We start from the raw sequence: 57054 nt of genomic DNA, 5'->3' as shown, positions 1-57054 counted from the left end.
GCCGCGTACGCGGCCAAGGCCGAGAAGCACCGCTACCAGGAGTACACGCTCTCCGCCGACCGCGGCGAGATCACCGACCGGGCCGGCATCGCGCTCGCCGCGAGCGTCGACGCGTACGACATCACCGCCGACCCCAAGCTCTTCACCCCCGAGGAGAGCAAGCGCCCGGACGCCCCCGAACAGGCCGCCGCGCTCCTCGCGCCGATCCTCGGCAAGGAGCCCGCCGAACTCGCCAAGAAGCTGCGCACCCCCAAGTCCCGCTACGCGCTCCTGGCCCGCAAGCAGACCCCCCAGGTCTGGAACCAGATCAAGGACCTGAAGAAGGTCTACGCCCAGAAGTCCCGCCCCTCCCAGGGCGGCAACGGGATCAACCTGCTCGGCGGCATCCTCTCCGAGCGCAGCACGAAGCGGGTGTACCCCAACGGCGAACTGGCCGCCGGGATACTGGGTTACGTCAACGCCGAGGGCCGCGGCGCGGGCGGCCTGGAGTCCATGCTCGACAAGGAGCTGGCCGGCAAGGACGGCAAGATCCGCTACGCCCAGTCCGGCGGCCGCGAGGTCCCGACCGCGGGCTCCCGCGGCACGCCCGCCGTGCCCGGCGCCGACATCGAGCTGACCATCGACCGGGACATCCAGTGGGCCGCCCAGCAGGCCATCACCGAGCAGGTGAAGAAGTCCAAGGCCGACCGCGGCTACGTGATAGTGCAGGACATCAAGACCGGTGAGGTGCTGGCCATGGCCAACGCCCCCGGCTTCGACCCCAACGACCTCAGCCAGGCGAACGCCGCCGCCATGGGCAACGCCGCGCTCCAGGACGCGTACGAGCCCGGCTCCACCAGCAAGGTCATGTCCATGGCCGCGGTCCTGGAGGAGGGCGTGGCCGCCCCCGGCACCCACGTCACCGTGCCCAACCGGCTGCACCGCGGCGACCGGCTGTTCAAGGACGACATCGACCACCCCACCTGGTACCTGACCCTCAACGGCGTGCTCGCGAAGTCCAGCAACATCGGCACCATCCTGGCCACCGGACAACTCGGCGACACCCAGGCCGAGTCCAACAAGATCCTCTACTCGTACCTGCGCAAGTTCGGCATCGGCAGCCCCAGCGGCCTCGGCTACCCCGGCGAGACCCCCGGCATCCTCGCCCCGCCGCAGAAGTGGTCGACCTCGCAGCAGTACACGATCCCCTTCGGCCAGGGCCTGTCCATCAACGCCATGCAGGCCACCTCCGTGTACTCCACCATCGCCAACGGCGGCGTCCGCGTCGAGCCGACCCTCGTCCGCGGCACCCGCGGCCCCGAAGGGAACTTCACGCCCGCCCCCGAGCCCAAGCAGACCCGCGTGGTCAGCGAGAAGACCGCCAGGACCCTCGCGCAGATGCTGGAGTCCGTGGTCGGCGACGAGGAGGGCACCGGCACCAAGGCCGCCATCCCGGGCTACCGCGTCGCCGGCAAGACCGGCACCGCCAACCGCGTCGACCCCGAACTCGGCCGCTACAAGGGCTACACGGCCTCCTTCGCCGGCTTCGCGCCCGCCGACAAGCCCCGCGTCACCGTCTACTGCGCCATCCAGAACCCCACCAAGGGCAGCTACTTCGGCGGACAGATCTGCGGCCCCATCTACAAGAAGGTCATGGAGTTCGCCCTCAAGACCCTGCACGTCGCCCCGACCGGCGCCGAACCACCCCGGATGCCGGTCTCCTTCACACCCTGAACCGGCGGGAGCACCAGTGAGAACGATCACCCCCGAATCCGGGAACCGGAAGCCCGACGACCGCACCCCCGAGGGCTCATTTAGCCCTGCGCAGGGTGTGCCCGGTACGCTCACCGCCGTGCCACAAGCTGATCAGTACCGAACCGCCCCGCCCCGCCCGGCGCAGCCCTCCCCGACCTCCCTCGGCGAGCTGGCCGCCCGGCTGGGCGTCGAGACCGCGGGCCGGGCCGAGGTGACCGGGATCACCCACGACTCGCGGGCGGTACGCCCCGGGGACGTGTACGCGGCCCTGCCCGGCGCCCGGCTGCACGGCGCCGACTTCGCCGCCCAGGCCGCCGGCCTCGGCGCGGTCGCGATCCTCACCGACCCGAGCGGCGCCGAGCGCGCCGCCGCGACCGGACTGCCGGTCCTCGCGGTCGAGGACCCGCGCGGCCGGATGGGCGAGCTCGCCGCCGAGATCTACGGGCGGCCCGGCGACGGACTGCTGCAGCTCGGCATCACCGGCACCTCCGGCAAGACCACCACGGCGTACCTCGTCGAGGGCGGCCTGCGGGCCGCCGGGCGGAGCACCGGACTGGTCGGCACCGTCGAGATGCGGATCGGCGACGAGCGCATCAAGTCCGAGCGCACCACCCCCGAGGCCACCGACCTGCAGGCGCTGTTCGCGGTCATGTGCGAGCGCGGCGTCGAGGCCGTCGCCATGGAGGTCTCCAGCCACGCCCTCGTGCTCGGCCGGGTCGACGGCTGTGTCTTCGACGTCGCCGTCTTCAACAACCTCAGCCCGGAGCACATGGAGTTCCACTCCGACATGGAGGACTACTTCCAGGCCAAGGCGCAGCTGTTCACGCCGAAACGCAGCAAACAGGGCGTGGTGAACCTGGACGACGCGTACGGCCGCCGGCTCGCGAAGGAGTCCGGTGTCCCGGTCGTCACGTTCTCCGCCGCGGGCGACCCGGCCGCCGACTGGCGTGCCGAGGACGTCGTCCTGGGCGCCGCCGACTCGACGTTCACCGCCGTCGGCCCGAAGGGCGAGCGGGTCCGCGCCACCGCCCCGCTGCCCGGCCCGTTCAACGTGGCCAACACCCTCGCCGCGATCGTCACCCTCGCCGTCGCCGGGATCGACCCGCAGACCGCCGCCGACGGCGTGGCCGCCGTCCCCGGCGTCCCCGGCCGGCTGGAGCGCGTCGACGCCGGCCAGCCGTACCTCGCGGTGGTGGACTACGCGCACAAGACCGACGCCGTCGAATCGGTGCTCCGCTCGCTGCGCGAGGTCACCGAGGGCCGGCTGCACATCGTCATCGGCTGCGGCGGCGACCGGGACTCCACCAAGCGCGGCCCGATGGGCGCCGCCGCGGCCCGGCTCGCCGACACCGCCGTACTGACCTCCGACAACCCCCGCTCCGAGGACCCCCTGGCGATCCTGCTCGCGATGCTCACGGGCGCCGCCGGGGTCCCCGCCGAGGAGCGCGGCGCGGTGCTGGTCGAACCCGACCGGGCCGCCGCGATCGCCGCGGCCGTGGCCCGCGCACAGCCCGGCGACACGGTCCTCGTCGCCGGCAAGGGCCACGAGCAGGGCCAGGACGTGGGCGGAGTGGTCCGCCCCTTCGACGACCGCGAGGTCCTGCGCGCCGCGATCGAAAACCGACACGAGAACAGTCAGGGATGAAGCAGTGATCGCCCTCTCCCTCGCCGAGATCGCCGAAATCGTCGGCGGGCAGGCGTACGACATACCGGATCCGTCCGTCCGGATCACCGGTCCCGTCGTCATCGACTCCCGCGAGGTACGGCCCGGCAGCCTCTTCGCCGCCTTCGCCGGCGAGCGCGTCGACGGCCACGACTACGCGGTGCGCGCGGTCGAGGCGGGCGCGGCAGCCGTCCTGGCCGCCCGCCCCGTCGGCGTGCCCGCGATCGTCGTGGACGACGTCCAGGCGGCGCTCGGCGCGCTGGCCCGCGCCGTCGTCGAACGGCTCGGCACCGACGTGGTCGCGTTGACCGGTTCGGCCGGCAAGACCTCCACCAAGGACCTGATCGCCCAGGTCCTGCAGAAGCACGCGCCGACCGTGTGGACGCCCGGCTCGCTCAACAACGAGATCGGGCTGCCGCTCACCGCGCTGACGGCCACCGAGGACACCCGGCACCTTGTCCTCGAGATGGGCGCCCGCGGCATCGGCCACATCCGCTACCTGACGGGCCTGACGCCGCCGCGTATCGGCGTCGTCCTCAACGTCGGCTCCGCCCACATCGGCGAGTTCGGCGGCCGCGAGCAGATCGCGCAGGCCAAGGGCGAGCTCGTCGAGAGCCTGCCGGAGGACGGCGTCGCGGTCCTGAACGCCGACGACCCGCTCGTGCGCGCCATGGCCGCCCGCACCAAGGCCCGCGTGCTGCTCTTCGGCGAGGCCGAGGACGCGGCCGTACGTGCCGAGAATGTCCGGCTCATGGAGAACGGACAACCCTCTTTCAGTCTTCACACACCCACCGGGTGCAGTGACGTGACCTTGCGCCTGTACGGTGAGCACCACGTGTCGAACGCGCTCGCCGCGGCCGCCGTCGCCCATGAGCTGGGCATGCCTGTCGAGGAGATCGCCACCGCGCTCTCCGAGGCCGGTTCCCTCTCCCGCTGGCGCATGGAGGTCACCGAGCGTCCGGACGGCGTCACGGTCGTCAACGACGCCTACAACGCGAACCCCGAGTCCATGCGAGCCGCCCTGCGCGCGCTCGCGGCCATGGGCAGGGCCGCTCAGGCCCGGGGCGCGCGGACGTGGGCGGTGCTCGGCAAGATGGCCGAGCTCGGCGACGACTCGCTCGCCGAGCACGACGCGGTCGGGCGGCTCGCCGTCCGGCTCAACGTCAGCAAGCTCGTCGCGGTCGGGGACAGGGAAGCGTCCTGGCTGCAACTGGGCGCATATAACGAGGGTTCGTGGGGTGAGGAGTCGGTGCACGTGTCCGACGCGCAGGCGGCGGTCGACCTGTTGCGCAGAGAACTGCGTCCGGGGGACGTCGTGCTGGTGAAGGCGTCCCGGTCGGTGGGGCTCGAGCAGGTCGCCCTGGCACTGCTCGACTCCGGGAGCGAGGTCGCCGGGCGATGAGGCAGATCCTCTTCGCGGGAGCCATCGGTCTCTTCCTGACCCTGATCGGCACCCCGCTGCTCATCAAGCTGCTGGCCCGCAAGGGATACGGGCAGTTCATCCGGGACGACGGCCCGCGCACCCACGGCAGCAAGAAGGGCACGCCCACCATGGGCGGCATCTCCTTCATCCTCGCCACGCTCATCGCGTACGCCCTCGCCAAGGTCATCACCGGCGAGGACCCGACGTACTCGGGCGTCCTCGTGCTGTTCCTGATGGCCGGCATGGGCCTGGTCGGCTTCCTCGACGACTACATCAAGATCGTCAAGCAGCGGTCGCTCGGTCTGCGGGCCAAGGCGAAGATGGCCGGCCAGCTGATCGTCGGCATCGCGTTCGCCGTGCTGTCGCTCCAGTTCGCCGATCTGCGCGGACTGACCCCGGCCTCCACCAAGCTCTCCTTCATCACCGACTTCGGCTGGTCCATCGGACCGGTGCTGTTCGTGGTCTGGGCGCTGTTCATGATCCTGGCCATGTCCAACGGCGTGAACCTGACGGACGGTCTGGACGGCCTGGCCACCGGCGCCTCGGTGATGGTCTTCGGCGCGTACACCTTCATCGGCCTCTGGCAGTTCCAGGAGTCCTGCGCCAACGCGCTCGAACTCACCAACCCGAACGCCTGCTTCGAGGTGCGCGACCCCCTCGACCTCGCGGTCGTCGCCTCCGCGCTGATGGGCGCCTGCTTCGGCTTCCTGTGGTGGAACACCTCGCCGGCCAAGATCTTCATGGGCGACACCGGTTCGCTGGCCCTCGGCGGCGCGCTCGCCGGTCTCGCCATCTGCTCGCGCACCGAGCTGCTGCTCGCCCTGCTCGGCGGCCTGTTCGTGCTGATCACCATGTCCGTGGTCATCCAGGTCGGCTCGTTCAAGATGACCCGCAAGCGCGTCTTCAGGATGGCCCCGCTCCAGCACCACTTCGAGCTCAAGGGCTGGTCCGAGGTGCTCGTCGTGGTCCGGTTCTGGATCATCCAGGGCATGTGCGTCATCGTGGGCCTGGGCCTCTTCTACGCGGGATGGGCGTCCGAGAAGTGAGCGAGACGGTGGACTGGAAGGGCAAGCGGGTCACGGTCGCGGGGCTCGGGGTCTCCGGCATCCCCGCCGCCCGCGTCCTGCACGGCCTCGGCGCGGTGGTGACCGTCGTCAACGACGGCGACGACGAGCGCTCCCGGGCGCAGGCCGCCGAACTGGAGGCGGAGGGGATCACCGTCCGCCTCGGCGACGGGGCGACCCTGCCCGAGGGCACCGAGCTGATCGTCACCGCCCCCGGCTGGCGGCCCGACAAGCCGCTCTTCCAGGCCGCCGCCGAGGCGGGCGTGGAGGTCTGGGGCGACGTCGAACTGGCCTGGCGTCTGCGCGGGCCCGACGCCGCTCCCTGGCTCGCGGTCACCGGCACCAACGGCAAGACCACGACCGTGCGGATGCTCGCCTCCATCCTGGAGGCGGCCGGTCTGCGGACCGCCGCCGTCGGCAACATCGGCGTCTCGCTGCTCGACGCCGTCCTCGGCGAGGAGCGGTACGACGTGCTCGCCGTGGAGCTCTCCAGCTACCAGCTGCACTGGGCCCCGTCCCTGCGGGCCCACTCCGCGGCCGTGCTCAACCTGGCCCCGGACCACCTCGACTGGCACGGCTCCATGGAGGCGTACGCCGCCGACAAGGGCCGGATCTACGAGGGCAACCAGGTCGCCTGCGTCTACAACGTCGCCGACCCCGCCACCGAGCGGCTGGTCGAGGAGGCGGACGTGGTCGAGGGCTGCCGGGCCGTCGGCTTCACCCTCGGCACCCCCGGCCCCTCCATGCTCGGCGTCGTCGACGGCATCCTCGTCGACCGGGCCTTCGTGGAGAACCGGCAGAAGAACGCCCAGGAGCTGGCCGAGGTCTCCGACGTCCAGCCGCCGGCCCCGCACAACATCGCCAACGCCCTGGCCGCGGCCGCCCTGGCCCGCGCCTTCGGCGTCGACGCCAAGGCGGTGCGCGACGGACTGCGGGCCTTCCGCCCCGACGCCCACCGCATCGAGCACGTCCTGGACGTCGACGGCGTCGCGTACGTCGACGACTCCAAGGCCACCAACACCCATGCCGCCGAAGCCTCGTTGGCGGCCTACGAGCCGATCGTCTGGATCGCCGGCGGCCTCGCCAAGGGGGCGACCTTCGACGAGCTCGTGAGCAGGTCCGCGAAGCGGCTGCGGGGCGTGGTGCTGATCGGCCAGGACCGCGCGCTGATCCGCGAAGCCCTGGCGCGACACGCCCCCGAGGTCCCGGTGGTCGACCTCGACCGGACCGACACTGGGGCGATGTCGGCGGCGGTCCAGGAGGCGGCCCGGCTCGCCCGGCCCGGAGACACCGTCCTGCTGGCGCCGGCCTGCGCCTCCATGGACATGTTCGTCAACTACAACAAGCGCGGCGAGGCCTTCGCGGACGCCGTCCGCGCCCTCGCCGGCGCCGAGCAGACCGGCACGGACCCCGCCTGACCTGACCAGCCACCAGGTCCGGCGGCGCCGGACACGACTGGAGGGGACAGCGACTGATGCCGAGCAAGATCGCCGGGACGCGCCGGCCCTCCGCCGTACGCGGCGGGGGGCGGGCCCCCGCCTCCCCGCGGCGCCCCCGCGGCGGCGGCCTGCGGCGGAGCTACGAGCGGGCCCGGCGGGCCTGGGACCGGCCGCTCACCGCGTACTACGTGATCCTGGGCGCCGGCCTGCTGATCACCACGCTCGGCCTGGTGATGGTCTACTCGGCCTCGATGATCACGGCGCTGAAGTACGACCTGCCCGCCACGTACTTCTTCGGCAAGCAGTTCCTCGCCGCCCTCATCGGCGGCGGACTGCTGCTGCTGGCCTCCCGGATGCCGGTGCGCCTGCACCGCGCGCTGGCCTACCCGCTGCTGATGGGCACCGTCTTCCTCATGGTGCTGGTCCAGATCCCCGGGATAGGGCACTCCGTCAACGGCAACCAGAACTGGATCTACCTGGGCGGGCCCTTCCAGCTCCAGCCCAGCGAGTTCGGCAAGCTGGCGCTGATCCTGTGGGGCGCGGACCTGCTGGCCCGCAAGCACGACATGAGGCTGCTGACCCAGTGGAAGCACATGCTGGTCCCGCTGGTCCCCGGCACGTTCATGCTGCTCGGACTGATCATGCTCGGCGGGGACATGGGCACCTCCATCGTCCTCGCCGCGATCCTCTTCGGCCTGCTGTGGACCGCCGGGGCGCCCACCCGGCTGTTCGCCGGGGTGCTCGCCGTCGCCGGCCTGATCGGTCTGATCCTCATCAAGACCAGCCCCAACCGGATGAAGCGGTTCGCCTGCATCGGGGCCAGCGACCCCGGCGGGGAGGGGGACCCGTGCTGGCAGGCCGCGCACGGGATCTATGCTCTGGCATCGGGCGGATGGTTCGGTTCCGGTCTGGGTGCCAGTGTGGAAAAATGGGGCCAACTGCCTGAAGCGCACACCGACTTCATCTTCGCCGTCACCGGGGAGGAACTGGGGCTGGCGGGGACGCTGTCGGTGCTCGCCCTGTTCGCGGCTCTAGGCTATGCGGGTATCCGCGTGGCCGGACGCACGGAGGACCCCTTCGTGAGGTTTGCCGCGGGAGGCGTGACCACCTGGATCACGGCGCAGGCCGTGATCAACATCGGTGCGGTGCTCGGTCTGCTGCCGATCGCCGGAGTCCCGCTCCCGCTGTTCTCCTACGGAGGGTCGGCCCTGCTGCCGACCATGTTCGCCGTCGGGTTGCTGATCGCCTTCGCGCGACAGGAGCCCGCCGCGAAAGCGGCCCTGGCCATGCGCCGCCCCGGCTGGGGCAAGCGGGCCGGGGTGAGATGGAAGTCGATGCGACGGCGCGTCAAGAAGCGTCCGTCCGGAGAGCGGTGAATTTCGGTGCATGTCGTACTCGCCGGTGGGGGGACCGCCGGCCACATCGAGCCCGCGCTCGCCCTCGCGGACGCCCTGCGCAGGCAGGACCCCACCGTGGGGATCACGGCGCTGGGCACCGAGCGCGGGCTCGAGACCCGGCTCGTGCCCGAGCGGGGTTACGAGCTGGCGCTCATCCCCGCCGTGCCGCTGCCGCGCAAGCCCACCCCGGAGCTGATCACCGTCCCCGGGCGGCTGCGCGGCACGATCAAGGCCGCCGAGCAGGTCCTGGAGCGCACCAAGGCCGACTGCGTGGTCGGCTTCGGCGGCTACGTGGCCCTGCCCGGCTATCTGGCCGCCAAGCGGCTCGGCGTGCCGATCGTGGTCCACGAGGCCAACGCGCGGCCCGGTCTGGCCAACAAGATCGGTTCGCGGTACGCGCACGGCGTCGGTGTCGCCACCCCGGACTCCAAGCTGCGCGGTGCCCGCTACATCGGCATCCCGCTGCGGCACACCATCGCCACCCTCGACCGCGCCCGGGTCCGCCCCGAGGCGCGCGCCGCCTTCGGGCTCGACCCCAACCTGCCGACCCTGCTGGTCTCCGGCGGCTCGCAGGGCGCCCGCCGGCTCAACGAGGTCGTCCAGCAGATCGCCCCGGTGCTCCAGCGCTCCGGCGTCCAGATCCTGCACGCGGTCGGCCCGAAGAACGAACTGCCGCGCGTCGACAACATGCCCGGAATGCCGCCCTACGTGCCGGTACCGTACGTGGACCGGATGGATCTCGCGTACGCCGCGGCCGACATGATGCTCTGCCGGGCGGGCGCGATGACCGTCGCCGAGCTCTCCGCCGTCGGGCTCCCGGCCGCGTACGTGCCGCTGCCCATCGGCAACGGCGAACAGCGGCTCAACGCCCAGCCGGTGGTCAAGGCGGGCGGCGGACTGCTCGTCGACGACGCGGAACTGACCCCGCAGTGGGTGCAGGGCAACGTCCTGCCGGTGCTGTCCGACCCGCACCGGCTGTACGAGATGTCCCGCGCCGCCGCCGAGTTCGGCCGCCGGGACGCCGACGACCTGCTCGTCGGCATGGTGTACGAGGCGATCGCCGCCCACCGTCAGGGGTAGGGCGGCCGGAGGGAGACCGGACGTGGCAGCCGGACCGACGACCGCAGAGCAGCGCGCCCCGCGCGCACCGAAGGACCCGTCGGCCCGGCCGTCCGGCTCCCCGAAGGGCCCCGGCCCGCTCGCCCGGCTGCGCGGTCCGCGCGCGCTGCTCGCCGCCGCGGCCGCCGTCGCCCTCGGCGCCGGCGGCATCTGGGCGCTGTACGGCTCCTCCTGGCTCCGTGTGGAACATGTGAAGACTTCGGGGACGAAGGTCCTCACCCGGGCCGAAGTGGAGGCCGCCGCGGCGGTCCCGCTGGGCTCCCCGCTCGCCTCCGTCGACACGGACGCCATCGCGGCGCGGCTGACGGACCGGCTGCCCCGGATCGACGCGGTGGAGGTCTCCCGGTCCTGGCCGCACGGAATCGATCTGAAAGTGACGGAACGAAAGCCCGTCCTGCTGGTCGAAAAAGGCGGAAAGTTCATCGAAGTGGACGACGGCGGAATGCGTTTCGCCACCGTCGACCGGCCCCCGGCCGGTGTGCCCCGGCTCGTCATGAACGTCTCCGGCTCGCCCAGTCTGCGGCGTTTCGACGCGGACCGGCTGCTCGTCGAGGCGGTGGGCGTCACGGCCGGACTTCCGCGCGCAATCGCCCGGGACGTCCGGGTCGTCAGGGTCGCCTCGTACGACTCCGTCACCCTGGAGCTCGGCGGCGGCCGCACGGTGTTCTGGGGCAGCGGCGAGGACGGCGTGTCGAAGGCCCGGGTGCTGGCCGCGCTGATGAAAGCGGAACCCGAGGCGGGGCACTTCGACGTCAGCGCTCCCACGGCCCCGGCGGCGTCACGGAGTTGACGCGCATCGCCGCTGGCCAGCACCCTGGTTGGCCAGCGCTACGGGTGATCACATAGGGTGAAAAGAAAAACGGGAGGTTCGGCGTGTTCGTTGAACGTGCGCCGCTTGTCGACTTAGTGTCCTGTTCGGAAGAGTCCAGCGAACAGAGACACTGGTAACCCTAAACTTCAACGTTAGGGTTTGGGTCGGCATTTCGGACCGTCCCATCGGCATCCGTCGTCGCGACGCGACTACCACCGCGCAGCGGCGACACGTAACTCGAGGCGAGAGGCCTTCGACGTGGCAGCACCGCAGAACTACCTCGCAGTCATCAAGGTCATCGGTGTCGGCGGCGGTGGTGTCAATGCCATCAACCGAATGATCGAGGTCGGTCTCAAGGGCGTCGAGTTCATCGCCATCAACACCGACGCTCAGGCGCTGTTGATGAGCGACGCCGACGTCAAGCTCGACGTCGGCCGCGAACTCACCCGGGGCCTCGGGGCCGGGGCGAACCCGGCAGTCGGTCGCAAGGCGGCAGAGGACCACCGCGAGGAGATCGAGGAGGTCCTCAAGGGGGCCGACATGGTCTTCGTCACCGCCGGCGAAGGCGGCGGCACCGGAACCGGCGGCGCGCCCGTCGTCGCCAACATCGCGCGCTCGCTGGGCGCCCTCACGATCGGCGTGGTCACCCGCCCGTTCACCTTCGAGGGCCGGCGCCGCGCCAACCAGGCGGAGGACGGCATCGCCGAGCTCCGCGAAGAGGTCGACACCCTCATCGTCATCCCGAACGACCGGCTGCTCTCCATCTCCGACCGCCAGGTCTCGGTCCTCGACGCCTTCAAGTCGGCCGACCAGGTGCTGCTGAGCGGCGTCCAGGGCATCACCGACCTCATCACCACCCCGGGCCTGATCAACCTGGACTTCGCCGACGTCAAGTCGGTCATGTCCGAGGCCGGTTCGGCGCTCATGGGCATCGGCTCGGCCCGCGGCGACGACCGCGCGGTGGCCGCGGCCGAGATGGCGATCTCCTCGCCGCTCCTGGAGGCGTCCATCGACGGCGCCCGCGGTGTGCTGCTCTCCATCTCCGGCGGCTCGGACCTCGGTCTGTTCGAGATCAACGAGGCCGCGCAGCTCGTCAGCGAGGCGGCCCACCCCGAGGCCAACATCATCTTCGGCGCCGTCATCGACGACGCGCTCGGCGACGAGGTCCGGGTCACCGTCATCGCGGCCGGCTTCGACGGCGGCCAGCCGCCGGCCCGGCGCGACAACATCCTCGGCGCGGCCTCGGCCAAGCGCGAGGAGCCGGCCCCCGCGCCCCGGGCCACCGAGACCCCCCGCCCCATCGGCGGCCTCGGCACCGTGACCCCGCGCGAGGACGCCCCGGCCCCGGCCGAGCCGGCCCCGGCGGTCAACGAGACCCCGCTGCAGCCGGCCACCCCGCCGGTGGTCCCGCCGGCCCGCCCGTACCCGGACACCCAGGCCGAAGAGCTGGACGTCCCGGACTTCTTGAAGTGATAGGGCGGCACGACCTCACGAGCGGCGCGCACTTCGCCTTCACCGACCGGTGGGGCGGGGTGAGCGCCGCTCCGTACGAGGAGCTCAACCTCGGCGGCGCGGTCGGCGACGACCCGGAGGCCGTCCGGTCCAACCGGGCGCGCGCCGCCGCCGCGCTGGGTCTCGACCCGGCGCACGTGGTGTGGATGAACCAGGTGCACGGCGCGGACGTCGCGGTGATCGACCGCGACTGGACCCCCGGCACCGCCCTTCCCCCGGTGGACGCGCTGGTCACCGACCGGCGCGACGTCGCGCTCGCGGTGCTGACCGCCGACTGCGTCCCCGTCCTGCTGGCCGACCCGGTCGCCGGCGTCGTGGCCGCCGCCCACGCCGGGCGGCCCGGAATGGTCGCCGGAGTCGTCCCCGCCGCCGTCGAGGCGATGGTGGGGCTCGGCGCCGAACCCGCCCGGATCACCGCCCGCACCGGCCCGGCCGTCTGCGGCCGGTGCTACGAGGTGCCGGAGCGGATGCGCGACGAGGTCGCCGCGGTACGGCCCGAGGCCCGGGCCGAGACCAGCTGGGGAACCCCGGCGGTCGACGTCGCGGCCGGAGTGCACGCCCAGTTGGAAGCGCTGGGGGTACGCGACCGGCGCGCGTCGGACGTCTGCACCCTGGAGTCGGGCGACCACTTCTCGTACCGCAGGGACCGGACGACGGGGCGACTCGCGGGATATGTCTGGTTCGACAGTCAGGAAGAGAGATGACGGACCGCAGAACCCAGCTCGCCGAGAACCTGGCCCGGGTGGAGGAACGTATCTCCGCCGCCTGCGCGGCGGCCGGCCGGCAGCGGGAGGACGTGACCCTCATCGTGGTCACCAAGACCTACCCGGCGAGCGACGTGAGAATCCTGCACGAACTCGGTGTGCGCCACGTGGCCGAGAACCGCGACCAGGACGCGGCGCCCAAGGCCGCGGCCTGTGCGGACCTGGACCTGCGATGGCACTTCGTGGGCCAGTTGCAGACCAATAAGGTCCGTTCCGTGGTGGGTTATGCGGATGTGGTGCAGTCCGTCGACCGCTTGAAGCTCGTCTCCGCTCTCTCCGCGGCCGCGGAGAAGAGGGGACGCGAGCTCGGCTGCCTGATCCAGGTGGCGCTCGACGCCGAGTCGAACGAGCGCGGCGCCCGCGGCGGCGTCGGTCCGGACGGCGTCGAGGAGTTGGCCGGCGCCGTCGAGGCGGCGCCGGGTCTGCGGCTCGACGGCCTGATGACCGTCGCGCCGCTCGCCGGTCCCTACGCGGGCCGGCCGCGCGAGGCGTTCGATCGGCTGATGGATTTGTCGACTGCCCTGCGCGCGAACCGTCCGGCTGCGAACATGGTGTCCGCTGGGATGAGCGCGGATCTCGAAGAGGCCGTGGCCGCCGGGGCGACACACGTCCGCATCGGCAGCGCGGTACTCGGAGTCCGCCCCCGGCTCGGGTAACGTCGCGAAGCAAGTCGGACCACAGCAGAAAATATGGTCATTCCCGCAGATAGCGGGCAGGCCCCGTGGATCGTTGACGCGCTAGGCGGCGCTGCGAAGATGCAGGACCAGGGCGATCCACCACAGAGCGGAGGACTCGGAGAATGGCCGGCGCAATGCGCAAGATGGCGGTCTACCTCGGCCTCGTGGAGGACGATGGGTACGACGGCCGGGGATTCGACCCCGACGACGATTTCGAACCCGAGCTGGAGCCGGAGCCGGAGCGCCGGCACCAGCCGCCCCGCCAGGTGGAGCGCGAGGAGCCGGTCCGCGTCGCGGCGCCGCCGCCGCAGCGTGAGCCGGTGCACGTGCCCGCCGCGCTGTCCGCGGAGAGCGGCCGGCCGGCCCGCATCGCCCCCGTGTCATCCATCACACCAGAACGCCCGAGCCTGGAGAAGAACGCACCGGTGATCATGCCCAAGGTCGTGTCCGAGCGGGAGCCCTACCGCATCACCACGCTGCACCCGCGGACGTACAACGAGGCCCGTACCATCGGGGAACACTTCCGCGAGGGCACCCCCGTGATCATGAACCTCACGGAGATGGACGACACCGACGCGAAGCGACTTGTCGACTTTGCCGCCGGTCTGGTCTTCGGGCTCCATGGCAGCATTGAGCGCGTGACGCAGAAGGTGTTCCTGTTGTCGCCTGCTAACGTCGATGTCACGGCGGAGGACAAGGCCCGCATCGCAGAGGGCGGATTCTTCAACCAGAGCTGAGTACACGACCGAGTACGACCCGGCCGCGAGGCCGGTGGGAGCACGAGAAACAGGGGAGAGGGAAGCGCGGCAATGGGCGTGGCACTGCAAGTGGTCTACATCGCGCTGACGTGCTTCCTCGTCGTGCTGATCTTCCGGTTGGTCATGGACTACGTCTTCCAGTTCGCACGTTCATGGCAACCCGGCAAGGCGATGGTGGTCGTTCTGGAGGCCACCTACACTGTCACCGATCCACCGCTCAAGCTTCTTCGGCGGTTCATCCCGCCGTTGCGTCTCGGGGGCGTGGCACTCGACCTGTCCTTCTTCGTTCTGATGATCATCGTCTACATCCTGATCTCCATCGTGAGCAGCTACGCGAGGTGAATGTGGACGATACGGTCTTGCCGACTGCCGACGACTACGTAGAGGTGAAGAAGAGATGCCGCTGACCCCCGAGGACGTGCGGAACAAGCAGTTCACGACCGTCCGCCTCCGAGAAGGCTATGACGAGGACGAGGTGGATGCCTTCCTCGACGAGGTCGAAGCCGAACTGACCCGCCTGCTCCGCGAGAACGAGGACCTGCGCGCCAAGCTGGCCGCGGCGACGCGTGCCGCCGCGCAGAACCAGCAGCAGGGCATGCGCAAGCCCCCGGAGCCGCAGGACCGTCCGCAGGGTCCCGGCGCGCCTGTGCCCGCCGCCATATCCGGTCCGCCGGTGCAGCAGCAGCCCCCGATGGGTGGCCCGCCGCAGCTGCCGTCCGGTGCCCCTCAGCTTCCCGCCGGCCCCGGCGGACACGGCCCCATGCAGGGCGGACCCATGGGTCCCGGCCCGATGCAGGGCGGCCCCATGGGCGGTCCGATGGGCGGCCCCATGGGCCACCCGCAGCAGGGCATGCCCCAGCCCGGTCAGGGCCCCGGCGGCGACAGCGCCGCGCGCGTCCTGTCGCTGGCCCAGCAGACCGCCGACCAGGCGATCGCCGAGGCCCGCTCCGAGGCGAACAAGATCGTCGGCGAGGCGCGCTCCCGCGCCGAGGGCCTGGAGCGGGACGCCCGCGCCAAGGCGGACGCTCTTGAGCGGGACGCGCAGGAGAAGCACCGCGTCGCGATGGGCTCCCTGGAGTCCGCCCGCGCCACGCTGGAGCGCAAGGTCGAGGACCTCCGGGGCTTCGAGCGCGAGTACCGGACCCGTCTGAAGTCGTACCTCGAGTCCCAGCTGCGTCAGCTGGAGACCCAGGCCGACGACTCGCTGGCCCCGCCGCGGACCCCGGCGACCGCCTCGCTGCCGCCGTCCCCGTCGATGGCGCCGGCCGGTGCGAGCGCGCCGTCCTACGGTGGCAACGGTGCGATGGGCGGAGCCCCTTCGTACGGCGGCCAGCAGCAGATGTCCCCGGCGATGACCCAGCCGATGGCGCCGGTCCGTCCGCAGGCCCCGCAGCCGATGCAGCAGGCCCCGGCGCCGATGCGCGGCTTCCTGATCGACGAGGACGACAACTGATACGGCACGCGCCGCGCGCGTAGCCCCGTCGGCAGTCAAGGGCCGGGCCCCTGGTGACAACCAGGGGCCCGGCCCTTTTGCCGTGCGCGGGCGCCGGCCCGGGCGGCCGGAACGCCGAAGGGCCCGGCCCCTGTCGGGGCCGGGCCCTTCGGGCGCGGTCGCCTACGCCTTGCGGAGGCGGAAGACGAGGCCGAGGGCCTCGTCCTCGAACGGGGCGCCGTACGTGTCGTCGGCCTCGCCCGTCGCGTAGTCCGTCGACAGGACCTCGTCCGCGATCAGGTCCGCGTGCGCCGTGAGCGCCTCCGTGACCTCCGGGTCCTTCGACGTCCAGCGCAGGGCGATCCGGTCCGCCACGTCCAGGCCGCTGTTCTTGCGGGCCTCCTGGATCAGCCGGATCGCGTCACGGGCCAGGCCCGCGCGGCGCAGCTCCGGCGTGATCTCCAGGTCCAGGGCGACCGTCGCGCCCTGGTCGGAGGCCACCGACCAGCCCTCCCGCGGGGTCTCCGTGATGATGACCTCCTCCGGGGTGAGGGTGATCTCCTCGCCGTTCACCTCCAGCCGCGCCTCGCCGTCGCGCAGCGCCAGCGACAGGGCCGCCGCGTCGGCCGCGGCCACCGCCTTCGCCACGTCCTGCACGCCCTTGCCGAACCGCTTGCCCAGCGCGCGGAAGTTCGCCTTCGCGGTGGTGTCGACCAGCGAGCCGCCCACCTCGCTCAGCGAGGCCAGCGAACTGACGTTCAGCTCCTCGGTGATCTGCGCCTGCAGCTCCTCGGAGAGCGCCGCGAAGCCCGTGGCCGCGACCAGTGCCCGCGACAGCGGCTGGCGGGTCTTCACGCCCGACTCCGCGCGCGTCGCCCGGCCCAGCTCGACCAGCCGCCGCACCAGCGCCATCTGCTCGGACAGCGTCGGGTCGATCAGGTCCGCGTCCGCCTCCGGCCACGTCGACAGGTGCACCGACTCCGGCGCCTCCGGCGTCACCGGGACGACCAGGTCCTGCCAGACGCGCTCCGTGATGAACGGGGTCAGCGGGGCCATGAGACGGGTGACCGTCTCGATGACCTCGTGCAGGGTCCGCAGCGCCGCCTTGTCGCCCTGCCAGAACCGGCGCCGCGAGCGGCGCACGTACCAGTTCGACAGGTCGTCGACGAACGCCGAGAGGAGCTTGCCGGCGCGCTGGGTGTCGTAGGCCTCCATCGCCTCGGTGACCTGGGCGACCAGCGCGTTCAGCTCGCTGAGCAGCCAGCGGTCCAGGACGGTGCGCCCGGCGGGCGCCGGGTCGGCCTCGCTCGGCGCCCAGCCCGAGGTACGGGCGTACAGGGCCTGGAAGGCGACCGTGTTCCAGTACGTGAGGAGCGTCTTGCGGACGACCTCCTGGATCGTGCCGTGGCCCACGCGCCGCGCCGCCCACGGCGAGCCGCCGGCCGCCATGAACCAGCGCACCGCGTCCGCGCCGTGCTGGTCCATGAGCGGGATCGGCTGCAGGATGTTGCCCAGGTGCTTGGACATCTTGCGGCCGTCCTCGGCGAGGATGTGGCCCAGGCAGACCACGTTCTCGTACGACGACTTGTCGAAGACCAGGGTGCCGACCGCCATCAGCGTGTAGAACCAGCCGCGGGTCTGGTCGATGGCCTCGCTGATGAACTGCGCCGGGTAGCGGGACTCGAAGAGTTCCTTGTTCTTGTACGGGTAGCCCCACTGCGCGAACGGCATCGAGCCCGAGTCGTACCAGGCGTCGATGACCTCCGGCACGCGCACGGCCTCCAGCGCGCAGCCCTCGGCGGTGCAGGTGAAGGTCACGTCGTCGATGTACGGGCGGTGCGGGTCCAGCTCCGACTGGTCGGCGCCCGTCAGCTCGGTCAGCTCCGCGCGCGAGCCCACGCACGTCAGGTGGCCGTCCTCGCAGCGCCAGATCGGCAGCGGGGTGCCCCAGTAGCGGTTCCGGGACAGGGCCCAGTCGATGTTGTTGTTCAGCCAGTCGCCGAAGCGGCCGTGCTTGACCGAGTCCGGGAACCAGTTGGTCTTCTCGTTCTCCTCGAGGAGACGGTCCTTGACCGCGGTCGTGCGGATGTACCAGGACGGCTGCGCGTAGTACAGCAGCGCCGTGTGGCAGCGCCAGCAGTGCGGGTAGCTGTGCTCGTACGGGATGTGCTTGAACAGCAGGCCCCGGGCGTCCAGGTCGGCCGTCAGCTGCTCGTCGGCCTTCTTGAAGAAGACCCCGCCGACCAGCGGCACGTCCTCCTCGAAGGTGCCGTCCGGGCGGACCGGGTTCACGACCGGCAGGCCGTACGCGCGGCAGACCCTGAGGTCGTCCTCACCGAAGGCGGGGGACTGGTGGACCAGACCCGTACCGTCCTCGGTCGTGACGTACTCGGCGTTGACGACGTAGTGCGCAGGCTCCGGGAACTCGACCAGCTCGAAGGGCCGCTGGTACGTCCAGCGCTCCATCTCCGCGCCGGTGAACGTCTGCCCGGTGGCCTCCCAGCCCTCGCCGAGCGCCTTCTCCAGCAGCGGCTGCGCGACGACGAGCTTCTCCGTGCTCTCGCCGCCGACGGGTGTCGCGACCACGTACGTGACATCGGGGTGCGCGGCGACGGCGGTGTTGGACACCAGCGTCCACGGGGTCGTCGTCCAGACCAGCAGCGATGCCTCGCCCGCGAGCGGGCCGGAGGTCAGCGGGAAGCGGACGAAGACGGAGGGGTCGACGACCGTCTCGTAGCCCTGCGCCAGCTCGTGGTCCGACAGGCCGGTGCCGCAGCGCGGGCACCAGGGGGCGACGCGGTGGTCCTGGACCAGCAGGCCCTTGCCGAAGATCTCCTTCAGCGACCACCAGACCGACTCGATGTACTCGGGGTCCATCGTGCGGTACGCGTCGTCGAGGTCGACCCAGTAGCCCATGCGGGTCGTGAGCTCGGCGAACGCGTCCGTGTGCCGGGTCACCGACTCGCGGCACTTGTCGTTGAAGGCCGCGATGCCGTACGCCTCGATGTCCTTCTTGCCGGAGAAGCCGAGCTCCTTCTCGACGGCCAGCTCGACGGGCAGGCCGTGGCAGTCCCAGCCGGCCTTCCGGGCGACGTGGTAGCCGCGCATGGTGCGGAAGCGCGGGAAGACGTCCTTGAAGACGCGGGCCTCGATGTGGTGCGCGCCGGGCATGCCGTTCGCGGTGGGCGGGCCCTCGTAGAACACCCACTCGGGGCGGCCCTCGGACTGCTCCAGGGTCTTGGCGAAGACCTTGCTCTCGCGCCAGAAATCGAGCACGGCGTGCTCCAGCGCGGGCAGGTCGACCTGGGCGGGCACCTGGCGGTACTGCGTCATCGATCTTCCTCCGGCGGACTGTTCCTCTTCCGTCCGGAGGGACGAGAGACCTGCGCGTGCGCGGCTCCCGCGGTACCACCCTCCTTGGCCCCGGGCGCGAACGCCCCGAGCCCCCTCATTGGGGTCGCGATGCCGGTTCTACTGGCCGCGGTCGCCCGCGGTGTTCTTCCGGCGGCTCCGGGGTGATGCTTCACATCGGGCTCGCCCCCGGGCTCTCACCGTCCCCGGGTCGCTCATGGCTGCGTGCGACGCTACTCGTCCCCATCCATGCCTTTCGCTGTGGCCAGTGTACGGGGCGCGCGGGGGCCCGGCAGACCGGTTTTCCACCGGCGCACCGTACGGGTCGGGAGTGACCCGAATGGCCATACGGGCCGCGCGGGAGTTCCGGCGGGGCCGCGCGGCGGATTACGGGGCGGGGAGCTGGGCACAACGGTTGCAGGCTCGTCGCACGGGCGCACGGGGCGGGTGCGCGCGGCGGCGTGCCCCGTTGCCGCGGGGCTGGTGTCGATTTATCGTCCCAGCACGATTCGCGAGCAAGATCACAATATGTGAAGGGGCCGCGACATGGCGCCGAAGAAGACCGCCGCGACCGCCGGGAAGAAGGCGGCGACGGCACGTTCCGCCACCGCCTCCGAGGCGGCGGCGAAGGACGTGACCGGCAAGAAGTCGACGGTCGCGAAGAAGACGGTCGCGAAGAAGACCGCGGCGAAGCGGACCGCGGCCAGGAAGACCACGGCGGCGTCGGCGGCGGCCGGCGGAGCGAACCGCCCGGCGGCCGGCGCCGTGAACAGCACGCCGAGCAGCCGGGCGAGCAGGGCGAGCAAGCGCGCGGTGACCGGCGCCGCGGCCGCAGCGACGGAGGAGGCGACGACGACCGGGGCGGCGACGAGGACCGCCACGAGGACGGCGAGCAGGACGGCGCCGAAGACCGCGACCGGGACCACGGCGAAGACCGGGACCACGGCCAGGACCGGGACCGCGTCCAAGGCCGCGTCCAGGACCGTGGCCGCGGGCAGTACCGAGGTCACGGACGCGGGCGGGACCGCGACGAGGACCGGGAAGAAGACGGCGGCGAAGACGGCCGGGAAGGCCGTGAGGAAGACCGCCGCCACCAGGACCACCGCCGCCGAGAAGGCCGCGGACGGAAAGACCAGGGCCGCGACCGCGGCGGAGCAGACGGGAGCCAGGACGGTGGCAGCGAAGAAGACCGTGGGCAGCGCGACGGTGACGGAGGGCGTGGCCGACGCGGGCGCGGTGCCCGGGGCGCGGCCCGGAGAGCTCGCCGTCCGGCCGGGGGAGGACCCCTGGACCGAGGCGGAGGTCGCCGAGGCGCGGACGGACCTCATGAGCGAGGTGCTCCGCCTCCGGGCGGAGATCCACGCCTCGGAGAGCGCGCTCAGCGGACTGATGCGGGACTCCGGGGACGGCGCCGGCGACGACCAGGCCGACACCGGCACCAAGAACATCACCCGCGAGCACGAGCTGGCGCTCGCCGCCAACGCCCGCGAGATGCTGGAGCAGACCGAGCACGCCCTGGAGCGCCTCGACGCCGGCACGTACGGCCTGTGCGAGGTCTGCGGCAAGCCCATCGGCAAGGCGCGGATGCAGGCGTTCCCGCGCGCCACGCTCTGTGTGGAGGACAAGCAGAAGCAGGAACGCCGGGGCTGAGCCCGCACGTGTGTGCCGTACCCTCGTGGGCAGTCAGGCACCTAGGGTTGAGGGACTCACGTGGCAGAGGCGGAGCGCATCATCGGTACGCCGGATTCGGAAGGGGCCGAGGGGGCCGACGAGGCTGCGGAGCGGTCCGCCGAGCAGCCCCGCGGCAAGCGGAGGATCGTCGCGCTCTTCGTCGTCGCGCTGATCGCGTACCTCCTCGACCTCGGCACCAAGATCCTGGTCGTCGAGAAGCTGGAGGGCCATGAGCCGATCCGGGTCGTCGGCGATCTGCTGAAGTTCGAGGCGATCCGGAACCCGGGCGCGGCCTTCGGCATGGGCGAGGCCTTCACGATCATCTTCACCTGCATCGCGGCGGTGGTGATCGTGGTGATCATCCGGCTGGCCCGGAAGCTCTACAGCCTGCCGTGGGCGCTCGCGCTCGGCCTGCTCCTCGGCGGTGCGCTGGGCAACCTGACCGACCGGATCTTCCGGTCGCCGGGCGTGTTCGAGGGCGCGGTGGTCGACTTCATCGCGCCCGCGCACTTCGCGGTCTTCAACCTCGCGGACTCCGCGATCGTGTGCGGCGGCTTCCTCATCGTGATCCTGTCGTTCCGCGGGCTGGACCCCGACGGGACGGTCCACAAGGACTGACAAGGCATACTCGACGGGTGAGCACGAGTCCCGAGATCCGCACGCTGCCCGTACCCGACGGCCTGGAGGGCGAGCGCGTCGACGCCGCCATCGCCCGCATGTTCGGGTTCTCCCGCACCAAGGCGGCCGAGCTGGCCGCCGCCGGCAAAGTCCTGGTCGACGGCGCCGTCGTCGGCAAGTCCGAGCGGGTGAGCGGCGGCGCGTGGCTCGAGGTCGAGATGCCCGGCGCGCCCGCGCCCGTGCAGATCGTCGCGGAGCCCGTCGAGGGCATGGAGATCGTCCACGACGACGACGACATCGTGGTGATCGTGAAGCCGGTGGGCGTCGCCGCCCACCCCAGCCCCGGCTGGACCGGCACCACCGTCATCGGCGGCCTCGCCGCCGCCGGCTACCGGATCTCGACCTCCGGCGCCGCCGAGCGCCAGGGCATCGTGCACCGCCTCGACGTCGGCACCTCCGGCCTCATGGTCGTCGCCAAGTCGGAGCGGGCGTACACGCTGCTCAAGGCCCAGTTCCGCGAGCGCGTGGTGGACAAGCGGTACCACGCCCTGGTCCAGGGCCACCCGGACCCGCTGAGCGGCACCATCGACGCGCCCATCGGCCGGCACCCGAACCACGACTACAAGTGGGCCGTGACCGCCGAGGGCAAGCCCTCGGTCACCCACTACGACCTCATCGAGGCGTTCCGGGCGGCCTCGCTGCTCGACATCAAGCTGGAGACCGGCCGCACCCACCAGATCCGGGTGCACATGTCCGCGCACCGCCACCCCTGCGTCGGCGACCTCACGTACGGGGCCGACCCGACGCTGGCCAAGCGGCTCCGGCTGACCCGGCAGTGGCTGCACGCCGTGCGCCTCGGCTTCGAGCACCCGTCGGACGGCCGCTGGGTCGAGTTCGAGAGCGCGTACCCGGCCGACCTGCAGCACGCCCTCGACACGATCGCCGAGGAGAGCGCATGACCGCGCAGGACGAGCGCCTGACCGCGTACGAGGTGCGCGAGGCGCGGGACCACGGCGACCGGGACGCCTGCTTCGCGGTCCGCCGCGAGGTCTTCGTCGTCGAGCAGAACGTGCCGGCGGAGATCGAGTACGACCCGTACGACGAGACGGCCGTGCACGTGCTCGCGGTCCGCGCGGACGGGCTGCCGCTGGGCACCGGGCGGCTGCTGCACGGCGACGACGCGCTCGGCAAGACCGGCGCGGACGCCTCCGTCGGCTCGCTGGGGCGGCTCGCGGTCACCAAGGCGGCGCGCGGCCTCGGCGTCGGCGCGGCGCTGGTCAGGGCCATCGAGGACGCGGCCCGGGCGCGCGGCCTGACCGCCGTCGACCTGCACGCGCAGACCCACGCGACGGGCTTCTACGAGCGCCTCGGATACGAGGCGTACGGCCCGGAGTTCCCGGACGCGGGCATCCCGCACCGGGCGATGCGCCGCACGCTGTAACGCGCGCCTCCCACAGCCCCGCCCGTACGGGACAAGTGGTGCCTACCGGGCGAATCGCCGTCCGGCGTGGCAGGGTTGGCCCCTGGCCGTCGACCTACCGGAAGGCACGAGGGGCGCCCCGTGGACCAGTTGGCCCTGCTGATCCTGCTGCTGCTCGGCGCGCTGCTCACCGTGCCGCTGGGGGACCGGCTGGGGCTTCCCGCGCCGGTCCTGATGACGCTCTTCGGGATCGTCCTCGCCCTGCTGCCGTTCGTGCCGGACGTCGAGCTGCCGCCCGAGCTGATCCTGCCGCTGGTGCTGCCCCCGCTGCTGTACGCCACCGCGCAGCGCACCTCCTGGCGGCAGTTCGCGGCCAACGTGCGGCCGATCCTGCTGCTCGCCGTCGCCCTGGTCTTCGTCACCACGGCCGCCGTGGGCGTCGTCGCCGGCGCCCTCGTGCCCGGGCTGCCGCTGGCCGCCGCGCTGGCCCTCGGGGCCCTGGTCGCCCCGCCGGACCCGGTCGCCGCGACCGCCGTCGCCGGCTCGCTCGGGCTGCCGCGCCGGCTGGTGTCCATCCTGGAGGGCGAGGGCCTGTTCAACGACGTCACCGCGATCGTGCTCTACCACGTCGCCGTCGCGGCCGTCGTCAGCGGCTCCTTCTCCTGGCCCGAGGCCCTGCTGGAGTTCGTGCTCTCCGCCGTCGTCGCCCTCGTCGCCGGGCTGGTCATCGGCTGGCTCGCCACCCGGCTCATCGACCTGCTGGAGGACGCCACCCTGCAGACCGGACTCACCCTCCTCGTCCCCTTCGTCGCCTACGTCCTCGCCGAGGAGCTGCACGGCTCCGGCGTCCTCGCGGTCCTGGTGACCGCCCTGTACCTGACCGAGTTCGGCAAGGACGCCGACGACGTGATGGGCCGGCTCGCCGGACAGACGTTCTGGCAGGTCGTCGACACCCTCGTCACCGGCATCGCCTTCGGGCTCATCGGCCTCGAACTCGTCCACGTCTTCGGCACGCCCGGCGCGCGCCTCGGGACGATGCTCGGATGGGGCGCCGCCGTGCTCGGGGTCGTGGTCGCCGTCCGGCTGCTGTGGCTGCTGCCCGCCACCTGGGTCGCGAAGAAGCTGCACCGGCTGCGGGACGTGGCCGAGGAGATCCCCATGAGCTGGCGGGAGACCGTCGTCATGTGGTGGTCGGGGATGCGCGGGGTGGCCTCGGTGGCCCTGGCGCTCGCGCTTCCGCTGCACACCGCGGACGGGGCGCCGTTCCCCGCGCGGGAGGAGCTCGTGTTCATCGCCTTCTGCGTGATCCTCGGCACCCTGGTCGTCCAGGGCCTCACCCTGCCCTGGCTGGTGAACCGGCTCGGCGTGGAGGCCGACGCGGACGCCGAACGCCGGCTGGAGCGGGAGCTCGCGATCCGCGCGACCGGGGCCGCCAAGCGGCGGCTGAAGGAGATCGAGGAGGCCGAGGAGCTGCCGGAGGAGGTCCAGGAGCGGCTGCTGCGCGGCGCGTACGACATCGGCGCCCGGATCAGCCCCGATCTGCTGGGCGAGGACCGGCGCGACGCACTGGTGAAGCGGGCGCAGCGGCTGAGGGAAGTGCACCGGATCCAGCGGGAGATGATGTCGGCCGCCCGGCACGCGGTCCTCGCGGCCCGCAGCGAACCGGGCGCGGACCCCGAGGTCGTGGACCGGGTGCTGCGGCAGCTGGACGTGCGCAGCATGCGCTAGGGGGTGTCCGGCAGCTGTCCGGCGGTGGCCTGCGGGAATGGGAGGATGGCCGGATGGACATCATGCTCTTCCACTCCCTGTACGGTCTGCGTCCCGCCGTGGAGGCGGCGGCCGAGCGGCTGCGGGAGGCCGGGCACCGGGTGTGGACGCCGGATCTCTTCGAGGGCCGGACCGCCGACTCCCTCGAGGAGGCCATGGCGATCGGGAACGGGATCGGCAAGGACGAGCTGCTCAAGCGCGCCGTCCTCGCGGCCGCCCCCCACTCGGACCGCGGACTGGTGTACGCGGGCTTCTCCTTCGGCGCTTCGGTCGCGCAGACGCTGGCGCTGGGCGACGAGAAGGCGCGCGGACTGCTGCTGCTCCACGGCACCTCGGACCTCGCGCCGAACGCCTCCGTGGACGAACTGCCGGTCCAGCTGCACGTGGCCGAGCCGGACCCGTTCGAGTCGGACGACTGGCTGTCGGCCTGGTACCTGCAGATGGGCCGGGCGGGCGCGGACGTGGAGGTCTACCGCTACCCGGGCGCCGGACACCTGTACACGGACCCGGACCTGCCGGACCACGACGCGGAGGCCGCCGAGCGGACCTGGGCGACGGCGCTGGGGTTCCTGGAGACCCTGTAGCCGGGCCGGACACGCCGAAGGGCGCGGCGGGGGCTCGTCCCGCCGCGCCCTCCTGGCGCGTTAGGGGGCTGTTCAGCCGGCGCGGTACGCGGTCCACATGTTGTTCATCCGCGAGACCTGGCCCGAGGTGAACTGGTACATGCAGTTGTCGTACGTGTAGTCCATGAAGTTGTGGATCGGGTCCACACCCGTCTTGGAGGCGCAGGAGTCACGGCCGGTGGGGCACTCGTAGGCCGGGGACTTCTCGGCCGGGGTGTCCGCGACGTAGTCGCCGTTGCCGTTGCAGCCGCCCTGGAACGTGTGGTACAGGCCCAGCCAGTGGCCGACCTCGTGGGTGGCGGTGTCGCCCTCGTTGTAGTTGGCCGCGGAGCCGCCCGGCAGCGAGGAGTCCAGGACGACGACGCCGTCCATCGTCGGGTTGGAGGCGTAGGACGACGGGAAGGTCGCCCAGCCGAGCAGGCCGCCGCTGAGCTTGGCGGTGTAGAAGTTCAGCGCGCCGGCGCCGCCCTGGCGGAGGGCCGCCTTCATGTCCTTCTCGGCCTGGGAGCCGGAGGCCAGGTTGTACCAGGTGGCGTTGTCCGTGTAGGTGGTCCCGGCCAGCGTGAACTGGAAGTTGGTGTTCACGTTGCCGGTGCCCTGGCCGCCGTAGGCCGCGTTCAGGACGTTCATCTGGTTGTTGATGTCCGTGGCGGTGAGCTTGCCCTGGGTGCCGCTGTGGACGACGTGGAAGTACACCGGGATGTTGACCACGGCGGTGGCCGAGAGGCCCTGCGCGCGGCCATTGGCGCGGGCGGCCTCCAGTCTCTTCTTCAGGTCCGCGTCCATGGCCTTGGCCTGGGCGGCGGTGACCTCGTTGGGCTCGTGGCCGTGGGCGTCGGCGCCCTTCGCCTTGCGGGCGTGGGAGTCGGCGGAGGTGCCGTCCTCGCACTCCTCGGCGGAGGCGGCGGCGAGCGTGCCGGTGGAGGCGGCCGCGCCGGTGGGCGCGGAGAGGGGCACCAGGGCCAGGGTTCCGGCCATGGCGACAGCGCCGAGCACGCGACGGGACGTACGCGGCGATATACGAACAAGAGCACGCACAGGTGACTCCTCGCGGGGGGTTCATGGAGAGGTACTTCCTCGCCACGGCGGGGAGATTACGGGTTCATGTCAGATACCGATGAGCGTTGAACAAGCCCAATCATTCGGCGGGCAAATAGGGTCATCGGGAAGAAAAAATCCGGCGGCTTCCGGAGTTTGAGACGTGGACGTAACGAAAGACGTGACAACGACGGGTGGTGTGTCCGGATTCGATCTCCGTGACTCACCACCCGTCGTGATGATGTGATCTTCCGTTAACAAAGCCAAAGGTGGCTGAAAATCGCCCCTCAGGCCACCGGCGTGTACACCCGCTCGACCTTCTGCGTTCCCGAACGTGTGCGATAGGAGCGCGTCCAGGCCGCGGTCGCGTCCTGACGGGTCTTGTCGGAGACCGTGTAGTAGTCCATCTGCGACCGCTCGGCGGTCACGTCGAGCACGCCGTAGCCGTGGTGGTCCATGTCCACCCACTTCACATGCCGGTTGGCCGTCCTGATCGCGCCGGCCGCCACCACCGAGAGCGTGCCCGGGGCCACCTTCAGCAGGTCGTCGAGATTGTCCGAGGTCACCGAGGTGACTACGAACTCCGTGGCCGCCGAGGCCGAGAACGGGTACGTGGCGGCCTTCACCGGCACGTCGTTGGCCCACGCCATGTGGATGTCGCCGGTCAGGAAGACGGTGTTCCGGACGGCCTGCTGCGTCAGGTGGTTCAGCAGCTCCCGGCGGTCGTCCGTGTAGCCGTCCCACTGGTCCACGTTGATCGCCAGGCCCTCCTTCGGCAGCCCCAGCAACTCCGCCAGCGGCTCCAGGAGATGGGCCGGCAGCGAGCCGAAGGCGACCGGCGAGATCATCACCGAGGTGCCGACCAGCTTCCAGGCGGCGTCCGAACCGGCCAGTCCGGCCTTCAGCCAGTCCAGCTGGGCCCGGCCGGTGATCGTCCGCTCCGGGTCGTCCACCGTGCCGCTGCCGACGCCCGCCTGTTGCGAGCGGAACGAGCGCAGGTCCAGCAGATGCAGATCGGCCAGCCGGCCGAAGCGCAGCCGGCGGTAGACCGTGCCCTCCGTGGAGGCACGGACCGGCATCCACTCGAAGTACGCCTGCTTGGCGGCGGCGACCCGGTCCGCCCACGCGCCCTCGGCGCCGGGCGTGTGGTTCTCCGCCCCGCCCGACCAGGCGTCGTTGGCCACCTCGTGGTCGTCCCAGATCGCGACGACCGGGTGCGCGGCGTGCAGCGCCTGCAGGTCGGCGTCCGTCTTGTACGTGGCGTGCCGGAGGCGGTAGTCGGCGAGCGAGACGATCTCGTGGGCCGGCTCGTGGCGGCGCACGACCCGGTCCTCGGTCGGGTAGCCGCCGCTGGCGTACTCGTAGATGTAGTCGCCGAGGTGCAGCACCGCGTCCAGGTCGGCGCGGGCGGCGAGATGGCGGTAGGCGGAGAACCAGCCGGCCTCCCAGTTGGCGCAGGAGACCACGCCGAAGCGGATGTTCGGCGCCGCGGCGTCCACCGCCGGAGTGGTGCGGGTGCGGCCGACCGGCGAGACCGTCCCGCCCGCGGTGAAGCGGTAGAAGTAACGGGTCGCCGGGCGGAGCCCGCGGACGTCCGCCTTGACGGTGTGGTCGGTCGCGGCGGTCGCACCGGCGGTGCCGCGGGCCACGACGCGGGCGAACTCCCGGTCCTCGGCGACCTCCCAGGTCACCGCGGTGTCCGGGCCCTCGCCGGAGCCGGGTACGGCCTCGGGGGTGGGGGTGACGCGCGTCCAGAGCAGGACGCCGTCGGGGAGCGGGTCGCCGGAGGCGACGCCGTGCAGGAACGCCGGCGCGGAGGACTCCGCGAGGGCGGGGGAGGCGGCGCCCGCCAGCAGCGGGGTGGCGACGGCCGTGACGGCGGCGGCCTTGACCACGGAACGGCGGCTGGGGGCAGAAATTATACGACTGGTCACGGGGCGTCAGATTACTGACGCGTAGGACCAGGACGTAGGCGAAAACTGGAAAGTTCGCCGAATCTTCCGTCCGACGACGCCGGCCCCGCCCCCGCTGCGGGGACGGGGCCGGAAGCGGGCCCGGGGGCGCGTCAGCCCTTGAGGGCCTTGTCGATCGCCGCGGTGTACTCGGCCACCGTCATCGGGGCGTTCTCGCTGCCCGCCGCCGTCACCGCCTTGCCGTCCATCTTCAGCGTGGGCGTGCCCCGCACCCCGCTCTTGTCGAAGGTCGCCGACATCTTCATCGCCCAGGCGTCGAAGGTGCCGTCCTCCACGTGCTTCTTGAACGCCGCGTTGCCCTTCAGGGCCGCCACCGAGTCCGCGACCTCCAGCAGGTAGGAGTCCTTGGCGAACTTGTCGTCGTTCTCCTCCGGGTGGAACTTCGCCGAGTACAGGGCCGCCTTGTACTCCATGAACGCCTCGGGGCTGACGTCGAGCGCCGCGCCCAGCGCCGACAGGGCGTTCTTCGAGCCCTCGCCGCGGGTCACGTTGTCGATGAAGGTGGCGCCGACGTACCGCACCTTGTACTTGCCGGCGTCGACGTCCTTCTTCAGCGTCTCGCCGACGGCCTGCTCGAAGGTGGCGCAGACCGGGCAGCGGGAGTCCTCGTAGAGCTCCAGCGTCTTCTTCGCGGCCGGCTTGCCGATGACGACCGTGGTGCCGTTCTCGCCGGTGGTGTTCTTCGGCGCGGTGACGTTCTTGGCGTCCTTCGCGGCCTCCCACTGCGTGGGCTTGTTGGCCTGGACGACGGCGTAGCCGATGCCGCCCGCGATCGCCAGGACGGCCACCGCCGACACACCGACGATCACCTGGCGGCGCGCCTTCTCCTTCTTGGCCTGGCGCTCGCGCTCCAGACGCAGACGCTCGCGGGCCGCCGCCTTGTTGGCCTGGCTGTTGCGTGCACTCATGATCGTGATCTCCGTGAGGGGTGAAGAGGTGAGGGGGACTGCGGTGCTCGGGCGCCGGCCGCTCAGGCGGCGGCGAGGCCCGGGCGCGGCGGTCCGCGCCGTGCGACGGAGTGCACGAGGAGCCGGGCGACGGACCGGCGCGGCCGGTCCTCGGGGCGGGGACCGCGCCGCGCCGCCGGGCGCGGGGCCCCGGCCAGGGCCGCGACCAGCAGCAGCGGCCGGAACGCGGCGGCGGCCGCCGCGCCGGCGAGCCGGGCCAGCGCCCGCTCGCCGTGCCGCAGCCAGGCCGCGGCGCCGAGCCCGACCGCCACATGGGCGGCGAGCAGCAGCCACGGCAGCGCCGGGGAGGGGGAGCTGAGCAGGGCGGCCGCCGCACCGTTCTGCGGAGCGGCCACGCCCGGCAGCGGGGCGCCCACCGCGCCCGCGCAGAACACGTCCACCCCGACGGACCGCAGCGAGCCGGCGACCGGGCCGCCGGCGGGGCCGTAGCAGACGTGCTGGCCGGAGGTGAAGACCGTGTCGGCCGCCAGCTCCAGCGGGACGAGCAGTCCCGCGATCGGGCCGAAGCCCCGCTCCCGGCCGGCCAGCGCGAAGGCCGCGGCGAACACGCCGCCGGCGACCGCGGCCAGCGTCAGCAGCGGGAGCGGGACCCGTGACAGCAGCACATGGGAACCCGCGGACAGCGTCACGACCACCGCCGTGAAGATCGCCGCCCGCAGGCCCCGCAGCCGCGTCCCCGAAACGTCCATAGCGCACAGAGTCTGCCACGCCGCTCCGTAAGACCGTCCTAAGAAGCGCGAGAGCGTCATGAGAAGCGCGTGAGAAAGGCCCCCACGCCCTCCCGTCCGGCCGGAAAGCGCCCCTACAGGCCCGGGATCCGGCCGTTGCGGAACAGGTCCACGAAGATCTGGTGGTCGGCCCGCGCCCGCGCCCCGTAGTCGTGCGCGAAGTCCACCAGCAGCTCCGCGAAGCCCTCCTCGTCCGCCGCGATCGCCGCGTCGATGGCCCGCTCCGTGGAGTACGGCACCAGCGAGTGCCCGCTCTCGTCGTCCGCCGCCGCGTGCATCGTCGCCGTCGCCCGGCCCAGGTTCGCGACCGTGGCCGCGATGTCCTGCGGGTCGTCGATGTCCGACCAGTCCAGGTCCACCGCGTACGGGGACACCTCGGCGACCAGCTGGCCCGCGCCGTCCAGCTCCGTCCAGCCCAGCCACGGGTCCGCGTGCGCCTGCAGCGCCCGCTGCGAGATCACCGTGCGGTGCCCCTCGTGGTGGAAGTAGCCCCGGACCGCCGGGTCCGTCACATGACGGGAGACCGCCGGGGTCTGCGCCTGCTTCATGTAGATGACGACGTCGTTCTCCAGGGCGTCGCTGTTGCCCTCCAGGAGGATGTTGTACGAGGGCAGGCCCGCCGAACCGATGCCGATGCCGCGCCGCCCGACCACGTCCTTCACCCGGTACGAGTCGGGGCGGGCCAGCGAGGACTCCGGCAGCGTCTCCAGGTAGCCGTCGAAGGCCGCCAGAACCTTGTACCGCGCCGCCGCGTCCAGCTCGATCGAGCCGCCGCCGGGCGCGAAGCGGCGCTCGTGGTCGCGGATCTGCGTCATCGACTCCAGGAGACCGAACCGGGTCAGCGCCCGCGCGTCGCGGAGCGCGTCGAGCAGCGCGCCCTCGGCCGTGTCCAGCGTGAACGGCGGCACCTCGTCGTGCTTCGCGCCCGTCGCCAGGGCGTGGATCCGCTCGCGGTAGGACGCCGCGTAGATCCGGACCAGGTGCGTGATCTGCTCGTCGCTGAGCGCCTTGGTGTAGCCGATCAGGGCCAGGGAGGCGGAGAGCCGCTTCACGTCCCAGGTGAACGGGCCGACGTACGCCTCGTCGAAGTCGTTCACGTTGAAGATCAGCCGGCCCGTGGCGTCCATGTACGTGCCGAAGTTCTCCGCGTGCAGATCGCCGTGGATCCACACCCGGCCGGTCCGCTCGTCCAGGAACGGGCCGCCGTGGGCCTCGTGCTCCAGGTCCTTGTAGAACAGGCAGGCCGTGCCCCGGTAGAACGCGAACGCGGAGGCGGCCATCTTCCGGAACTTGACCCGGAACGCCGCCGGGTCCGCGGTGAGCAGCTGCCCGAAGGCGGTGTCGAAGACCTCGAGTATCCGCTCACCGCGCTCGGCGGCGGTGGGCTGCGGGACCGACATCTCAGGTGCCTCCAGGTGCAAGAATGTTCACGACAAATGGGACAGGCGTTCCGCGTCTCTCAACGCGCGACGGCACTCCCGAGTGCCCGCCCGCCCGTCGCCCGACCACCACCCCTCAACGAGGGGCTTCGCCCCGCAGTATCCATCCCTGTGTCAGTGCAGCGACGTAGACTTCCACGCTGACCCCCCAGACTGTCCGCAGCCTGTAGCCCGTCGTTCTCCGGAGGCCTCGCACCGTGACCAAGCCGCCCTTCACGCACCTCCACGTCCACACCCAGTACTCGCTGCTGGACGGTGCCGCGCGGCTCAAGGACATGTTCGAGGCGTGCAACGAGATGGGCATGACGCACATCGCCATGTCCGACCACGGCAACCTGCACGGCGCGTACGACTTCTTCCACAGCGCCAAGAAGGCCGGTGTCACGCCGATCATCGGCATCGAGGCGTACGTCGCCCCGGAGTCCCGGCGGAACAAGCGCAAGATCCAGTGGGGCCAGCCGCACCAGAAGAAGGACGACGTCTCCGGTTCCGGCGGTTACACCCACAAGACCATCTGGGCGGCGAACGCCACCGGACTGCACAACCTCTTCCGGCTCTCCTCCGACGCCTACGCCGAGGGCTGGCTGCAGAAGTGGCCCCGGATGGACAAGGAGACCATCTCGAAGTGGTCCGAGGGCCTCATCGCCTCCACCGGCTGCCCCTCCGGCGAGCTGCAGACCCGGCTCCGCCTCGGCCAGTTCGACGAGGCCCTGAAGTCCGCCTCCGAGTACCAGGACATCTTCGGCAAGGACCGGTACTTCCTGGAGCTGATGGACCACGGCATCGAGATCGAGCGCCGCGTCCGCGACGGCCTGCTCGAGATCGGCAAGAAGCTCGGCATCCCGCCGCTGGTCACCAACGACTCGCACTACACCTACGCGCACGAGGCCGGCGCCCACGACGCCCTGCTGTGCATCCAGACCGGCAAGAACCTCTCGGACCCGGACCGCTTCAAGTTCGACGGCACCGGCTACTACCTGAAGTCCACGGAGGAGATGTACGCCATCGACTCCTCGGACGCCTGGCAGGAGGGCTGCCGCAACACGCTCCTGGTGGCGGAGCAGGTCGACACGACCGGCATGTTCGAGAAGCGCGACCTCATGCCGAAGTTCGACATCCCCGAGGGCTACACCGAGGTCACCTGGTTCCGCGAGGAGACCATGCGCGGCATGCACCGCCGGTTCCCCAACGGGATCCCCGAGGACCGCATGAAGCAGGTCGAGTACGAGATGGACACCATCATCTCGATGGGCTTCCCCGGCTACTTCCTCGTCGTCGCCGACTTCATCATGTGGGCCAAGAAGCAGGGCATCGCCGTGGGCCCCGGCCGAGGCTCCGCGGCCGGCTCGATCGTCGCGTACGCCCTCGGCATCACCGACCTCGACCCCATCCCGCACGGCCTGATCTTCGAGCGCTTCCTCAACCCCGAGCGCATCTCCATGCCCGATGTCGACATCGACTTCGACGAGCGCCGGCGCGTCGAGGTGATCAGGTACGTGACGGAGAAGTACGGCGCCGACAAGGTCGCCATGATCGGCACGTACGGCACCATCAAGGCCAAGAACGCGATCAAGGACTCCGCCCGCGTCCTCGGCTACCCGTACGCCATGGGCGACCGCCTCACCAAGGCCATGCCCGCCGACGTCCTCGGCAAGGGCATCCCGCTCTCCGGCATCACCGACCCCTCGCACCCCCGGTACTCGGAGGCCGGCGAGATCCGTGCGATGTACGAGAACGAGCCGGACGTCAAGAAGGTCATCGACACCGCCCGCGGCGTCGAGGGCCTGGTCCGGCAGATGGGCGTGCACGCCGCCGGCGTGATCATGTCCAGCGAGCCCATCGTGGACCACGTCCCCGTCTGGGTGCGCCACACCGACCAGGTCACCATCACGCAGTGGGACTATCCGAGCTGCGAGTCGCTCGGCCTGCTGAAGATGGACTTCCTCGGCCTGCGCAACCTCACGATCATGGACGACGCCGTCAAGATGGTGAAGGCCAACAAGGGGATCGACATCGATCTCCTGAGCCTCCCGCTCGACGACCCCACGACCTTCGAGCTGCTCCAGCGCGGTGAGACCCTCGGCGTCTTCCAGTTCGACGGCGGCCCCATGCGGTCCCTGCTGCGGCTGATGAAGCCCGACAACTTCGAAGACATCTCCGCCGTGTCCGCCCTGTACCGGCCGGGCCCGATGGGCATGAACTCGCACACGAACTACGCCCTGCGCAAGAACGGCCAGCAGGACATCACTCCGATCCACCCGGAGCTGGAGGAGCCCCTCAAGGAGGTCCTCGACGTCACCTACGGCCTGATCGTCTACCAGGAGCAGGTGCAGAAGGCCGCCCAGATCATCGCCGGCTACTCGCTCGGCGAGGCCGACATCCTCCGCCGCGTCATGGGCAAGAAGAAGCCCGAGGAGCTGGCGAAGAACTTCACCATCTTCCAGGCCGGCGCGAAGAAGAACGGCTACAGCGACGAGGCCATCCAGGCCCTGTGGGACGTGCTGGTCCCCTTCGCCGGCTACGCCTTCAACAAGGCGCACTCCGCCGCGTACGGACTGGTCTCCTACTGGACCGCCTACCTGAAGGCCAACCACCCGGCCGAGTACATGGCGGCGCTGCTCACCTCGGTCAAGGACGACAAGGACAAGTCCGCCGTCTACCTGAACGAGTGCCGCCGCATGGGCATCAAGGTGCTCCCGCCGAACGTGAACGAGTCGGAGCCGAACTTCGCCGCCCAGGGCGACGACGTGATCCTCTTCGGCCTCACCGCCGTCCGCAACGTCGGCGCGAACGTCGTCGAGTCGATCATCAAGACCCGCAAGGCGAAGGGGAAGTACTCCTCCTTCCCGGACTTCCTCGACAAGGTCGAGGCGGTCGTCTGCAACAAGCGGACCATCGAGTCGCTGATCAAGGCCGGCGCCTTCGACGAGATGGGCCACACCCGCAAGGGCCTGGTCGCCCAGCACGAGCCGATGATCGACAACGTGGTCGCGGTCAAGCGCAAGGAGGCCGAGGGACAGTTCGACCTCTTCGGCGGCATGGGCGAGGAGGACACCAGCGAGCCCGGCTTCGGTCTGGACGTCACGTTCACCGAGGACGAGTGGGACAAGACGTACCTGCTCGCGCAGGAGCGCGAGATGCTCGGCCTGTACGTCTCCGACCACCCGCTCTTCGGCCTGGAGCACGTGCTCTCCGACAAGACCGACGCCGGCATCCAACAGCTCACCGGCGGCGAGCACGCGGACGGCGCGGTCGTCACCATCGGCGGCATCATCTCCGGTCTCCAGCGCAAGATGACCAAGCAGGGCAACGCCTGGGCCATCGCCACCGTGGAGGACCTGGCCGGGTCCATCGAGTGCATGTTCTTCCCGGCCACCTACCAGCTGGTCTCCACCCAGCTCGTCGAGGACGCCGTGGTCTTCGTCAAGGGCCGCCTCGACAAGCGCGAGGACGTGCCCCGGCTGGTCGCCATGGAACTCATGGTCCCCGACCTGTCGAACGCCGGGACCAACGCGCCGGTGATCCTCACCATCCCCGCCCTGAAGGTCACGCCGCCCATGGTCAGCCGCCTCGGCGAGATCCTCAGCCACCACAAGGGCAACACCGAGGTGCGGATCAAGCTCCAGGGCCCCCGGACCACCACCGTGCTCCGGCTCGACCGGCACCGCGTCCAGCCGGACCCGGCGCTCTTCGGCGACCTGAAGGTGCTGCTCGGCCCGTCCTGCCTGGCCGGCTGAGCCGCCGCACCCGTACGCGGCCGCCGAGCCGCCTCGCCCGCACGCGCAAGGGGCGCGCCCGTCGTCACGGGCGCGCCCCTTTGCCTACGGCATCAGGCCACGTCAGTTGTGGCCGAAACGCTTCTGCCGACCCTTGCGGGCGATGTCGCTGGGCGTCACCTGGGAGGCGCGGTTCTGCGCCTCGGACTCCATCGACATCTGCTGTGCCTGCTGGGTGCCGCGCTCGGCCGGCGAGGCGGACTGCTGGCTGCGGTTCTGCTTGCGGTTCTTGGCCATGGGGGGATGCCTCCTCAAAGGGGTCTGGGGGCCAGGGCCGCTGTCAGACTCACACAGGGGGAGAAGCGTCGCATTTTGGATCATTGCGGACCGTAATCGCGACGCGCCGGGAGAACCGAGTGACTTCCGCCACGCCGATGATCGAGTTCCCGCTGTTTGGGCCGCCCGGGTCGGGCAGACTCGAAGGAACCCGAAGCACTCCCGATCCCGAGGTTCCCGAAAGAGGGTGGAACGCGTGGACCGCTGCGTCGTTCTGGTGGACGCCGGCTATCTGCTGGGCGCCGCCGCGAGCCTCCTCGCCGGGGAACCGGCCCGCTCCCGCATCACGGTCGACCACGCCGCCCTCATCCAGGGACTGCGCGAACGCGCCGAGGCGGACACCGCCCAGCCGCTGCTGCGCATCTACTGGTTCGACGGCGCGCCCGACCGGGTGCCCCAGCCGGAGCACCGCCGGCTGCGGGTGATGCCCCGCGTCACCGTACGCCTGGGCGCCCTGACCCGCAGCGACGGCCGCTGGGCGCAGAAGGGCGTCGACGCGGCCATGCACGCCGAGCTCACCGAACTGGCCAGGAACCGCGCCTGCTCGGACATCGTGCTGGTCACCGGCGACGGCGATCTGCTGCCCGGACTGATGTCCGCCAAGGAGCACGGGGTCGCCGTCCACCTCTGGGCCGTCCAGGCCGCCGACGGCGACTACAACCAGTCCGAGGACCTCGTCGCCGAGGCCGACGAGCGCCGCGTCCTCGACCGGGCCTGGATCACCCGGGCCGTCCGCGCCAAGGACCTCACCGGCGTCTGCGCCCCGCCGCCCGCCCCCCGCCCCGAGATCGCCGCCATCCTCTCCGCCCCGCTGCCCGAGGCCGCCCTCGCCGCCTCCGCCGAACGCGCCGCCGAGGCCGCCGCGGCCGCCGCCGTGAACGGCAGCGCCGAGGCCGCCGCGCCCGCCGACGGGACCGCGACGGGGACGACGCCCGCCACGGGCCCCGCCCACCACGGCAAGCCCGTGCCCACCCCCAAGGACCTCGCCGGCCTGCGCGCCCCCGGCAGCCACCCGCCCGCCGCGCCCGCCGGCGGCGCGACCCTGCGCTGGTCCTCCGACCGGGGCTGGGTCGACCGGCACGGCGGCCCCCTCGGCGAACCGCCCGAGACCGCCTCGCTGCCCACCCTCGCCCAGCTCACCAGCGCTGAGCAGCGCTGGGCGGACCGCGAGGAGGACATCACCACCGTCGGCGGCGACCCCTTCGAGGTGGGTCAGGTGTTCGCCCGCCGCTGGATGGAGCGGCTCCCCGAGCAGAGCCACGTCCAGCGCCTCGCCGGCATGTACCCGCGCATCCCGCACCGCATCGACGGCGAACTCCTCCGCTACGCGGCACGGTTCGGCCTGCTCGCGCACAAGGACGACCAGATCGACGAGCACGACCGGTACGCGATCCGGGCCGGCTTCTGGCGCGAGATCGACGTGCGCGCCGCCGCCGAACACGCCCCCGCCCCGGAGCAGAGCCGGGGACCGGCGTAGGCTCCTCCCTCGTGAGTACGGTGTGCGTGGTGCGGGATCTGGTCAAGACGTACCCCGCCACGCGCGGCGGGCGGGGCACCCCCGCGACGCCCGAGGTGCGCGCCACCGACGGCATCAGCCTCGACGTGCGCGGCGGCGAGATCTTCGGCCTGCTCGGCCCCAACGGCGCCGGCAAGTCCACCCTGGTCCGCCAGCTCACCGGCCTCATGCGCCCCGACTCCGGCACCGTCCGGCTCCTCGGCCACGACCTCGTCCGCCACCCCGAGCGCGCCGCCCGGCTGATCGGCTACCTCGGGCAGGAGTCCACCGCCCTCGACGAGCTGACCGTCGCCCTGGCCGCCGAGACCACCGGCCGGCTGCGCGGGCTCACCGCCCCCGCCGCCCGCGCCGCGCGCGACGCCGTCCTCGACGAGCTGGGGCTGACCGAGCTGGCCGGGCGGCCCCTGAAGAAGCTCTCCGGCGGCCAGCGGCGGCTCGCCTGCTTCGCCGCCGCCCTCGTCGGCGAGCGTCCCGTCCTCGTCCTCGACGAGCCCACCACCGGCATGGACCCGGTGGCCCGCCGCGCCGTCTGGGCCGCCGTCGACCGGCGCCGCGCCGAGCACGGCGCCACCGTCCTGCTCGTCACCCACAACGTCATCGAGGCGGAGACCGTCCTCGACCGGGTCGCCGTCCTCGACCGCGGCCGGGTCATCGCCTGCGACACGCCCGCCGGGCTCAAGGAACGCGTGGCCGGCGAGGTCCGCGTCGAACTGGTCTGGCGCGAGCGGCCCCCGCTGGACGTCCCCGAGGTCGCCGCGCTGCGCCCCTCGGCCGCCGAGTCCGGCCGCCGCTGGGTGCTCCGGCTCGCCCCCGAGGAGGCCCGGGCGGCCGTCGCCGCGGTCACCGGCGGGGCGGCCTTCGCCGCCCTCGACGACTTCACCCTCGCCACCCCGAGCCTGGAGGACGTCTACCTCGCCCTCGGCGGCGCGACGAACGGGCTGGTGAAGGCGTGACTCCCACGGGCGCCCGCAACGGAATCGGACAGGAGCAGCGTCAGGTGAGCACCGTGCCCGCTCAGGCCCTCGCCACGGCGGGCCCCGCGCCCGCCCACGACGAGGCGGCCGAGGCCGCAGCCCCGCTCGCCCCGCGCGCCCGCCTGCTGCCGGCGCTCGCCGCGGTCTACCGCGCCCAGCTGTCCCGGGCCCGGGTGGCCCGGATCCCGCTGCTGTTCGTGGCGACCTTCCAGTCCGTCGGGATCATGGTCCTCATGCGCGGGGTCGTCGACGGCGGCTCCGAGGCCCGCGCCGTCGTGGCCGGCTCCGCGGTGCTCGTCGTCGCGTTCGTCGCGCTCAACCTGCTCGCCCAGTACTTCGGACAGCTGCGGGCCGGCGGCGGGCTCGACCACTACGCCACGCTGCCGGTGCCGCCCGCCTCGGTGGTGCTCGGCGCGGCGGGCGCGTACGCCTCCTTCACCGCGCCCGGCACGGCCGTCACCGCGGTGGCCGGCGCCCTGCTGTACGGGCTGCCGCTGACGCACCTGTGGATCCTCGTGGCCGTGGTGCCCCTGGCCGGCGCGGCGCTCTCCGGGCTCGGCGCCGCCCTCGGCCTGCTCGCGCCCCGGCAGGAGCTGGCCACCCTGCTCGGCCAGCTCGGCATGTCGGCCGCGCTGCTGCTCGGGGTGCTGCCCGCCGAGCGGCTGCCCGGCGTGATCGGGTACGCCCGCGACCTGCTGCCGTCCACGTACGGCGTCGAGGCCCTGGCCGCCGCGTTCGAGCCGCACCCCGACTGGACGGCCGTCGCGCTGAACCTCGCCGTCTGCGGGGCGGTCGGCGTCGTCTCGCTGGCCCTGGCGACCTGGGCGTACCGCCGGGCCGCCGTCCGCTGAGCGCCCCTCCGATGAGGCGGGCCGCCGCCCCGCCTGGCACGATGGCGGGGTGACCGCACCTCTGACGCCGCCTCACCAGCCGCCCTCGCAGCCCCACGGCGCGCCGTGGCCCGCCCCGTACCCCGAGCCCGCCCCCGACCCCGGCCGGGCGGCCGAGGTGCGCGGCGCGTTCGCGGTGCTGGGGCTGTCGCTGCCGCTCGGCGTGGCGTTCGGGCTGCTGTGGCTGTGGCTGGCCCCGCGGATCCCGCTGGTCTCGGACGGCAAGGCGGTCTTCCTGCAGAACAGCGAGGGCGAGTCGGCGATCGGCGCGGACGGCACCTTCGCGCTCCTCGGCCTCGGCTTCGGCGCGCTCGCCGCGCTGCTGGTCTTCCTGTGGCGGCGGCGCGGCGGCGTTCCGCTGGTCCTCGCGCTGGCCGCGGGCGGGCTGCTCGGCTCGGCGGTCGCCTGGGGCGTCGGCACCCTCCTCGGCCCCACGGACGACGTGGTCGCGCACGCCCGGCAGGTCGGCAAGGGCGTGCCCTTCGACGCGCCGCTGGAGCTGAACACCCTGGGCGCGCTGCTGGCCTGGCCCATAGCGGCGATGATCCTCCACCTGGCCCTCACCGCCCTGTTCGGCCCCCGCGACCCGGAACCGGAATGGGGCCCCTGGGACCAGGTCCCGCCGCGGCGCACGGAGGGCTAGGGGGCAGGAGCCGGGGGCGGCACGCCGGCGTACCCGGCCCGTAGCCGCCGAAGGGCTCAGCCGCCCGGCAGGGGCCGGACGCGCCGAGGACGGCGAACCGGCGTCGCCTGGGGGCCAGCGCCGGGCGTGCTCGCGGCGGCGCGCCGGCGTACCGCCCGCAGCCGCCGAAGGGCTCAGCCGCCCGGGTGGCCCCCCGGCGTACCGGGCGGTCCCGCCCGCGTACGCGGCCGCCGCGGGCCGCTCCGGCTCAGCCGCGGCCGATCGGGGCCAGGACGGCCGAGGTCAGGGCCGCCAGGTCGGCCGGTGCGAGTTCGACCTCCAGTCCGCGGCGGCCCGCCGAGACGCAGATCGTCTCGTGCGCGGACGCCGACTCGTCCAGGACCGTGCGCAGCTTCTTGCGCTGCCCCAGCGGCGAGATCCCGCCCCGCACATAGCCCGTGGTCCGCTCGGCCGCCGCCGGGTCCGCCATCGCGGCCCGCTTGCCGCCGACCGCCGTGGCCAGCGCCTTCAGGTCCAGCTGGCCGGCCACCGGAACCACCGCCACGGTCAGCTCGCCGTCCACGTCCGCGACCAGCGTCTTGAAGACCCGCTCCGGCGACACGCCCATCGCCTCCGCGGCCTCCTCGCCGTACGAGGGCGCCGCGGGGTCGTGCTCGTACGCGTGCACCGTGAAGGGCGTCCCCGCCGCCGTCAGCGCGACGGTCGCCGGGGTCCCCCCGGTCTGCTTCTTCTGCTTCTTCGCCACGGAAGTCCTCGTCAGTTCGGGCTGGTGGGGGCGTGCGTGAGGTCCACCGCGGGCAGCGAGGGCAGGTGCCGCAGCACCGCCGTCTCGCGGCGCAGCAGCGCCAGCTCCTCGCGCAGCCGGGTCGCCGTGTCCGGAGCCTGCAGCAGCCGCTGCTTCGCCGGCGTGTCCAGCACCGCGGCCGCCGCCACCAGGTACGACACGACCGACGGGTCGTCCGGCAGCTCGGACGTGGTCAGCGAGCGCTCCCGTGCCCCGGCCAGCCGCTTCTGGTACGCGCGGAACGCCCGCAGCACGCCCTCGGCGAGCGCGCCCGCGCCCTCGCCCCGGTCCTCCGTCAGCTCCTCCACCTCGGCCACCAGGAACGGCCCCGTCGCGTCGACGGACAGCAGCTTGATCCGGGTCGTGCCCGTGCACATCACCTCGAAGCTGCCGTCCCCGCGCTCGCGAATGGACGCCGCGTCGGCGACGCAGCCCACCCGGTGGAACGCCTGGATCGGATCCGGCCCGAACCCGGCGGCCGGCCCCTTCTCGGGCAGCGCCGTCTGGTCGGGCATGCCCGGAGCGGTCGGGGCGACCTCCCGGCCGTCGCGGATGGCGACGACGGCGAAGCGGCGCGGCTCGTCCTCGGCGGTCTTCAGCAGCTCGCGCATCATGGCGCGATAACGCTCCTCGAAGACGTTCAGGGGCAGCACGAGGCCCGGGAAGAGCACCCCGTTGAGGGGGAAGAGAGGCAGACGAGCGGTGGTCACAGCGGTCAAGCGTAATGGCCGGGGAGCCGGCTGTGACCGGGCCGTCCGAACCGCCCGTGAGCGGCCACCGCGTGCCGCCCCACCCCGTCCCGGGTCTCCAGGAACCGCGCCAGCGGGTCGTCGGTCAGCAGCGCCCAGGGGAACGAGGTCGCGTACGGGCCGATCCGGCGGAACTGCTCCAGCGCCTCGGCGCGCCGTCCCCGCTCCGCGAGCACGTACGCGAGCAGGTTCCGCACCTCCGCCGGCCACGGGTCGCCCACGGGGTACGCGGCGGACAGCGCGACCGCCCGGTCGGCCGCCGCGTCGATCCGGTGCTCCGGCACCGCGCCGGCTCCCCGGCCGCCCAGCAGCTGGGCGAGCGCGGCCCGCACCGGCAGTGCCTGCACCAGCGAGCCGGCCGGCGCGTCGTCGGCGGCCTGCTCGGCGAAGTCGAAGCACGCGCCGTACGAGCCGCGGGAGGCGTGCGCGGCGGCCCCCCACAGGGCGCTGTGCGGCGCGGCCAGGTACTTCAGGGCGGCGACGTGGCAGCCGTAGTGGTGCGGGGAGCGGCGTACCGCCTGCTCCCAGATCCGCTCGAAGACCCGGTCGCCGCAGAGCGCGCCGCGGGCGTGGTCCAGGGCCAGCCGCCAGGGCACCGGGTCGGCCGGGTCGGCGGTGGCGACGGCGTCCACCAGCGGGGCGAGCTCGTGCAGCCGCTCCGCGCGGGCCGGCGACTGCCAGGCCCGGCGCACCGCGAGCTCCGCCTCCACGAGCCGGGCGTCCGGATCGCCGGGGGAGACCGCCAGCCAGTGGGCGAGCCACTCGCCGCGGCTGTGTGCGAAGGTCGCCAGCCGGGCCGTGTAGCGGTCCCGGTTCTCCCACTCGGCGGCCTCGCGGGTGGTGGCGAGCAGTTTCGCGGCCGGCTCGTGGTCCCCGAGGGCGGCCGCCACCAGCGCCGGACCGAGCCGGTCGTCGGGCGCGTCGAGCAGCACCTCGCCGTCCGGCGGCAGCCCCGGGACCGGTGGCGGGGCGGGCCGGACCCTGCGCGGAGCGCGGAACAGGGCACGGAGCGATGACATGGTGCGGACCATTGAAAACCGCAGGTCGCGGCCGCGCCAGTGGCGGACTGTGAAGAGTTGGTAGCGCCGGAATGGTTGTATTCCGGAACGTCAAGAACATGCAAAGGAAGCGGATGTCAGGGGGCGAATGCGCCTGCCGCGCACGCCCCGCGCGCACACGTCCGTACGACCCCGCCCCACCAGTACGACACGCCCGGGAGAGCCCGCGCCCGACGGGCCGCGCGGGCGCGCCTGTGCTCAGCCGCGCCGGAGCAGCCGCGAGGCGCCCGCCGCCACCGTCGTGGCCAGGATCCAGCCCGTCAGGATCAGCCCCGTCGCCATCCACTGCCACGGCGCCGACAGCCGCCAGTACCCCTCCTGCCCCAGGTTGATCACCGGCAGCAGCAGGTCCAGCGCGTACAGCGGCGCGTTCCACACCGGCGCCTCGCCCTCCTTCAGCGGCACCGGCGCGTACCGCGAGAACGCCAGCGCCCCCACCGCCCACAGCACCGCCATCCACAGCGCCGCCCGGCCCGGCCGGTAGCCGTACGCCACCGTCCAGTCCTGCAGATAGCCCCAGAACTTCCCCGCCACCGGCAGCGTCTCGCGCCGCCGCCGCTGCTTGGCCAGCAGCACCTCCCGCGCCTCCGCGTCCTCGCCGCTGCTGCGCAGCACCGTCGCCAGCCGCTCGTACGGCTCCGGGGCGTACTCCGGGGTCGCCGCCGCCACCCACTCCAGCCGCCGGGCCAGCGGGAAGTGGCCGTACGGCACCAGGTTCTCGTACACGAAGCCGTTGATCGCCAGGCCCCCCGGGCCGGGCCAGGACGTCGACAGGTCGATCAGCGTCACGACCTTCGCCCCGTTCAGCACCACCCGCCCCTCCTCCGGCCGCTCGCTGTTGAACCGCAGCTCGGGCGTGACGATCCGGCGCAGCGAGACCTCCTCGCGGCGCGAGCCGTCCAGCAGGAACCGCGCGTAGTGCAGGTCCACCGAGTCCCCGAACCGGCCGTCGTCCAGCCGCACCCCGCCGTGGCACTCCACCGGCTGCCGCCGCGCCCCCCGCACCGGCGTGGCGCCCACGCCGTACGGGGGAGTGGCGCCCGGGTCGCCCGTCTCGTACACCCAGGCCGCGTTCAGGTACAGCGAGCGCTCCACCGTCAGCTGCGGCGCGTTCAGCGCCCGCCGCTCCCGCGCGCCGCGCAGCCGGCTGCCGCGCAGGCTCAGCGACACGCCGACCTTCGCGCCGCGCAGACTGACCTCGCCGTGCGTCTCGATCATCTCGGCCTGCAGGTCCTGCGCCACCGACAGCCCGTCCGCGGTGATCGCCCGGCCCCGCCGGTCCGGCCACACCCGGATCTGGTTGATCAGCAGGTCCGTGCCGATCTGCGCGTCCGTCAGCCGGATCCCCCGCTCCACCCGGCAGCGCGGCAGATGCAGATCGCCCTGCGTGTGCAGCCGCGCCGCCTCGATCCGCGGGATCGCGCACTCCACCAGCCGCAGCGTCCGGAAGTGCGACTCCGGGAGCACCAGCTCGTGGTCGAAGCGGCAGCCGTGCAGCTCCACGTACGGGTCGATCGTGCCGCCCGCCAGATTCAGCGTCCCGGTGATCCGCGCCCCGCGCAGCTTCAGCGCCGACACCCGCCCGGACCGCGCCGGCGGCCCGTGGAGCAGCAGCAGCGCCACCACCTCGGCCCGGACCATGCGCTCGTCGGGCCAGGGCCGGCCGGAGAACGGATCGTCGAGCAGCGGACCGCCCTGTCTCAGATCACAGGTCGCCCCGATCCGGAACGCCTGCCACATCGTCAATTCCGCACCGGTGAGATCGTCCGGCGGGCTGTCGTCGCGCGGCTCGGTCACTGCCGCCCCCTCGCTTCCGGATTCGTACGGCCGTTCTTCCCTCTGTGTGACGGACTGAACGCTAACGGTCAGCTGGGACGGTCCGAATGTCGTGTGGCTTGTATCAGCCAGTGATACGGGCGACCGGCGCCGGAACCGGTCTGCGAGAATTGACCCGTGATCTCTCGTATCGACCTGCGCGGCGACACCCTTCCGCAGGGTGGCGCGCTGCGCGACCTGCTGCCCCGTGCCGAGTTCGACGTGGAAGCCGCCCTGGAGAAGGTGCGGCCCATCTGCGAGGACGTCCGGCATCATGGCGCCGCAGCCGTGATCGACTACGGGGAGAAATTCGACGGCGTGCGAGTCGCGGGCCTGCGCGTCCCCGCCGAGGCGATCGACCGCGCCCTCGCCGAGCTGGACCCGGCCGTCCGCGCCGCCCTCGAAGAGTCCATCCGCCGTGCCCGCCTCGTCCACCGCGAGCAGCGCCGCACCACCCACACCACCCAGGTCGTGCCCGGCGGCACGGTCACCGAGAAGTGGGTCCCCGTCGACCGCGTCGGCCTGTACGTCCCGGGCGGCCGCTCCGTCTACCCGTCCTCCGTCGTGATGAACGTCGTCCCGGCGCAGGAGGCCGGGGTGGAGGGCGTCGCCGTCGCCTCCCCGCCGCAGAAGGACTTCGGGGGCCTGCCGCACCCGACGATCCTCGCCGCCTGCGCCCTGCTCGGCGTCGACGAGGTCTACGCCGCCGGCGGCGCCCAGGCCATCGCCATGTTCGCGTACGGCACCGAGGACACCGCCGAAGAGCCCGGCTGCGCCCCCGTCAACCTGGTCACCGGCCCCGGCAACATCTACGTCGCCGCCGCCAAGCGCCTCCTCAAGGGCCGCATCGGCATCGACGCCGAGGCCGGCCCGACCGAGATCGCGATCCTCGCGGACTCCACGGCCGACCCCGTGCACGTGGCCGCCGACCTGATCAGCCAGGCCGAGCACGACCCGATGGCCGCGTCCGTCCTGGTCACCGACTCCGAGGAGCTGGCCGAGGCCACCGAGGCGGAGCTGAAGACCCAGGTCGCCGCCTCCAAGCACGTCGACGACCGGATCGTCCCGGCCCTGTCCGGCGAGCAGTCCGCGATCGTCCTGGTACGCGACCTGGAGGACGGCCTCGCGGTCGTCAACGCGTACGGCGCCGAGCACCTGGAGATCCAGACCGCCGACGCCACCGCCCTGGCCGACCGCGTCCGCAACGCCGGCGCGATCTTCGTCGGCCCCTGGGCGCCGGTCTCCCTCGGCGACTACTGCGCCGGCTCCAACCACGTGCTGCCCACCGGCGGCTGCGCCTGCCACTCCTCGGGCCTGTCCGTGCAGTCCTTCCTGCGAGGCATCCACATCGTGGACTACACGCGGGACGCACTCGCCGAGGTCGCCCACCACGTGGTCAACCTCGCCGAGGCCGAGGACCTGCCGGCGCACGGCGCCGCGATCAAGGCCCGGTTCGGGTGGAAGGTGCCGGACAGCAAGTGAGCACGTACGACAAGACCGTCGGCATCGACGACCTCCCCATCCGCGACGAGCTGAAGGGCAAGTCCCCGTACGGCGCGCCCCAGCTCGACGTGCCCGTCCAGCTCAACACCAACGAGAACCCGTACCCGCTGCCCGAGCCCCTGGTGGCCCGGATCGCGGAGCGGGTCGCCGAGGCCGCCCGCGGCCTCAACCGCTACCCCGACCGGGACGCGGTCGAGCTGCGCACCGAGCTCGCCGCGTACCTCACCCGCACCGGCGGGCACCCGGTCGGCGTCGAGAACGTCTGGGCGGCCAACGGCTCCAACGAGGTCCTCCAGCAGCTGCTGCAGACCTTCGGCGGGCCCGGCCGCACGGCCATCGGCTTCGAGCCCTCGTACTCGATGCACGCGCTCATCGCGCGCGGCACCGGCACCGGCTGGATCTCCGGCCCGCGCGCCGAGGACTTCACGATCGACGTGGCCGCGGCACGGCGGGCGATCGCCGAGAACCGGCCGGACGTCGTCTTCGTCACCTCGCCGAACAACCCCACCGGCACGGCGGTCACGGCGGAGACCGTGCTCGCCCTGTACGAGGCGGCGCAGGCCGCCAAGCCGTCGCTGGTCGTGGTGGACGAGGCGTACGTGGAGTTCAGCCACCGCGCGTCGCTGCTGCCGCTCATCGAGGGCCGGCCGAACCTGGTGATCTCGCGCACGATGTCCAAGGCGTTCGGCGCCGCCGGACTGCGCCTGGGCTACCTGGCGGCCCACCCGGCCGTCGTCGACGCGGTCCAGCTGGTCCGGCTGCCGTACCACCTCTCCGCCGTCACCCAGGCCACCGCACTGGCCGCCCTGGAGCACACCGACACCCTGCTCGGCTACGTCGAGCAGCTGAAGACCGAACGGGACCGGCTGGTCGCCGAACTGCGCGCGATCGGCTACGAGGTCACCGACTCGGACGCCAACTTCGTCCAGTTCGGCCGCTTCGACGGAGCGGCCGGCTCCCACGAGGCATGGCGGAAGATCCTCGACCGGGGCGTCCTGGTCAGGGACAACGGCGTACCCGGCTGGCTGCGGGTCACCGCGGGCACCCCGGAGGAGAACGACGCGTTCCTGGAAGCGGTTCGCGCACTGAAGAAGGAGCAGCAGGCATGAGCCGCGTAGGACGGGTGGAACGCACCACCAAGGAGACCTCCGTCGTCGTCGAGATCGACCTGGACGGCACCGGGAAGGTCGACGTGTCGACCGGCGTCGGCTTCTTCGACCACATGCTCGACCAGCTCGGCCGGCACGGTCTGTTCGACCTCACCGTGAAGACCGACGGCGATCTGCACATCGACACCCACCACACCATCGAGGACACCGCCCTCGCGCTCGGCGCCGCCTTCAAGCAGGCGCTCGGCGACAAGGTGGGCATCTACCGCTTCGGCAACTGCACCGTCCCGCTGGACGAGTCGCTCGCCCAGGTCACCGTCGACCTCTCCGGCCGGCCGTACCTGGTGCACACCGAGCCCGAGAACATGGCGCCGATGATCGGCTCCTACGACACGACGATGACCCGGCACATCCTGGAGTCCTTCGTCGCGCAGGCGCAGATAGCGCTGCACGTCCACGTGCCGTACGGGCGCAACGCCCACCACATCGTCGAGTGCCAGTTCAAGGCCCTCGCCCGCGCCCTGCGCTACGCCTCCGAGCGCGACCCGCGCGCGGCCGGCATCCTTCCTTCGACGAAGGGCGCGTTGTGAGCGACGCACGCGCGGCCACCGAGCCGCAGACGAACTCGAAAGCCGCACCTCTGCGCCGCGCGGGCGGAGAAGCGAACGGGGGAATGCAGTGAACACCCTCTCCACTCTGCTGATCGTGGTCGGGCTGTTCCTGCTCGGGGGTGTGTACTCCTTCGTGAAGCAGAAGCAGTCCCGCGGCGTCGTGACCGTGCTCGCCCTCGGCTCGGCGCTCGCCCTGGCCGCCGGCGTCCTGCGACTGGACGTGTGGTCATGAGCGCGCCCGCGAAGAAGGTCGTCGTCTTCGACTACGGCTTCGGCAACGTCCGCTCCGCGGAGCGGGCCCTCGCCCGGGTCGGCGCGGACGTCGAGATCACCCGCGACTACGAGCGCGCCATGAACGCCGACGGACTGCTCGTCCCCGGCGTCGGCGCGTTCGCCGCCTGCATGAAGGGCCTCAAGGAGGCCCGCGGCGACTGGATCGTCGGCCGCCGCCTGTCCGGCGGTCGCCCGGTCATGGGCATCTGCGTCGGCATGCAGATCCTGTTCGAGCGCGGCATCGAGCACGGCGTGGAGACCGAGGGCCTCGACGAGTGGCCCGGCGCGGTCGAGCCGCTGCGGGCCCCCGTCGTCCCGCACATGGGCTGGAACACCGTCGACGCCCCCGCCGACAGCGAGGCGTTCGCCGGCCTCGACGCCGGCGCCCGGTTCTACTTCGTGCACTCCTACGCGGTGCGCGAGTGGACCCTGGAGGTCGGCAACCCCAACATCCCCGCGCCGAAGGTCACCTGGTCCACGCACGGCGAGCCCTTCGTCGCCGCGGTGGAGAACGGCGCCCTGTGGGCGACCCAGTTCCACCCCGAGAAGTCCGGCGACGCCGGCGCGCAGCTGCTCACCAACTGGATCGGAACGCTCTGATGTCCCGCACGCTTGAACTGCTCCCCGCCGTGGACGTCCGTGACGGCCAGGCCGTCCGCCTCGTCCACGGCGAGTCCGGCACCGAGACCTCGTACGGCTCCCCGCTCCAGGCCGCGCTCGCCTGGCAGGCCGCCGGCGCCGAGTGGCTCCACCTGGTCGATCTGGACGCCGCCTTCGGCACCGGCGACAACCGGGCCCTGGTCGCCGAGGTGACCCGCGCCATGGACATCAAGGTCGAGCTGTCCGGCGGCATCCGCGACGACGCCACGCTCGCTGCGGCCCTCGCCACCGGCTGCACCCGGGTCAACCTCGGCACCGCCGCCCTGGAGACCCCCGAGTGGGTCGCCAAGGTCATCGCCGAGCACGGCGACAAGATCGCCGTCGGCCTCGACGTGCGCGGCACGACGCTGAAGGGCCGCGGCTGGACGCGCGACGGCGGCGACCTGTACGAGACGCTGGCCCGGCTCGACGCCGAGGGCTGCGCCCGCTACGTCGTCACCGACATCGCCAAGGACGGCACCCTGCAGGGCCCCAACCTGGAGCTCCTGAAGAACGTGTGCGCCGCGACCGACAAGCCCGTCGTCGCCTCCGGCGGCGTGTCGTCCCTGGACGACCTGCGGGCGCTGGCCGGGCTCGTCCCGGCGGGCGTCGAGGGCGCGATCGTCGGCAAGGCGCTGTACGCGAAGGCGTTCACGCTGGAGGAGGCCCTGGAGGCGGTGGCGTCCGCATGACCGGCTTCGTACGCAAGGTGGTGACCGGCGCGCCCTGGGAGGAGCAGTTCGGCTACTCCCGCGCGGTGGAGCTGCCGAACGGGACGGTCCTGGTGTCCGGCTGCACGTCGGTGGTCGACGGCACGATCGCCGGCGGCGGCCCGTACGAGCAGACCATGAACGCCTTCAACGTGGCGTTCGGGGCGCTGAAGCAGCTCGGCCTCGGCCCCGAGGACGTCGTCCGGACCCGGATGTACCTCACGCACGCCCGGGACGTGGACGAGGTGGGCCGGGCCCACAAGGAACTGTTCGACGCGGTCCGTCCGGCCGCCTCGATGATCATCGTCTCCGGCTTCGTCGACCCCGGTCTGGTGGTCGAGGTCGAGGTCGAGGCGTACCGAGGGGAGGGCTCGGCATGAGTCTCGCCGTACGCGTGATCCCCTGCCTGGACGTGGACAACGGCCGGGTCGTCAAGGGCGTCAACTTCCAGAACCTGCGCGACGCGGGCGATCCGGTGGAGATGGCCAAGCTGTACGACGCCGAGGGCGCCGACGAGCTGACCTTCCTCGACATCACCGCCTCCTCCGGCAACCGGGAGACCACGTACGACGTGGTGCGCCGCACCGCCGAGCAGGTCTTCATCCCGCTCACCGTGGGCGGCGGCGTGCGCTCCGCGGAGGACGTCGACAGGCTGCTGCGGGCCGGCGCGGACAAGGTGGGCGTGAACACCGCCGCGATCGCCCGCCCGGACCTGATCCGGGAGATCGCCGAGCGTTTCGGCCGTCAGGTGCTGGTCCTGTCGGTGGACGCGCGCCGCACGGAGACGGGTTCGTTCGAGGTCACCACGCACGGCGGCCGCAAGGGCACCGGCATCGACGCCGTCGAGTGGGCGCACCGGGCCGCGGAGCTGGGCGCGGGCGAGATCCTGCTCAACTCCATGGACGCGGACGGCACCAAGGACGGCTACGACATCGAGATGATCGCGGCCGTGCGCAAGCACGTGACCGTGCCGGTGATCGCCAGCGGCGGCGCCGGCCGGCTGGCCGACTTCCCGCCGGCCATCGAGGCGGGCGCGGACGCGGTCCTGGCGGCGTCGGTCTTCCACTTCGGCGATCTGCGGATCGGCGAGGTCAAGGAGACGCTGCGGGAGGCGGGCCACCCGGTCCGCTGAGCGCCGAACGCGGGCAGGGCCCCTCGAGTGAGGGGCCCTTCTTCTTCCCCGGATGCGAAAGAAAAGTTTCGCAATTTCCATTGCGCAAGATTTCCTTCGCATCTACGGTCGTGGACATGACCTCCTCGGAGAACCGCCGGATCACCGACCTCGGCACGCTCAAGGCCATCGCCCACCCCTTGCGCATGCAGCTCTACCGGGCCCTGTCCATCGCCCGCACCGCCACCGCCTCGCAGCTCGCCGACCAGGTCGACGAGGCGGTCTCCCTGGTCAGCTACCACCTGCGCAAGCTCGCCGAGCACGGCCTCATCGAGGAGGCCGAGCGGCAGTCCACGGACGGCCGGGAGCGCTGGTGGCAGCCCAGCAGCCGGGGCATCACCGTCCACGACGCGGACTTCGCCGACGGCCCCGAACAGGTCGCCGCGAGCCTCGCCGTCAGCCGCACCGTCCTGGAGCAGCGCACCGCACTGCACCGCCGCTTCCTGGACGAGCGGGCCGCCTGGCCCCAGGAATGGCGCACGGCCTCCCTCGGCGCCGAGTGGTACCCGCGTCTCACGGCCGAGCAGCTCCAGGCCCTGGCGGACGAGCTGAACGCCGTCGTGGCCAAGTACGACGCCCTCGGCCGCGCCGCCGACGCGGCCGGCGACACCGAGGGCCGCGAGAGCGTCGCCGTCCACCTCCACGGCTTCCCGTTCAGGACCTGAGGGGCCAGGGATGCGGACCACGACGAAGCACCGGGCCACGCACCCGGCGACCACCACGGCCGGCGACGCCACCGAGACCCCCACGGCCGGCGCCTCCCGGCCCGCCTACCGGGACGGCAACGTGCTGCGCTGGCTCGGCGCGTACACGGCCTCCACGCTGGGCGACAGCGTCTACTACCTCGCCCTGTCCTGGGCGGCCGTCCGCGGCGGCAGCCCCGCGCAGGCCGGGCTCGTCATGAGCGTCAGCGCCGTGCCGCGGGCGCTGCTGATGCTCGGCGGGGGCGTCCTCGCCGACCGGTTCGGGCCGCGGCGGGTGGTCGTCGTCTCCGACGCCGTCCGCGCGCTCGTCGTCCTCGGACTCGCCGCGGTCCTGTTCGTCGCCTCGCCGGGCCTGTGGATGCTCGCCGCCGTGGCGCTCGTCTTCGGCGTCGTCGACGCGCTGTTCATGCCGGCCGTCGGGGCCCTGCCGCCCCGCATCGCCCCCCGCGACCAGCTCACCCGCGTCCAGGGCCTGCGCGGCCTCGGGTACCGCGCCGGCCTGGTCCTCGGCGCCCCGCTCGGCGGACTCGCCGTGGCGCTCGGCGGCCCCGCCGCCGCCTTCGGGGCGGCCGGGCTGCTGTTCGCGCTCTCCCTGCCGCTGCTGCTCGGCCTGCGGCTGCGGCCCCTGCCCACCGACGACGCCTCCGCCCGGGAGCGGCCCGGCGCGCTGGGCGACCTCCGGGACGGACTGCGCTACCTGCGCCGCCACCGCGTGCTGGGCCCGCTGATGGTCGTCATCGCGCTCAGCGACCTCGGGTTCGTCGGCCCGCTCAACGTCGGGCTCGCCGTGCTCGCCGACACCCGCGGCTGGGGGGCGTCCGGCATCGGCTGGGTCCTCGCCGGTTTCGGCGTGGGCGCCGGGGCCACCTCGCTGCTGCTCACCGTGCGCGGCCGGGTGCCCCGCGCCGGGGCGGTGATGGCCTGGACCCTCGTGCTCGGCGCGGCCTCGATCGGCGCCCTCGCGTACGTGCCGCGGCTGCCGGCCGCGGTGGCCGTCGCCGTCTCGATCGGGCTGCTCGCGGGGCTCTCCGGATCGCTGTGCGGCTCGCTCGTCCAGACGCACTGCGACCCCGCGTACCTCGGCCGGGTGACGTCCGTGTCCAGCTTCTTCAGCCTCGGCGTCGCCCCGCTGACGTTCCCCCTCACCGGCGCGGCCATCGGGCTGTGGGGCCCCGGCCCGGTCTTCTCGGCCAGCTGCGCGATCTGCGCCCTGGGCGGCCTCTACGCCCTGGGGGTCCCGGCCCTCCGCCGCGCGGAACTGCCCGGAACCTAAGGGCTAGATCCCCAGCTGCTTCGCGTCCCGGAGGCGGGTCACCGCCTCCGGTTCGCCCTCCAGCTCCACCTGCGCCGCCTCCTGGCGGCCGAACAGGAACATCGTCAGCTCGCCCGGCTCCCCGGTCGCCGTCACCACCGGCGTGCCGCGGTGGGCCACCGCCGTCTGGCCGTTCGGGCGGCGCAGGACCAGGCCCACCGGGGCCCGGCGGCCCAGCAGCCGGGCGCCCTTCTCCAGACGGGCCCAGAGCGCGTCCGAGAACACCGGGTCCAGCACCCGCGGCGACCAGTCCGGCTGCGCCCGCCGCACGTCCTCCGCGTGCACGTAGAACTCGACCGTGTTCGCGCCCTCGTCCACCTGCTTCAGGGCGAACGGCGACAGCGCCGGCGGCCCGGTGCGGATCAGCGCGATCAGCTCCTCGTACGGCTTCTCCGCGAACTCCGCCTGCACCCGGTCCAGCCGCCCCTTCAGCGCCGGGACCACCGTCCCCGCCGCCGCGTCCGGCCGGCGCTCCCGCACGACCACGTGGGCCGCCAGGTCCCGGGTCAGCCAGCCCGCGCACAAGGTGGGCGCGTCGGGGCCCGCCGCCTCCAACAGGTCCGCCAGAAGGAGCCGTTCACGCTTCGCATGGGTCGACATGCCCGCCAGCGTACGGCGATACGGAAAGGTCCGCCCAGTGGACGGCGGCCCGGGAAACGCGCCCGGGCGCGGCACAATGGCCCCATGACCAGCACGCCCCGGACCCCCAGCGACCTCGACCCGGCCGTCGCCGCCCGCCTCAAGCGCAGCGGCGACGGACTCGTCCCGGCCATCGCCCAGCAGTACGACACCGGCGAGGTGCTCATGCTCGGCTGGATGGACGACGAGGCCCTGCACCGCACCCTCACCACCGGCCGCGCCACCTACTGGTCCCGCAGCCGCCAGGAGTACTGGGTCAAGGGCGACACCTCCGGCCACGTCCAGCACGTCAAGTCCGTCGCCCTCGACTGCGACGCCGACACCGTGCTCGTCAAGGTCGACCAGGTCGGCGCCGCCTGCCACACCGGCGCGCGGACCTGCTTCGACGCCGACGTGCTCGCCCTCGGCCTCCCCTCCGGACAGTAGGGTCGGGCGCCATGGATCTCGAGACGTTCCGCAAGCTGGCGGCCGACCGCCGCGTCATCCCCGTCAGCCGCCGCCTCCTCGCGGACGGCGACACCCCGGTCGCGCTCTACCGCAAGCTCGCCGCCGAACGCCCCGGAACCTTCCTGCTGGAGTCCGCGGAGAACGGCCGCTCGTGGTCGCGGTACTCGTTCATCGGCGTCCGCAGCGACGCCACCCTGACCGTCCGCGACGGCCGGGCGCACTGGCTCGGCACCCCGCCCGTCGGCGTCCCCGTCGACGGCGACCCGCTGGCCGCGCTGCGCGCCACCGTCCAGGCCCTGCACACCCCCCGCGACCTCGCGTCCGGGATGCCGCCCTTCACCGGCGGCATGGTCGGCTACCTCGGCTACGACATCGTCCGCCGCCTGGAGCGCATCGGCGACCACACCGAGGACGACCTGGAGCTGCCCGAGCTCACCATGCTCCTCACCAGCGACCTCGCCGTGCTCGACCACTGGGACGGCAGCGTCCTGCTGATCGCCAACGCGATCAACCACAACGACCTCGACACCGGCGTCGACGAGGCCTACGCCGGCGCCGTCGCCCGCCTCGACGCCATGGAGGCGGACCTCGCCCGCCCCGTCGAGACCGTGCCCGTCGCCCTGCCGCCGTCCGAGCTGCCCGAGTTCTCCGCCCGGTGGGGCGGCGCGTCGTACCAGGACGCCGTCGAGGACATCAAGGAGCGCATCCGCGCCGGCGAGGCCTTCCAGGTCGTGCCCTCGCAGCGCTTCGAGACCGAGTGCACCGCCTCCGCCCTGGACGTGTACCGGGTCCTGCGGGCCACCAACCCGTCTCCGTACATGTACCTCTTCCGCTTCGAGAACGGCTTCGACGTCGTCGGCTCCTCGCCCGAGGCCCTCGTCAAGGTGGAGGACGGGCACGCGATGGTCCACCCCATCGCCGGCACCCGGCACCGCGGCGCCACCCCGCAGGAGGACCACGACCTCGCCGAGGAACTGCTCGCCGACCCCAAGGAGCGCGCCGAGCACCTCATGCTCGTCGACCTCGGCCGCAACGACCTGGGCCGGGTCTGCGAGCCCGGCTCCGTCGAGGTCGTCGACTTCATGTCGATCGAGCGGTACTCGCACGTCATGCACATCGTGTCGACGGTCACCGGCCGCGTCGCCGAGGGGCGCACCGCCTTCGACGTGCTGACCGCCTGCTTCCCGGCCGGCACCCTCTCCGGCGCGCCCAAGCCCCGCGCGATGCAGATCATCGAGGAGCTGGAGCCGTCCCGGCGCGGACTGTACGGCGGCTGCGTCGGCTATCTGGACTTCGCCGGCGACTCCGACACCGCCATCGCCATCCGCACCGCCCTCCTGCGCGACGGCACCGCGTACGTGCAGGCGGGCGCCGGCGTCGTCGCCGACTCCGACCCGGTCGCCGAGGACACCGAGTGCCGCAACAAGGCCGCCGCGGTGCTCCGCGCCGTCCACACCGCCAACCGGATGAACGCCCGCTGACGGCGTAGGGGATAGTGGGGTACGTGAGTGCCGTACCCGTACCCCAGCCCCGCGCCGCCGGCGCAGGCGCCCCCGCCGTCCGCTCCGGCGGACGCCGCAGCCTGGCCGCGGCCCTGCTCCTGGGCGCCCTCGGAGCCGCCGTCGTACTGCTCTCCTCCGGCCAGATCTGGGCCGAGGGCACGGCCGCCGTCGGCGGCGGCACCGTGCCCGTCGAGGCCGAGGGCGGCTCCGTCACCGGCGTCCCGACCGCCCTGGCCGTCGTCGGTCTGGCGGCCCTCGTCGCCGTCTTCGCCGTCCGCCGCGCCGGCCGCCGCATGGTCGCCGGACTGCTCGCGCTCAGCGGCGCGGGGGCGGCCGCGGCCGCCCTGCTCGGCGCGTCCGACAGCTCCGCGCTGAACGCGGAGGCCGCCCGCATCAGCGGCGACAGCGCCGCCACGGTGTACTCCCTCAGTCACACCGCCTGGCCGTACGTCACCGCCGCCGGCGCCGCGCTGATCCTCCTCGCCGGGCTCCTCGCGCTCCGCTTCGGCAGCGGCTGGCCCGCGATGGGCGGCCGGTACGAGCGCACCGGCGGCCCCCGTTCGGCCGTACGCCCCCGGGCCGCCGCCCCCGTGGACCCGGACCGTCCCGAGGACCTCTGGAAGGCCCTCGACCGCGGCGAGGACCCGACGCGCGAAGCGTGACCCCCGGTTCACCCCGTGACCCTGCGTGCGGGACAATGTCGACGAGTGTCCGTGCGCGGACCTCACCCCGAGCTACAGCTACCGAGGAGCAACTCATGGCGGGCAGCGCCCACGGACACACCCTTGCCGCCTGGACCGGTGTCATCATTTCCTTCATCGGCTTCTGCGTTGCCAGCGTCTTCATGGTCGCCGCCAACGTGCCCGGCTTCTGGGCCGGCGTGGCCCTGATCGGCCTGGGCGCCGTGGTCGGCGGGATCATGAAGATGATGGGCCTCGGCACGCCGAAGGAGACCGAGGCGCAGAAGGCGGCCCGCGCCCGCGCGGCCGCCGCCGCCACGGCCCGCATCTCCGGCTGACCGCCGCACACGACCGCCGCGCGAGAGGCGCAGCCCCGGCCGGGCTGCGCCTCCGCGTCGTTCCGGGGAGAATCACCGCGTGGACGCGAACCCGACACATCCCGTGACCGCGGAGCCTTCCGCGACCGCGGCGCCCGGCTGGGCGCAGGGCGGCCGGTACATCCCGCCCCCGCCGCCCCCGCCCGGCTCCCGCCCGCTCGCGCGGCGGCTGCCGGCCCCGCTGGGCACCCTGGCGGGCGTCGCGGCGGCGTTCGCGTACGTCGGGACCGTCGACCCCAACGAGCCGGGCCACTACCCGGTCTGCCCCCTGCTGCGCCTCACCGGGCTGTACTGCCCCGGCTGCGGCGGGCTGCGCAGCGCCCACGCGTTCGTCCACGGGGAGTTCGCCGTCGCGTTCGGCTCGAACGCGCTCGCGGTGATCGGGTACGGCGTGTTCGCCATCCTGATGGCCGTATGGCTGGTTCGCGCCGTACGCGGGCGGCCCGTGCGGATCGGACTGGCGGGTGGCTGGTGGTGGGCGCTCGGCGCGCTCGTGGCCGTGTTCACGCTGGTCAGGAACCTGCCGTTCGGGGCAGCGCTGGCGCCCTGAGCCCGCCGGACGTGATCCCAGCACGTGGGACGCACGTCAACCGGATGCGGGCACTACGCCCTCCTGCGGATACCATCGACCGTGGCTGATCCCGATGCGCCGCCCGGCGCACCTCACGGATCGCCACCGCCAACGTCACCGTCCCGGAAGGGGGCCGCTCGCGTGAGTGTGCTCGACGAGATCATCGAAGGTGTGCGCGCCGACCTGGCAGAGCGGCAGGCGCGGGTCTCCCTCGACGAGCTCAAGGAGCGCGCCGCGAAGGCGCCGCAGGCCAAGGACGGCGTCGCCGCGCTGCGCGGGGACGGCGTCAAGGTGATCTGCGAGGTCAAGCGCTCCAGCCCGTCCAAGGGCGCGCTCGCCGCGATCGCCGACCCGGCGGGCCTCGCCGCGGACTACGAGGCGGGCGGCGCGGCCGTCATCTCCGTCCTCACCGAGCAGCGCCGCTTCGGCGGCTCGCTCGCCGACCTGGAGGCCGTGCGGGCCCGGGTCGACATCCCCGTGCTGCGCAAGGACTTCATCGTCACCGCGTACCAGCTCTGGGAGGCCCGCGCGTACGGCGCCGACCTCGCGCTGCTGATCGTCGCCGCGCTGGAGCAGGAGGCGCTGGTCTCCCTCATCGAGCGCGCCGAGTCCATCGGCCTGACGCCGCTGGTCGAGGTCCACGACGAGGACGAGGTCGAGCGGGCCGTCGACGCCGGCGCGCGGATCATCGGCGTGAACGCGCGCAACCTGAAGACCCTGGAGGTCGACCGCTCCACGTTCGAGCGGGTCGGCCCCGAGATCCCGGCGGGCATCGTCAAGGTCGCCGAGTCCGGCATCCGCGGCCCGCACGACCTGATCGCGTACGCCAACGCCGGCGCGGACGCCGTCCTGGTGGGCGAGTCCCTGGTGACCGGCCGCGACCCGAAGGCGGCCGTGGCCGACCTCGTCGCCGCCGGGGCGCACCCGGCGCTGCGG

The 57054-nt window shown here is 72.6% G+C and carries 54 protein-coding genes (2 of these 54 running past the window's edge); 41 read left to right on the top strand and 13 right to left on the bottom strand.

All coding sequences use genetic code 11. From position 1 onward, the window contains the following. The 14 genes from ACNJ93_RS07570 to ACNJ93_RS07505 all read left to right on the top strand — a co-directional run. Nucleotides 1-1713, top strand: partial view of a peptidoglycan D,D-transpeptidase FtsI family protein gene (locus ACNJ93_RS07570; protein ID WP_418956570.1) — the 3' portion only. It extends 291 nt beyond the left edge of the window; 1713 of the gene's 2004 nt are visible here — the last part of the coding sequence; its start codon lies beyond the left edge, outside the window; it ends in the stop codon at nt 1711-1713. 16 nt (nt 1714-1729) lie between these two features. Beyond that, complete coding sequence (locus ACNJ93_RS07565; RefSeq protein WP_418956569.1) at nt 1730-3379, top strand: UDP-N-acetylmuramoyl-L-alanyl-D-glutamate--2,6-diaminopimelate ligase; 1650 nt, start codon at nt 1730-1732, stop codon at nt 3377-3379. Nucleotides 3380-3383: 4 nt separating this feature from the next. Then, complete coding sequence (locus ACNJ93_RS07560) at nt 3384-4799, top strand: UDP-N-acetylmuramoyl-tripeptide--D-alanyl-D-alanine ligase (protein WP_418956568.1); 1416 nt, start codon at nt 3384-3386, stop codon at nt 4797-4799. Beyond that, nucleotides 4796-5866 (top strand): phospho-N-acetylmuramoyl-pentapeptide-transferase, encoded by a 1071-nt coding sequence (gene mraY / locus ACNJ93_RS07555; RefSeq protein ID WP_418956567.1) that lies wholly within the window; start codon nt 4796-4798, stop codon nt 5864-5866. The genes ACNJ93_RS07560 and mraY overlap by 4 nt, the downstream gene beginning before the upstream one ends. After that, nucleotides 5848-7302, top strand: a complete 1455-nt coding sequence (gene murD / locus ACNJ93_RS07550) for a UDP-N-acetylmuramoyl-L-alanine--D-glutamate ligase (RefSeq protein ID WP_418956566.1) — start codon at nt 5848-5850, stop codon at nt 7300-7302. The genes mraY and murD overlap by 19 nt, the downstream gene beginning before the upstream one ends. A gap of 56 nt (nt 7303-7358) precedes the next feature. Then, nucleotides 7359-8699: a putative lipid II flippase FtsW gene (gene ftsW, locus ACNJ93_RS07545; RefSeq protein ID WP_418956565.1), complete on the top strand. Its 1341-nt coding sequence runs from the start codon at nt 7359-7361 to the stop codon at nt 8697-8699. Nucleotides 8700-8705: 6 nt separating this feature from the next. Next, nucleotides 8706-9800, top strand: a complete 1095-nt coding sequence (murG, locus tag ACNJ93_RS07540) for an undecaprenyldiphospho-muramoylpentapeptide beta-N-acetylglucosaminyltransferase (protein ID WP_418956564.1) — start codon at nt 8706-8708, stop codon at nt 9798-9800. 22 nt (nt 9801-9822) lie between these two features. Beyond that, complete coding sequence (locus tag ACNJ93_RS07535; protein ID WP_418956563.1) at nt 9823-10629, top strand: cell division protein FtsQ/DivIB; 807 nt, start codon at nt 9823-9825, stop codon at nt 10627-10629. Nucleotides 10630-10908: 279 nt separating this feature from the next. Then, nucleotides 10909-12123 (top strand): cell division protein FtsZ, encoded by a 1215-nt coding sequence (gene ftsZ, locus ACNJ93_RS07530; protein ID WP_418956562.1) that lies wholly within the window; start codon nt 10909-10911, stop codon nt 12121-12123. Then, on the top strand, nt 12120-12866 hold the full coding sequence (pgeF, locus tag ACNJ93_RS07525) for a peptidoglycan editing factor PgeF (protein WP_418956561.1): 747 nt from the start codon (nt 12120-12122) through the stop codon (nt 12864-12866). The genes ftsZ and pgeF overlap by 4 nt, the downstream gene beginning before the upstream one ends. Beyond that, the gene (locus ACNJ93_RS07520) at nt 12863-13582 is read left to right on the top strand and encodes a YggS family pyridoxal phosphate-dependent enzyme (RefSeq protein WP_418956560.1); all 720 of its coding nucleotides are present in this window, start codon (nt 12863-12865) and stop codon (nt 13580-13582) included. The genes pgeF and ACNJ93_RS07520 overlap by 4 nt, the downstream gene beginning before the upstream one ends. Nucleotides 13583-13725: 143 nt before the next feature. Beyond that, nucleotides 13726-14340, top strand: a complete 615-nt coding sequence (locus ACNJ93_RS07515; protein WP_418956559.1) for a cell division protein SepF — start codon at nt 13726-13728, stop codon at nt 14338-14340. 72 nt (nt 14341-14412) lie between these two features. After that, on the top strand, nt 14413-14703 hold the full coding sequence (locus ACNJ93_RS07510; protein WP_418956558.1) for a YggT family protein: 291 nt from the start codon (nt 14413-14415) through the stop codon (nt 14701-14703). 55 nt (nt 14704-14758) lie between these two features. Then, a complete protein-coding gene (locus ACNJ93_RS07505) occupies nt 14759-15814 on the top strand; it encodes a DivIVA domain-containing protein (RefSeq protein WP_418956557.1) in 1056 nt (351 codons plus the stop codon). A 162-nt stretch (nt 15815-15976) separates the two neighbouring features. Here ACNJ93_RS07505 and ileS read toward each other — a convergent pair whose 3' ends face one another. Continuing rightward, the gene (gene ileS, locus ACNJ93_RS07500; protein ID WP_418956556.1) at nt 15977-19126 is read right to left on the bottom strand and encodes an isoleucine--tRNA ligase; all 3150 of its coding nucleotides are present in this window, start codon (nt 19124-19126) and stop codon (nt 15977-15979) included. 539 nt (nt 19127-19665) lie between these two features. Next, nucleotides 19666-20238 (bottom strand): hypothetical protein, encoded by a 573-nt coding sequence (locus ACNJ93_RS07495; RefSeq protein WP_418956555.1) that lies wholly within the window; start codon nt 20236-20238, stop codon nt 19666-19668. Between ACNJ93_RS07495 and ACNJ93_RS07490 the strand changes: the two genes are divergently transcribed. From ACNJ93_RS07490 to ACNJ93_RS07465, 6 genes are all read left to right on the top strand, one after another. Next, nucleotides 20219-20794 (top strand): TraR/DksA family transcriptional regulator, encoded by a 576-nt coding sequence (locus ACNJ93_RS07490; protein ID WP_418956554.1) that lies wholly within the window; start codon nt 20219-20221, stop codon nt 20792-20794. The genes ACNJ93_RS07495 and ACNJ93_RS07490 overlap by 20 nt on opposite strands. 60 nt (nt 20795-20854) lie before the next feature. After that, the gene (lspA, locus tag ACNJ93_RS07485; RefSeq protein ID WP_418956553.1) at nt 20855-21433 is read left to right on the top strand and encodes a signal peptidase II; all 579 of its coding nucleotides are present in this window, start codon (nt 20855-20857) and stop codon (nt 21431-21433) included. 17 nt (nt 21434-21450) lie between these two features. Further along, nucleotides 21451-22392, top strand: a complete 942-nt coding sequence (locus ACNJ93_RS07480) for an RluA family pseudouridine synthase (RefSeq protein WP_418956552.1) — start codon at nt 21451-21453, stop codon at nt 22390-22392. After that, a complete protein-coding gene (locus tag ACNJ93_RS07475; protein ID WP_418956551.1) occupies nt 22389-22874 on the top strand; it encodes a GNAT family N-acetyltransferase in 486 nt (161 codons plus the stop codon). Before ACNJ93_RS07480 ends, ACNJ93_RS07475 begins: the two co-directional genes overlap by 4 nt. Before the next feature lie 120 nt (nt 22875-22994). Further along, nucleotides 22995-24581 carry a Na+/H+ antiporter gene (locus tag ACNJ93_RS07470; RefSeq protein ID WP_418956550.1) on the top strand — a complete coding sequence of 529 codons (1587 nt, stop codon included), beginning with the start codon at nt 22995-22997 and terminating at the stop codon, nt 24579-24581. A gap of 53 nt (nt 24582-24634) precedes the next feature. Beyond that, nucleotides 24635-25204, top strand: a complete 570-nt coding sequence (locus ACNJ93_RS07465) for a dienelactone hydrolase family protein (RefSeq protein WP_418956549.1) — start codon at nt 24635-24637, stop codon at nt 25202-25204. A gap of 72 nt (nt 25205-25276) precedes the next feature. Here ACNJ93_RS07465 and ACNJ93_RS07460 read toward each other — a convergent pair whose 3' ends face one another. The 5 genes from ACNJ93_RS07460 to ACNJ93_RS07440 form a co-directional block, all read right to left on the bottom strand. Continuing rightward, nucleotides 25277-26221: a zinc metalloprotease gene (locus ACNJ93_RS07460; protein ID WP_418956548.1), complete on the bottom strand. Its 945-nt coding sequence runs from the start codon at nt 26219-26221 to the stop codon at nt 25277-25279. Between the two features lie 347 nt (nt 26222-26568). Continuing rightward, nucleotides 26569-28215 (bottom strand): alkaline phosphatase D family protein, encoded by a 1647-nt coding sequence (locus tag ACNJ93_RS07455; protein ID WP_418956547.1) that lies wholly within the window; start codon nt 28213-28215, stop codon nt 26569-26571. A gap of 131 nt (nt 28216-28346) precedes the next feature. Then, the gene (locus ACNJ93_RS07450; RefSeq protein ID WP_418956546.1) at nt 28347-29162 is read right to left on the bottom strand and encodes a DsbA family protein; all 816 of its coding nucleotides are present in this window, start codon (nt 29160-29162) and stop codon (nt 28347-28349) included. Between the two features lie 62 nt (nt 29163-29224). Further along, nucleotides 29225-29911: a hypothetical protein gene (locus tag ACNJ93_RS07445; protein WP_418956545.1), complete on the bottom strand. Its 687-nt coding sequence runs from the start codon at nt 29909-29911 to the stop codon at nt 29225-29227. Nucleotides 29912-30024: 113 nt separating this feature from the next. Continuing rightward, on the bottom strand, nt 30025-31350 hold the full coding sequence (locus tag ACNJ93_RS07440) for a DUF2252 domain-containing protein (RefSeq protein ID WP_418956544.1): 1326 nt from the start codon (nt 31348-31350) through the stop codon (nt 30025-30027). A gap of 236 nt (nt 31351-31586) precedes the next feature. Here ACNJ93_RS07440 and dnaE point away from each other — a divergent pair, with 236 nt between their 5' ends. Further along, nucleotides 31587-35126, top strand: a complete 3540-nt coding sequence (gene dnaE / locus ACNJ93_RS07435) for a DNA polymerase III subunit alpha (RefSeq protein WP_418956543.1) — start codon at nt 31587-31589, stop codon at nt 35124-35126. Nucleotides 35127-35228: 102 nt separating this feature from the next. Here the strand turns inward: dnaE and ACNJ93_RS07430 are convergent, their stop codons facing one another. Next, nucleotides 35229-35402 (bottom strand): hypothetical protein, encoded by a 174-nt coding sequence (locus tag ACNJ93_RS07430; protein ID WP_418956542.1) that lies wholly within the window; start codon nt 35400-35402, stop codon nt 35229-35231. 226 nt (nt 35403-35628) lie between these two features. Here ACNJ93_RS07430 and ACNJ93_RS07425 point away from each other — a divergent pair, with 226 nt between their 5' ends. From ACNJ93_RS07425 to ACNJ93_RS07410, 4 genes are read left to right on the top strand one after another with little or no spacing between them, the layout of a single operon-like run. Next, nucleotides 35629-36918 (top strand): NYN domain-containing protein, encoded by a 1290-nt coding sequence (locus ACNJ93_RS07425; RefSeq protein ID WP_418956541.1) that lies wholly within the window; start codon nt 35629-35631, stop codon nt 36916-36918. 20 nt (nt 36919-36938) lie between these two features. Next, nucleotides 36939-37910 carry an ABC transporter ATP-binding protein gene (locus tag ACNJ93_RS07420; protein ID WP_418961339.1) on the top strand — a complete coding sequence of 324 codons (972 nt, stop codon included), beginning with the start codon at nt 36939-36941 and terminating at the stop codon, nt 37908-37910. 44 nt (nt 37911-37954) lie between these two features. Then, entirely contained in the window at nt 37955-38782 is an 828-nt protein-coding gene (locus ACNJ93_RS07415; RefSeq protein WP_418956540.1) for an ABC transporter permease, read from the top strand. Nucleotides 38783-38831: 49 nt separating this feature from the next. Further along, nucleotides 38832-39464 (top strand): DUF2567 domain-containing protein, encoded by a 633-nt coding sequence (locus ACNJ93_RS07410; RefSeq protein WP_418956539.1) that lies wholly within the window; start codon nt 38832-38834, stop codon nt 39462-39464. Nucleotides 39465-39711: 247 nt separating this feature from the next. Here the strand turns inward: ACNJ93_RS07410 and ybaK are convergent, their stop codons facing one another. From ybaK to ACNJ93_RS07390, 4 genes are all read right to left on the bottom strand, one after another. Beyond that, nucleotides 39712-40209 carry a Cys-tRNA(Pro) deacylase gene (gene ybaK, locus ACNJ93_RS07405; protein WP_418956538.1) on the bottom strand — a complete coding sequence of 166 codons (498 nt, stop codon included), beginning with the start codon at nt 40207-40209 and terminating at the stop codon, nt 39712-39714. Between the two features lie 11 nt (nt 40210-40220). Then, the gene (locus ACNJ93_RS07400) at nt 40221-40958 is read right to left on the bottom strand and encodes an LON peptidase substrate-binding domain-containing protein (RefSeq protein ID WP_418956537.1); all 738 of its coding nucleotides are present in this window, start codon (nt 40956-40958) and stop codon (nt 40221-40223) included. Nucleotides 40959-40963: 5 nt separating this feature from the next. Then, the gene (locus tag ACNJ93_RS07395) at nt 40964-42028 is read right to left on the bottom strand and encodes a hypothetical protein (protein WP_418956536.1); all 1065 of its coding nucleotides are present in this window, start codon (nt 42026-42028) and stop codon (nt 40964-40966) included. Nucleotides 42029-42253: 225 nt separating this feature from the next. Continuing rightward, nucleotides 42254-43852 carry an oxidoreductase gene (locus ACNJ93_RS07390; protein ID WP_418956535.1) on the bottom strand — a complete coding sequence of 533 codons (1599 nt, stop codon included), beginning with the start codon at nt 43850-43852 and terminating at the stop codon, nt 42254-42256. Between the two features lie 156 nt (nt 43853-44008). Here ACNJ93_RS07390 and hisD point away from each other — a divergent pair, with 156 nt between their 5' ends. From hisD to ACNJ93_RS07340, 10 genes are all read left to right on the top strand, one after another. Then, nucleotides 44009-45352, top strand: a complete 1344-nt coding sequence (gene hisD, locus ACNJ93_RS07385) for a histidinol dehydrogenase (protein WP_418956534.1) — start codon at nt 44009-44011, stop codon at nt 45350-45352. Continuing rightward, a complete protein-coding gene (locus ACNJ93_RS07380) occupies nt 45349-46482 on the top strand; it encodes a histidinol-phosphate transaminase (protein ID WP_418956533.1) in 1134 nt (377 codons plus the stop codon). Before hisD ends, ACNJ93_RS07380 begins: the two co-directional genes overlap by 4 nt. Continuing rightward, entirely contained in the window at nt 46479-47072 is a 594-nt protein-coding gene (hisB, locus tag ACNJ93_RS07375; protein WP_331917554.1) for an imidazoleglycerol-phosphate dehydratase HisB, read from the top strand. Before ACNJ93_RS07380 ends, hisB begins: the two co-directional genes overlap by 4 nt. A gap of 88 nt (nt 47073-47160) precedes the next feature. Next, on the top strand, nt 47161-47325 hold the full coding sequence (locus ACNJ93_RS07370) for a hypothetical protein (protein ID WP_418956532.1): 165 nt from the start codon (nt 47161-47163) through the stop codon (nt 47323-47325). After that, the gene (gene hisH / locus ACNJ93_RS07365) at nt 47322-47966 is read left to right on the top strand and encodes an imidazole glycerol phosphate synthase subunit HisH (RefSeq protein WP_418956531.1); all 645 of its coding nucleotides are present in this window, start codon (nt 47322-47324) and stop codon (nt 47964-47966) included. The genes ACNJ93_RS07370 and hisH overlap by 4 nt, the downstream gene beginning before the upstream one ends. Continuing rightward, nucleotides 47966-48697: a bifunctional 1-(5-phosphoribosyl)-5-((5-phosphoribosylamino)methylideneamino)imidazole-4-carboxamide isomerase/phosphoribosylanthranilate isomerase PriA gene (gene priA / locus ACNJ93_RS07360; protein ID WP_418956530.1), complete on the top strand. Its 732-nt coding sequence runs from the start codon at nt 47966-47968 to the stop codon at nt 48695-48697. Before hisH ends, priA begins: the two co-directional genes overlap by 1 nt. After that, on the top strand, nt 48694-49095 hold the full coding sequence (locus ACNJ93_RS07355) for a RidA family protein (protein WP_418956529.1): 402 nt from the start codon (nt 48694-48696) through the stop codon (nt 49093-49095). The genes priA and ACNJ93_RS07355 overlap by 4 nt, the downstream gene beginning before the upstream one ends. Continuing rightward, a complete protein-coding gene (gene hisF / locus ACNJ93_RS07350) occupies nt 49092-49847 on the top strand; it encodes an imidazole glycerol phosphate synthase subunit HisF (RefSeq protein ID WP_418956528.1) in 756 nt (251 codons plus the stop codon). The genes ACNJ93_RS07355 and hisF overlap by 4 nt, the downstream gene beginning before the upstream one ends. Nucleotides 49848-49963: 116 nt before the next feature. Beyond that, nucleotides 49964-50551, top strand: coding sequence for an ArsR/SmtB family transcription factor (locus tag ACNJ93_RS07345; RefSeq protein ID WP_418956527.1), 588 nt, complete (start codon nt 49964-49966; stop codon nt 50549-50551). 10 nt (nt 50552-50561) lie between these two features. Continuing rightward, entirely contained in the window at nt 50562-51863 is a 1302-nt protein-coding gene (locus tag ACNJ93_RS07340; protein ID WP_418956526.1) for an MFS transporter, read from the top strand. A 3-nt stretch (nt 51864-51866) separates the two neighbouring features. Here ACNJ93_RS07340 and ACNJ93_RS07335 read toward each other — a convergent pair whose 3' ends face one another. Beyond that, nucleotides 51867-52502: a TIGR03085 family metal-binding protein gene (locus tag ACNJ93_RS07335; protein ID WP_418956525.1), complete on the bottom strand. Its 636-nt coding sequence runs from the start codon at nt 52500-52502 to the stop codon at nt 51867-51869. An 84-nt stretch (nt 52503-52586) separates the two neighbouring features. On the opposite strand from ACNJ93_RS07335, the gene hisI reads away from it, so the two are divergent. From hisI to trpC, 6 genes are all read left to right on the top strand, one after another. Beyond that, nucleotides 52587-52967, top strand: coding sequence for a phosphoribosyl-AMP cyclohydrolase (gene hisI, locus ACNJ93_RS07330; protein ID WP_418956524.1), 381 nt, complete (start codon nt 52587-52589; stop codon nt 52965-52967). 11 nt (nt 52968-52978) lie between these two features. Then, nucleotides 52979-54469, top strand: a complete 1491-nt coding sequence (locus tag ACNJ93_RS07325; RefSeq protein ID WP_418956523.1) for an anthranilate synthase component I — start codon at nt 52979-52981, stop codon at nt 54467-54469. A 14-nt stretch (nt 54470-54483) separates the two neighbouring features. Then, nucleotides 54484-55152: a TIGR02234 family membrane protein gene (locus ACNJ93_RS07320; protein WP_418956522.1), complete on the top strand. Its 669-nt coding sequence runs from the start codon at nt 54484-54486 to the stop codon at nt 55150-55152. A 95-nt stretch (nt 55153-55247) separates the two neighbouring features. Continuing rightward, nucleotides 55248-55508 (top strand): HGxxPAAW family protein, encoded by a 261-nt coding sequence (locus ACNJ93_RS07315; RefSeq protein WP_418956521.1) that lies wholly within the window; start codon nt 55248-55250, stop codon nt 55506-55508. Between the two features lie 79 nt (nt 55509-55587). After that, nucleotides 55588-56097 (top strand): DUF2752 domain-containing protein, encoded by a 510-nt coding sequence (locus tag ACNJ93_RS07310; RefSeq protein ID WP_418956520.1) that lies wholly within the window; start codon nt 55588-55590, stop codon nt 56095-56097. 162 nt (nt 56098-56259) lie between these two features. Continuing rightward, nucleotides 56260-57054, top strand: the 5' portion of a protein-coding gene (trpC, locus tag ACNJ93_RS07305) for an indole-3-glycerol phosphate synthase TrpC (protein ID WP_418956519.1). 15 nt of this gene lie beyond the right edge of the window; the window shows 795 of its 810 coding nt (coding positions 1-795); its start codon is at nt 56260-56262; its stop codon lies beyond the right edge, outside the window.

The sequence above is a fragment of the Streptomyces tritici genome (genome assembly GCF_048500665.1).
Lineage (GTDB): Bacteria > Actinomycetota > Actinomycetes > Streptomycetales > Streptomycetaceae > Streptomyces > Streptomyces tritici.
Note: the sequence above shows the minus strand (reverse complement) of the source record. Positions and strands in the feature narration are given on the sequence as shown.

Excerpts from the sequence above, each read along its gene's own strand:
- mraY (WP_418956567.1), top strand. The coding sequence starts at position 4,796 with ATGAGGCAGATCCTCTTCGCGGGAGCCATCGGTCTCTTCCTGACCCTG.
- murD (WP_418956566.1), top strand. The coding sequence starts at position 5,848 with ATGGGCGTCCGAGAAGTGAGCGAGACGGTGGACTGGAAGGGCAAGCGG.
- ftsW (WP_418956565.1), top strand. The coding sequence starts at position 7,359 with ATGCCGAGCAAGATCGCCGGGACGCGCCGGCCCTCCGCCGTACGCGGC.
- ACNJ93_RS07520 (WP_418956560.1), top strand. The coding sequence starts at position 12,863 with ATGACGGACCGCAGAACCCAGCTCGCCGAGAACCTGGCCCGGGTGGAG.
- ACNJ93_RS07515 (WP_418956559.1), top strand. The coding sequence starts at position 13,726 with ATGGCCGGCGCAATGCGCAAGATGGCGGTCTACCTCGGCCTCGTGGAG.
- ACNJ93_RS07510 (WP_418956558.1), top strand. The coding sequence starts at position 14,413 with ATGGGCGTGGCACTGCAAGTGGTCTACATCGCGCTGACGTGCTTCCTC.
- ACNJ93_RS07505 (WP_418956557.1), top strand. The coding sequence starts at position 14,759 with ATGCCGCTGACCCCCGAGGACGTGCGGAACAAGCAGTTCACGACCGTC.
- ileS (WP_418956556.1), bottom strand. The coding sequence starts at position 19,126 with ATGACGCAGTACCGCCAGGTGCCCGCCCAGGTCGACCTGCCCGCGCTG.
- ACNJ93_RS07475 (WP_418956551.1), top strand. The coding sequence starts at position 22,389 with ATGACCGCGCAGGACGAGCGCCTGACCGCGTACGAGGTGCGCGAGGCG.
- ACNJ93_RS07465 (WP_418956549.1), top strand. The coding sequence starts at position 24,635 with ATGGACATCATGCTCTTCCACTCCCTGTACGGTCTGCGTCCCGCCGTG.
- ACNJ93_RS07460 (WP_418956548.1), bottom strand. The coding sequence starts at position 26,221 with ATGGCCGGAACCCTGGCCCTGGTGCCCCTCTCCGCGCCCACCGGCGCG.
- ACNJ93_RS07450 (WP_418956546.1), bottom strand. The coding sequence starts at position 29,162 with ATGAGTGCACGCAACAGCCAGGCCAACAAGGCGGCGGCCCGCGAGCGT.
- ACNJ93_RS07445 (WP_418956545.1), bottom strand. The coding sequence starts at position 29,911 with ATGGACGTTTCGGGGACGCGGCTGCGGGGCCTGCGGGCGGCGATCTTC.
- ACNJ93_RS07440 (WP_418956544.1), bottom strand. The coding sequence starts at position 31,350 with ATGTCGGTCCCGCAGCCCACCGCCGCCGAGCGCGGTGAGCGGATACTC.
- ACNJ93_RS07430 (WP_418956542.1), bottom strand. The coding sequence starts at position 35,402 with ATGGCCAAGAACCGCAAGCAGAACCGCAGCCAGCAGTCCGCCTCGCCG.
- ACNJ93_RS07395 (WP_418956536.1), bottom strand. The coding sequence starts at position 42,028 with ATGGTCCGCACCATGTCATCGCTCCGTGCCCTGTTCCGCGCTCCGCGC.
- hisB (WP_331917554.1), top strand. The coding sequence starts at position 46,479 with ATGAGCCGCGTAGGACGGGTGGAACGCACCACCAAGGAGACCTCCGTC.
- hisH (WP_418956531.1), top strand. The coding sequence starts at position 47,322 with ATGAGCGCGCCCGCGAAGAAGGTCGTCGTCTTCGACTACGGCTTCGGC.
- priA (WP_418956530.1), top strand. The coding sequence starts at position 47,966 with ATGTCCCGCACGCTTGAACTGCTCCCCGCCGTGGACGTCCGTGACGGC.
- ACNJ93_RS07355 (WP_418956529.1), top strand. The coding sequence starts at position 48,694 with ATGACCGGCTTCGTACGCAAGGTGGTGACCGGCGCGCCCTGGGAGGAG.
- hisF (WP_418956528.1), top strand. The coding sequence starts at position 49,092 with ATGAGTCTCGCCGTACGCGTGATCCCCTGCCTGGACGTGGACAACGGC.
- ACNJ93_RS07345 (WP_418956527.1), top strand. The coding sequence starts at position 49,964 with ATGACCTCCTCGGAGAACCGCCGGATCACCGACCTCGGCACGCTCAAG.
- ACNJ93_RS07340 (WP_418956526.1), top strand. The coding sequence starts at position 50,562 with ATGCGGACCACGACGAAGCACCGGGCCACGCACCCGGCGACCACCACG.
- ACNJ93_RS07335 (WP_418956525.1), bottom strand. The coding sequence starts at position 52,502 with ATGTCGACCCATGCGAAGCGTGAACGGCTCCTTCTGGCGGACCTGTTG.
- hisI (WP_418956524.1), top strand. The coding sequence starts at position 52,587 with ATGACCAGCACGCCCCGGACCCCCAGCGACCTCGACCCGGCCGTCGCC.
- ACNJ93_RS07325 (WP_418956523.1), top strand. The coding sequence starts at position 52,979 with ATGGATCTCGAGACGTTCCGCAAGCTGGCGGCCGACCGCCGCGTCATC.
- ACNJ93_RS07315 (WP_418956521.1), top strand. The coding sequence starts at position 55,248 with ATGGCGGGCAGCGCCCACGGACACACCCTTGCCGCCTGGACCGGTGTC.